Raw genomic sequence first — 57,671 nt, forward strand, 5'->3', positions numbered from 1 at the left:
GCTTTTTCAGAAGTTTGGACTAAATGGTAGAAGCATAGTCGCACTGGTTTCCAGTGGAGCTTGTGCTATTCCTGCGATCATGTCGACGCGAACCATTAGCAACTGGCGAGAAAGATTGATTACTATCATGGTAACACCTTTGATCAGTTGTTCTGCCAGAATACCCGTTTATACAGTCCTGATAGGTTTTGTCGTTCCTGCAGGTTCTATTTATGGATTTAATCAACAAGGCCTTGCTTTTATGGGTTTGTATCTATTGTCGATTGTGGCAGCATTGGGCTCAGCCTCTGTATTTAATCTGATATTGAAGAAAGAAGATCATTCATATCTGATGATGGAACTTCCTATATACAAGCCACCTTTATGGAAAAACATCTTCTTCACGGTAAAAGAAAAAGTATTGACCTTCATCATAGAAGCCGGCAAAGTCATACTCGTTATTTCTATCATCCTATGGTTCCTGGCCTCATACGGACCTAAAGCGGATATGGCGCAGGCAGAAAAACAAGCTATCCAATTAGCAGAGGATCGCAATCTGGATGAGACCTCTTCTGAACAACTATTGGCTTCCCTTAAGATTGAAAACTCTTATGCCGGGCATTTAGGCAAATTTATTGAACCAGTGATAAGACCCTTGGGGTTTGACTGGAAAATAGGAATCGCCTTAATTACATCTTTTGCTGCTCGGGAGGTATTCGTCGGAACCATGGCCACGATTTATAGTATCGGTGGAACGGAGGATGAAGCGACTGTCAGAGAGCGAATGGCGGCTGAAGTAAACCCTATTACCGGACGTCCGGTCTATGGATTTGCGACATCCCTTTCCTTGCTGGTATTTTATGTTTTTGCAATGCAATGTATGAGTACTCTTGCAGTGACCAAACGCGAAACCAAATCGTGGAAATGGCCTGTCATCCAATTTATTTATATGAGTTTAATGGCTTATACAGGAAGTTTGCTCGTCTACCAAATCTTAGGCTAATAGTTCGCATGTCCCCAAACATTTGTCAGCTATTTGTCGTAAGTAGTGACAATTGTACGTTATTACCCTGAAAAGGATAATCTTCTTTGAGGGAGCTCGTTTTTTAAACTGTCTAACTATTAGTTAATAGTTCACTTAAAATAATGAAATATATGAAATTTACTAATCTATTCAACCTGTTTATTTTGCTATTCATAGGTCTGATCAGCTTTTCGTCTTGTAATAAAGACCTGATAGACAACTTGAATAAAGAAAGAAAATTATTAATAAGATTGACTGATGCACCTGTAGATGCAGAGGAGGTCAATGTAGATATACAAGGTATTATCATCAAAACTGATGGTGGTCTTGATTCCGTTAGTTTGGATACCGAAGCCGGAGTTTACAATTTATTAGATTATCAGAATGGTGCAGATACACTTATAGGCAACGCCATCATCGATTTTATGGACATCAAGGAAATCAGATTGATCCTTGGAGAAAATAATTCCATTAAGATTAATGGGCTCGTATATCCGTTAAAGGTACCTAGTGGATCTGAGAGTGGCTTAAAAATTAAAGTTGATGTTGATGTATCTGACGATGAAATAGTGGAGATACTAATTGATTTTGATGCATCTCAATCTGTAGTAGATCTTGGTAACGGAAACTACATTCTGAAACCGGTGATCAGTGTTGCAGAAATTATCGAAGACGGAGAGGTTACCTTTGATGAAAATTCTGAAGAAAGTGAAGTAGACTGTGTAAGAGGAAAAGGTTACTGGAAAACTCATTCTGAATATGGTCCGGCACCGTTGGATTCAGCGTGGCTGGCTTTACCAGATTCTTCTGATACTGAATTATTTACCTCGGAATTGACATATTTGTCTATCCTTGAAGCATCTGCTGGAGGAGATGTTTACTTGAAATTGGCACAGCAATACATCATTGCAGAACTAAATGTGCTTGCGGGAGTAGATGCTGGCGACGAAGTGCTGACCATTTGGCAAACAGCTCAAGCATTATTGGAAACCAATGCTGATACTCAAATCATTCCTGAGGCGGATGAAGAAAGTGCGAAGGAATTAACAGAGGCGCTTGCTGAATTCAACGAAGGTGAGGGGGACGTAGCTTCTTGTGATGATGACGAGGAGGAAGAGGAAGAAGAAGAAGAGGAAGAGGAAGAAGTGGAAGATGATTTGGAAATTAGCGATGTGGATTGTGTAAGAGGAAAAGGTTACTGGAAAACACACTCAGAATTTGGACCAGCTCCTTTAGATTCTGCATGGTTACTTTTACCGGATTCTTCTAGAACTACATTATTCGAATCTGAGTTGAAATATATTACCATACTTGAAGTTCCAACCGGTAATAATCCTTACCTGAAGTTAGCAGAGCAATATATCATTGCTGAATTAAATGTTATCGCAGGTGCTGATGCCAATGCTGATGTATCTGCGGCTTGGGAGGAGGCTGGCGCTTTATTGGAAGCCAATATTGTAGAGCAAACCATTCCTGACGCTGATGAGTCAAGGGCGAAAGAACTGAGAGAAATTTTGTCTGAGTTTAATGATGGTGATTTAGATGTTGCCTCTTGCGATGATGAAGAAGAGGAAGAAGAAGAGGAGGAAGAAGAAGAGGAAGAGGAAGAAGAAGAGGAGGAAGAACAAGGACCTTGTGTTAGGCAAAAAGGATACTGGAAAACTCATTCAGACTTAGGTCCTGCTCCATTAGATGAAGCATGGTTAGAGCTTGAAGATGGTGCGAACACTGACTTCTTGGGTACTGAAAAATCATACATGTACTTCCTGGAAATCAATACAGGTAACAATGCTTATCTTAAGTTGGCTCAACAGTACATTATTGCAGAATTAAACCAATTTGCAGGTGCAGAAATGAATGGTGACACGCAAGAATCGTGGGAAGCTGCAAAAGAATTATTGGAGAAATATCAAGATGATCTTGAAATAGCGGAGGAAGATGAAAAAGACGCTAAAGATCTCGAAAAGGATTTAAAGAAATTTAATTCTGGAGAGGCTGGAGTAGAATCTTGTGATGAATAAACACAAGATTAATCTGCGAATGATATAATACCTAGTTATCTATGTATTGGGGGTGAAATTCTTTTTGAGAGTTTCACCTCATTTTTTTTGGTTGAGTCTGTTTTCACACCATGCCAAAATATTCTTCATGACCTCCTCCTTTTCAGGCTCATTCAACAGTTCGTGGTATAATCCTTCATAGTGTGTTTTTGTCTTATCGACAGAGCTTATGTCCTCGAAAAACTGTTCCGAAGCATTCGGATAGACCACTCTGTCAGCCAGAGAATAATTCAAATAAACATTCTGAGTAATCAGATGGGCATTTTTTCTAAGCCATTGGCCAGATTTATCAAACTCATCTGCAAATCCAGGTCTTGTTCCACCTCTGTAAACCAGTGGATCTTCATCATATTTTCGACGCTCTTCAGGATCTCTACTAATATGCTCAATACCAAGCTTGGTGGTCTGCATCTTTGGAGCAATTTTGGCAAGTCTTCTAACTGTCCAAACTAATATTCCAGGTTGATTGGATACAATATCCAGCGCCGGATTACTAAAAATGATATGATCAATGTTGCTCAATTTCTTTTTTGCGGCAGCAATCCCTGTTACGACACCTCCCATGCTGTGCGCAAGTATAAAAAGTGGAATGGAGGAATAGTCTCTAACAAGGTCGAAAGCAGACTTTTCAAGTTCGTGTACATACAGATCAAAGTTACTGACGTAGCCACTTAGCCCTCCTGATCTTCCATGCCCTGAAAAATCAAATGACCTGACAGTAAACCCTGCATCATTAAAAAATTTAGCTACATGCTCATACCTGTGACTATGCTCAGCATAGCCATGAACGATGAGGATTCCACCTCTTGGATTTTCGATCTCCCAATCAATGGTATGAATCCTGGTGCCGTGAATTTTATTTTCGTAAACTTTCATCTCAAAACTTGTTATAGTCTTTAGGTGGTTTTAAATTACTCTGTTGTTAATATTCTGCAAAAGAACATATTAATGAAAAATATTCTCGATCCAGAACACTAAGTTAGTTTAACAATTGAAAAACCTAATAATTATATTATTTGTTCTGACGAGCTGCCAACCTGAATATCAGGCGGTCACCCTGGAAAAACTTACAGGAATATGGATGGCCGGTAGTCTTCAACTAGACATGGATTATTATGTGCCATTTAATCAGGTGATGCAAATCAACACCTCGAGTGAAATTCAATATGCTCAAGGATCAGAAACCGATACATTTCAGTCTTTGATTTTAGATCCGGATTCTATTTTTTTTCCTTACCAAAAGTATGATCGTAAAGAGGTGTCAATGATTGATGACCAACTTAAAATGGGTTATTTATATCCGAGAATTTTCAAACGCGCAAGAAATGCTCCTTTAAAAATGGAGGATGCAGTAATCAGGAGTCGGTTAATGCAAGGAAACTGGAAAAGCAATCGGGAGATACTTGATTTCAAACAAACAACGTTATTCGAAGCAGATTTGAATTCTAATGTGAAGACCAGTTACTGTTGGCAAGTATACCGTGTAAAGGATCTTGTCTTTCTCAAAACGAAGGATGATTTTAAAGGTTGTGAAGAACCATTCAGTGAAGTGGCCCAAATCATTAAAGTGACAGAGGATAGTCTGGTGCTCGAGAAATGGAGTGGTCATTCTTTCAAAACCTTAGCTTATGAATTGACTAAAGCAAGTGTAGAAAACGTGCCAATGTCCTCCTTCAGGCTTTGTAATCCTTATTTATATGAAAACAGCTGGAGTTCCTGGTACTTTTTTAAATATTCTGGATTTGAAGGAGGGCTTTATGAATTGACAAAGATTTTTAATGATAAGTATCAAAAAGTGACCGGAGATAATATAGATGGACACATTAGAGCTCAATTCATCATCAATTGTGAGGGTCAAATGGGGCAGTTGCAATTACTTGAAATGAATGAAAGTTATGAATTGTCAAAGCTCCATCCTGATATTAGCAGTCAAATAGAAGAAATATTAACACATGCTGGACCATGGGTTGCAGGGGAGCGAAGAGGACAAATCCTCGATACGTATAAGTTTTTAATTTTCAGAATCAAAAATGGCGAGATCGATGAAATTTATCCGTAGCCTTTTTGTAATATATATTTTATCCTCTTGCCAGCAGGTACCTCTGGAATATCGTTTGCAATATTTCTATACTTCGGAGGAACGATTGGATATGGAAGCACGCATTTCAGATGAAATTAAGAAAATGTACGAAGGTAGCCTTTTACGACAATCTAAGTTAGATACCTTACTTGCCCTCAATCCTGAAAAAGAAGAATATTATAGAAGAAAATCTTTCAAATTTTCTCAGACGGGAAATTTTCATCAGGGTTATCCCTTGATGGAAAAAGCGATACAATTAGACCCTGCTAACGCACTTTATTACACCAGTTGGCACATGTTATCCTTATATCGAAATTATGAGCAAGCACTTGAGGACTTGGAGTATTACGATGATATCACACAGGGAGTAACCTACGTTTGGGGTGAAAATGTCCATTATCTTAAAGGATTGGCTTATAAACAGATGGGAATGTATGACCAGGCAGTAAGTGAATTTAATCATTGCATCTACATCGAAGGGATAAATACCTCTGAATATGTCTACGTCTATCGTGGTATTGCCAATTTAAGACATGAGTGCCTGGAAGATGCTGTTCATGACCTTCAAACGGCCATTGACATGTATTCTAATTGTACCATGGCTTACGTTTACCTGGGAGAAACCAAAATTCGTATGAGAGAATGGGAGGAAGCAAAATCTTATTTGTGGAAAGCTGAAGAATTGCTTTGCCGAGGTGTTAAGAAAACACATCCATACTTCGAAGTCTTTGATGAAGTACAGTTGTCCCAGGTTTATGATTTGCTGTCAATGGTGGATAAAGAATTATAGGTGCATTTTTTCCAGCAAAGCATTTTTCATGAAAACATTTTCATCTGCCAGGTCCATATGCATTTTGTAATGCACCGGAATGGTGGATTCTTTCAATAAACATCCTGCGGGAATATAGGGGTACAATTGGTCATAACGGGCTATTTTGTCAGGTGAAACTCTGGAATAGATAAAAGATCTATTAATGGCATCAAGATTGTCAACGCCCGATGCCGCCATCAACTCAATAAAGCTATTGACCGTTTGTTTATGATATTCTGCAACTCTTTCTTTCTTATCTTTTACCACTAGTCCTTTTACCAAATGCGGTTCCTGAGTTGCTACTCCGGTGGGACAGGAATTTTTGTTACATTCCAGAGCCTGAATGCATCCCACTGCCATCATCATCGCTCTTGCACTATAACACAAGTCTGCTCCTAATGCCAGAGAACGATAAATATCGAAGCCGCTGACGATTTTACCAGACGCAATGAGTGCAATGTCTTTTTTTAAGTCAAATCCTTCAAGAGCATTATAAGCGAAGGACAGACCATCTTTGTAAGGCATACCTACAGAATTACTAAACTCAACGGGAGCAGCACCTGTACCTCCTTCTCCTCCGTCAATACTGATGAAGTCAGGCTTAATGCCTGTTTTGACCATAGCCTTACAAATGCTCAAAAACTCTGATTTATGCCCAATGCAAAGCTTGAAACCAATGGGTTTGCCTCCAGAGAGATCTCTCAGCTTTTTAATAAACTCAAGTAACCCAATGGGTGTGCTAAATGCCGTATGGTATGGCGGAGAAAGCACCGCTTTTCCCGGCTCGATATTTCTTATTTCTGCGATTTCCTTTGTGGCTTTTGAAGCAGGAAGAATGCCTCCGTGTCCTGGTTTGGCACCTTGCGAAAGTTTAAGCTCCACCATTTTAACATTGTCAGCAGATGTTCTTTTCCTGTACAAGTCTGGATCAAAATGACCCTCATCATTTCTACACCCGAAGTAGCCTGTTCCGATTTGGTATATCAGGTCGCCACCAAAGGCATCGTGATAAGGACTGATACCACCTTCGCCGGTGTTATGCGCAAAGCCGCCAATGGCTGCCCCACCATTTAAGGCTTCAATGGCGTTACTTGACAAAGAGCCAAAACTCATGGCCGAAACATTGAAAATACTGGCCGGATATGGTTTCAGGCAGTCAGGACCTCCTATTGTAACTCTTGGATTGTGATCTATTTTTTCATGGTTTAGGGCTGCAATCGAGTGATTCATCCACTCATAAGACTCATCGTATACATTGAGAAGGGTTCCAAAAGGAGAAGTCGATGTCTCATTCTTAGCCCTTGAATAGACTAAAGATCGATTGATCCTTGAGAAAGGTCGGCCGTCGTGATCAGGCTCTATAAAGTACTGATATATTTTTGGACGAAACCACTCAAGTATATATCTGGACCTTCCTACCAAAGGAAAGTTTCGCATCAAGGCATGTTTGGTTTGAAGCATATCATAAACACCGAGAAGAATCAGTGGACCTATGCACAGAAAGGCATAATAAAAATGTTCATTTACAAGTACAGCTAATACAATAACCAGTATAGTTAAAGTGACTGAAGTCCATATAAAAATTTGTCGCATACCATTATTAAATTGACACAACGAAAGGTAATTCTATCTTTTGAAAAACAAAGTGAGTTCCTACTCATAATTCTTGTTTAAAGTGCCTGAAACTTCGATCCATTTTGGATCCTTCATGGATTTTTGATGTTTTTTTTCATCATTATAAGCTATCTCTGTCGAAGATCTTAAGAAGTTTTTAACTACTTGGAGATAACACGAACATAAACTTGCTACGTTAGTAGAAAAAACGTAATTTTGTGCCCGCATGAGTAAATCCGTACATTTTCTATTCACCATCTTATTGTGTATTCTTGCTTTTACGTCTTGTAAAACAGAATTTGAGAAGATCAGGACCAGTAATGATCCACCTGTCATCTTAAAGGAAGCCAACAAGTTATACAAGCAAGGACAATATCTTAAAGCTCAATCTCTTTACGACATTATTATCCCTTTTTATCGGGGGAGACAAGAGGCTGATGATATTTTTTACAATTATGCACAAACTCACTATGAGCTGGGGGATTATATTTTGGCTGCACATTATTTTGATAGCTACGCTAAAACGTTCGGAAACTCACCTCGAAGAGAAGAAGCTAGTTTCATGGCAGCCTATTCGAATTATCTTTTGTCTCCATCTTTTAGACTCGATCAAACTTATACAGAGAAAGCCATCGCTGAATTGCAACTTTTCGTAAATAATTTTCCGATGAGTGAAAAAGTGGGAGAAAGCAATGAAATGATTGAAGAGTTGCGAGCTAAATTGGAAATCAAAGCTTTTGAACAGGGCAAGCTATATTTTAGAATTAGGGAATACCAATCCGCAATTACCTCGTTTAAGAACGTTTTGCTGGATTACCCTGATACCGATAATTATCAGGAAATTTATTATTACATTATCAAGTCGGCATACTTATTGGCCGCCAATAGTGTATATGACAAGAAGAAAGAACGTTTCGAAGAAACTTTAAAGTACTATAATCAGTTTAAGAAAAGGTATCCGAAAAGTAAGTACCTCAAGGAACTTAGGAGTGATATCGAAAATGCTAACGAACAGATAAAATCTTTATCAGTATGAATGATTTAAAAACACAGGTTCAAGGAATAGATCCTAATCTTCAAGGAAAAGATATGGAGAAATTTGTCTCAAAAACTCAGAATGTTTATGAGACGCTAGAAATCATTTCTAAGAGAGCTAATCAACTTGCGGGTGATCTTAAAGAAGAACTTCATCAGAAGTTGGAGGAATTTGCAGTGACCACAGATGCCATAGAGGAAGTGCATGAGAATAAGGAGCAGATCGAAATCTCTAAGTTTTATGAGAGGCTGCCAAACCCTGCCGTCATCGCAACATATGAATACCTAAACGGAGAACTTAAAGCAGAATACAAACAGCGCGAGCGAAACAATAATGAATGAATGTCTTAATAGGCATTACAGGGAGTATTGCGGCTTACAAATCCGCGATACTCGCCAGGCTTTTCATTAAAAAAGGTCATCAGGTAAAGGTCATAATGACTGAATCTGCGCAGTCTTTTATATCCCCTTTGACCTTATCCACACTTTCAAAGAACAAGGTAGAAACTGACTTATTCCATGAAGGAACATGGAGTAATCATGTAGAACTCGGATTATGGGCTGACCTATTTATCGTTGCCCCGGCGACGGCAACCTCCATTTCGAAGATGGCTCATGGTCTCGCGGATAACATGTTGGTGGCCACATACCTATCTGCCAAATGCCCAGTGTATATCGCTCCAGCAATGGATCTGGATATGTGGAAACACCCATCCACCCTACATAATTTGGATTTACTAAGAAGTTATGGAAATAAAATTATTCCCGTAGAGCATGGAGAGCTGGCCTCTGGTCTGGTGGGTGATGGAAGAATGGCTGAGCCTGAGCATATCATTGATTTTTTAGATGACGACTTACACATTGTATCGGATCTGCTTTCAATGAAGATTTTAGTCACTGCCGGGCCAACTTATGAGGACCTGGATCCGGTAAGATTTTTAGGCAACAACTCAACCGGCAGAATGGGAGTCGAAATTGCAGATGTGGCGGCTGAGAGAGGAGCTCAAGTTATTTTAGTTCAAGGCCCAGGTCTGATTAAGGCTAAATCTTCGAACGTAAAAACAATTAAAGTACGGACAGCAGCCGAGATGTACGAGGAATGCATAAAACATTTCAATGATTGTGATGCCGCAATACTAGCCGCTGCGGTGGCAGATTACACACCAAAAGAGAAGTCAGAAATTAAAATCAAGAAAAAGGAGGATGACCTCAAGATTGAATTACAAAGAACCAGAGATATTGCTGCAGCATTAGGAGAAAGTAAAAAACCAAACCAACGTCTTGTAGGGTTTGCCTTGGAGACCAACAACGCTATGGAGAATGCAAAGCGAAAGTTGATCAAGAAGAATCTGGATTTTATTGTTTTGAATTCACTGGAAGATGAAGGGGCTGGTTTTGAGCATCATACCAATAAGGTCAGTTTTGTATTTTCAGATAAGCATACTAAAAAGTTTGACCTGAAATCAAAGAAAAAAGTGGCCGCAGATATAATAGATCAGTTGAAGGATTTGTTTAAAGAAGGTAATCGATGAAAATGGTGAGAATAAATCTGAGTATAATTATACTGTTCATGGGACTAAACTTAGTAGCCCAGGAGCTTGATTTTAACGTCAAGGTCATAGCAAGCCCGAGTTTAAGCCAGGTTGATCCGAAAATTTTTAACAGCTTAGAAGGACAGATTGAGGAATTCATTAATAACACCAAATGGACCGATGATGAATTTGAAGAAGAAGAAAGGATCAAAGGCAACTTACAAATCACCATAACAGAAGATATTTCTCCAACCTCTTTTGTCGCAGACATATTAATCCAATCGATTAGACCGGTTTTTAACTCTGACTATAGTACTCAGGTTATCAATTACAAAGATGAAGGCATTCCATTTACCTATGTGCAACTACAACCGCTGGAAAATAATGTGAATGATTACAAGGACAATCTTTCGTCGGTACTTCTCTTTTATGTTTACTATGTGCTGGGAGTAGACTATGATACATTTTCTCCAATGGGCGGTGAAAGATTCCTGCAAATGGCAAGAAACATTGCTTCCATCGTCCCTCCGGGCTCTGGAGGAAATGGTTGGAGTATTTCTGTGAGGGACAGTAGAACCACCATTATCGAGACTTTACTAAATCCTAGATCCAGGAGAGTACGAGAAGCGTATTACTATTATCACAGGTTGGGATTAGATGAGGCCTCAGGGGATTTGGGAAAGGCGAAGGCTTCCATGGTTTCGGCCATAAAGGATGTTCAGGCAGTGAATGCTGCCGCTCCTAATTCAATGGCGGTGCAGATGTTTATGGATGCCAAGCGAAAGGAAATTGTAGAGATATTTAAACAATCAGATACCAGGCAGATTTCTCAAATGTATGACATGCTTACTGAAATAGACCCTTCCCAGGCAAAGGTGTATAATGAACTAAGACAAAAGTAATGACCAACATTGCCATCTGGGCTTCAGGAACTGGATCCAATGCACAAGCCATTATCGATTATTTTAGGGAAAATGATCATGTGAATATAGCCATGATCGTCAGCAATCGAAAGCAAGCTGGAGTAATAGACAAAGCTGTAAAAGAGGGTATCCCTTACGTTTATTTTTCTAAAAATCAGATAGATACCAATGATGGTGTTTTGGATAAGCTGGCTAGTTCGAAAATTGAGGTAATTGTTTTAGCTGGCTTCTTGTTAAAAATTCCATCTTATCTTATTAGAGCTTTTACAGATAGAATTCTGAACATTCATCCTGCATTGCTACCCAAATATGGCGGAAAAGGCATGTATGGAAGTCATGTACACCAGGCTGTATATGACCAGAAAGAAACAGAATCAGGAATCAGTATCCATCTCGTTAATGAGCATTATGACGAAGGCAAAATCTTGTTTCAAGCCAGTACTGATCTGACACCAGATGACCGACCATCGGATATTGGCCGAAAGGTTTTAGAATTAGAGCACTACTATTATCCTAGAGTGATAGAAGCTTTCGTGGAAAATGCTCTGCCACAAGCTGATTAGCCGCCCAACTTAAGTCCTGATGATATGGCCAAATCTTTCATTGAAGCCAGCTATACCCTGAAGACCTCCTGTATGAATGGCCAGAATGGGTCGATCGGGGTCAAACTTTTCTCTATTTATTAAATCCTTTATTCCATAAAACATCTTACCTGTATAAATTGGATCTAGTGGGATAGGGAATAAGTTAATAAAATCGATCAATTCGCTATTCCATTTGCCATATCCACCAAAGTGAAATTCATCATGCAGTATATATCGACTGGCTTCTATTCTCAAATGTCTACATTTTAGTAGGAATTCCATCTCAAATGAGGGGAACTTTAATGCAGAGAAGATGTGAAGATTAGAGTTGGGCTTTAGGTTGGACATTATACCAAGGCTCGTGCCCCCTGAACCATAAGGAACGCAGATTTGCACATCCTGAAGTTCGATTTCCGTCATCATTTCGCCTACTCCTTTCAAAGCAAGATCATTAGTACCGCCTTCAGGTATAACATATGCCTCCGGCCATTCTGAAAAATAGGTTTGATTCTTTATCGTCCTGTATTCGGTTCTGGTAACAAATCGAATTTCAGCTCCGAATTCTTCAACGTGATCTAGCGTAGGATTATTCACTTCTTCTCCCCGGATGAAGAGGATGAGTCTTAGTTTGAAATAATGACACGCAAATGCAAGGGCATGAATATGATTAGAATAGGCACCTCCAAAACTGACCACCAACTGATGCCCCTGGTTTTCTAGGTTAACCAGATTGTATTTTAATTTTCTGAATTTATTACCTGATAGGGAAGGATGAATAAGATCCTCTCTCTTAATGAGGACCTTTCTGCCAGCGATTTCAACTTCAGATATAGGACTTGGAATATTGAGCTCTAGGTTCACATGAGCAAAGATAAAAAAAGCCACTTCCCGGAAAAGTGGCCATCATGTTATCGGCCCCAGGACCACCCAAACTTTGCTCTTAATCCAAAATATGGACCTGATAAATCTTTATCGCTAACAGCCTCCAGTTGAGAGCCACTTATAATTCTGTATCCTCCATCAACACTTAATCTCAACCATCTCAGCACATTCACTTCAAGGGCAATTGCAGGTTGAATGCTGATTCCCTTCCCCTCATTTTCTCCATCTATCCGAATGTTTCCATTTCCGATGCTGGTATAGAAAAAAGGGTGGATAGGTTTATATGAAATAGGTGAATATCCTACTAAAAAATCATTCGAACCCAAGGTCACTCTTGAATCGTTGATAATGGTATTCAATTCGTAGTTGCTCCAGCCAATTAAAACCTTTTTACTGATCTCGAACGTAAAGTAGCCACCGCTGAAATAATCGAAGTCATTGGAGGAGGTGTTAAAATTAGATGTAGTCCCGCCCCAGATTCCAGTAAGTCTCAGCCCACTGTTACTAAAAATGGTCTGGTCTTTCTGAGCATTCAAGCATAAGCAAAAGATGGCAAGGGTTAAAGCGAGTAATGTTTTCTTCATCATTTCTTGTGTTTGATTAATAGACACCAACAAGACGAGAGGGTTGCATGAAATGTTACTATAACTACTCAGAATTTTGAAAATCAAGGAGTGACTATTACCAACCTTTTTGTTGTTATGCGTACTCCTTGGGCATCTGTGATGGCCCACAAATAAGTACCTTTACCGAGGAAGCTAAAATTGTATTTGGTAGAAGATAGCTTTCGATTGATGTCAAGTTCATCTCCCCAGAGTTTTTTCCCTATGATATTAAAAACTTCGAAATAATACTTTCCTGGCTCTAGATTCATCAATTCTAATTTCACATCTCCATAGGTTGGATTAGGTGATAAAATCAAACGCTTTTCGTCAGTATTAGCAGGAACGTAATTGTCAATAGTGCCAGGTGCTTTAACCTCAATATTTTTGATTGATCCATTTTCATTCAGTAAAATAGAAGCCAAAGGTAGTGGTTCTTCATTGGCATAAAAGACATATGACTTTTGCGTCACGGTGCCGAGAAGCTCACCAGTGGGGTCCAGTATATAATCGTTAATTTTTGACCACTTTCCAGCACTGTAGATCTCAAGCGAAGTCGTTGTCCTGGAAGTAATTTCCTGTCGAAGAACATCAAAACGGTCATATGGTAAAAATAGCGTACCGGATGCATCTACTCTGAAATCCCTTACTTCACTCACTTTTAGTCTGAGAGAATCTGCTGTAATCGGAAGTTTCTTCTGGATCAATTGTGGAATTTGGTTGCCAGGCATATAGAAAAAGATGTTTGAGCGATCCGTTTTTTCTGATCGATAGGAAAGAGGGCCGTACGCTACCAACTTAGGCGATTCATATTTTGCAAAAACGATAAAGTCACTGTTAAGCGGATGAGGTCTTTGAATGGCCACTTCATATAATTCATCTCCCTGCCTCTTGAATAAGCGATAGATCTTATTTCCGGAATGAATGAAAAAATCATAATCAAGCGCATTAAAGATAAGAACAGGATCCGGCGGTAACATGGTGGTCTGATAGATCAGACCCGAATTAAGCGTACTGAAATCCCATTCCTGATCGGTCCCTTGTCTTCCGAGATTCACTTCCGGCATATCATCAATAAAAGTATTGTAAACATCATTTACCTTAGGGAGAATACCTTCATCGATAGTGATCTGGCCTTTCAGGAGCACAGGCAGTATAAATATGATTACAAATACACTTCTTTTCATCATTGCACGCACGAAACTACAAAAGTAATCGCCCAGATAGAACTACCCAAATGATTAATTTATTTTAATACATTCTTTTATACTAATGTGTTCAAAGTGTCTACAACCTTTGTAATTCTAAATTTTTTAGATACTCTCCATCCGACTGCATCAAGTCCTCATGGCTGCCCGACTGAAGAATGCGACCTTCTTTCATGACAACGATAAGATCTGCATTTTGAATGGTGGAAAATTTATGTGCGATAGTGATCACCGTTCTGTTTTTCATGGCTTTTTCCAGTGCCTGCTGAACAAGTGCTTCGGATTCTGCATCCAGAGCGGAAGTAGCTTCATCAAGAATGAGAATATCTGGATCTTTTAGGATAGCGCGCGCTATGGTAATACGTTGGCGCTGTCCACCGCTTAACTTGGACCCTTTGTCCCCTACGATGGTGTCGTAACCGTAGTCTAGTTCCATAATAAAATCATGTGCATTAGCCACTTTTGCGGCCTGGATGATTTCATCTTCGCTTTTATCTTCCATACCGAAACAAATATTATTGCTTATGGTATCGTGGAATAGTGTAGGTTCCTGGGAAACTATGCCATAAAGATTTCTAAGACTTTTCAGATCGATGCTTTTAATAGGGATGTGGTCGACTAAAATATCGCCCTGATTTATTTCATAGAATCTGGGAAGCAAGTTGACCAGAGTAGTTTTTCCCGACCCTGAAGCTCCTACCAATGCATAATGTTTGCCCTTGTGGATCGTCAGATTGACGTCATCCAACACTTTTATATCTGAGTTGGGAAAACTAAACGTCAAATCCTTTATCTCAATCTTTTCAGTTAATTCGTCTTTTATTACTCCATTTTTTTCTGACAGAATAATATTTTGGAGATCATATATGGACTGTATTCGTTCCAAGGCCGCTGTGCCTTTTTGAATATTATAATATGCAGATGAAAATAATTTAGATGGTTCTATAACCTGATAAAAGGCAAAAATAAAGGCGAAAAAAGTCTCAGGCTCTAATCGATCACTGAAGACCAGAGTAGATCCATAATAAAGTAGAACGGTAACTACTGTGATGCCTAAAAATTCTGAAAGGGGAGAGGAAAGATCCCTTCTCCAGATAATCCTTGTAAGCGTACGCATATAACTATCATTGACTTTCCCGAATTTATTCAACTGTGTCTTTTCAGCATTAAATCCTTTGACGGTTCGGATATTACCAATGCTTTCTTCCGTTACGCTAATCATTTCACCTAGCTTGCTTTGGGCGGCATGTGATTGTTTCTTTAATGATTTAGAAATACCGCCTATGATGACTACTGTGATCAATAGGAGCACAAAAACAAATGTGGTCAACTGCGGACTGACATATATCATGAATAATAGGCTGCCGATGATGATGAGCGGAGCTTTAAAAATGGCTTCGACCACATTGAGGATACTGGCCTCCACTTCTTGTACGTCCGAACTCATTCGACTGATCAGATCCCCTCTTTTTTCATTTGAATAAAATGACAACGGTAATTCCATATATTTACTCATTAATTGACTCCGAATATCTCTGATGATACCGTTTCTTGCAGGTGCTAAAAAAAATAGTGCCAGGTATCGAAAGACATTTTTTAGCAGAAAAACGACCAGGAAAAAGAGGCAGATGTAAAGGAGTGCCTCTTTACGATCCAGCGAATTGATGATATCCGAAAAATAATATTCAATATAGGCCATCACATCTGTGGAAGAACTGGGTTCTTCCAAAACCTTAGGAGTTTTCTGAAAAAGAATCTGAAAGAAAGGAATGATGAGTGGGATCGAAAAAACGGCAAAAACAGCCATCAGAATGTTAGCCCCTATGGCTGCTATCACATGAGATTTATAATGAGCAAAGTAGCCTATTAAATCTTTAATCCCTTTCATTTAGGCGAAAAGTATCCATGAAGGAAGTATCAAAATTTCCTTCTATAAAGTTCTTGTCTTCCATCAATTGTTTATGAAATGGGATGGTCGTCTTGATCCCTTCTATGATGAATTCATTCAAAGCTCGTCTCATTTTCGTTATACATTCTTGCCTGGTTTGAGCTTTGCAGATCAATTTTGCAATCATAGAGTCATAATACGGTGGAACAGTATATCCAGCATAAACGTGGGTATCTACTCTGACGCCATGCCCTTTTGAAGAATGAAAAGACTCAATTTTGCCGGGACTCGGCCTAAATCCATTGTAGGGATCCTCAGCATTGATCCGACATTCTATAGCGTGTAATTGCGGAATGTAATTCTCGCCGGTCAACTTTTCACCTGCAGCCACTTTGATTTGCTCTTTAATCAGATCGTGGTCAATCACCTCCTCTGTTACCGGATGTTCCACTTGTATTCTGGTATTCATTTCCATAAAGTAAAACTTACGATACTTATCCACCAGGAATTCAACAGTTCCGACACCTTCATAGTTAATACATTCTCCTGCACGTATGGCCGCTTTTCCCATTTCTTCTCTGAGCTCATCGGTCATGAAAGGTGAGGGAGATTCTTCGACTAATTTCTGATGCCTCCTTTGAATGGAGCAGTCTCTTTCTGAAAGATGAATTACCTTTCCATGCTGATCTCCTATGATCTGAATTTCAATATGACGAGGTTCTTCCACAAATTTCTCAACATAGATCCCATCGTTACCAAAAGAAGATTTGGCTTCCTTTCGGGCACTGTCCCACATCTCCTCAAACTTATCCTCAGACTTGACAATTCGCATACCCTTTCCTCCGCCGCCTGCAGTGGCCTTGATCATGACAGGATATCCGATTTCTTTCGAAATTTTCTGACCTTCCTTGACATCCTTAACCAGCCCATCTGATCCGGGAACTACTGGCACTCCGGCTTTGATCATTGTTTCTTTCGCAGTTACTTTATCTCCCATTTTACGGATCATTTCCGGCGTGGGACCTATGAATTTAATACCATATTGTTGGCAGACTTCCGCAAAATCTGCATTTTCTGCCAGGAATCCGTAGCCTGGATGAACAGCATCTGCATTGGTGATTTCCACCGCAGCCATGATTTTGGGAATGCTGAGATAGGAATCTGCAGAAGCGGGCGGTCCTATGCATACCGCTTCATCTGCAAATCGTACGTGCAGACTGTCTTTATCAGCTGTAGAATAAACAGCGACCGTAAGAATATCCATTTCCTTGCAGGTTCGAATGATTCTTAAGGCAATTTCTCCTCTATTAGCAATGAGAATTTTATTGAACATATATGAGCATTAATTTAACTAGGGTCAACCAGGAATAATACCTGATCGTATTCTACCGGAGATGCATCCTCTACCATGACTTTCACAACTTTGCCACCAACTTCGGATTCGATCTCATTAAAAAGTTTCATAGCTTCTACTATGCAAACAACTGATCCCTTTTCAATGGTATCACCAACTTTCACATAAGCTGGCTTGTCTGGAGAAGATGATCTGTAAAAAGTACCTACAATGGGAGACTTCACTTCCAGTAAGTTCGCATCACTTCCCTTATTTTCCTTGGATTCTGTAGGTTTTAGATCTGGCACTGAATCTCGTGTTTGTGGGGCTGGGCTTGATGCGGCTGGAGCAGCTGCTGGAGGAGGAGTAAATTGGACTGCAGCAGGAGCTGGCGGATTTTTGCCTTTAATCATGTAGTTTTTAGTCCTAATATTGATTTTGAACTCACCTTCTTTGATTTTCACTTCAGTAAGTTCTGTTTTGTTGACCAATTTGATCAATTCAACGATTTCCTTGTAATTCATTGTTATTGTTTTGCTCTTTCGACGTAAGAAGAAGATGCGGTATCAATTTTGATCTTATCTCCCTCATTAATAAATAATGGAACTCTTATTTCTGCGCCAGTTTCCACCGTTGCTGGTTTCATTGCATTGGTTGCAGTGTCTCCCTTTACACCTGGTTCTGTATAAGTAATTTCCAGGACGATATATTGAGGCATCTCCATAGTCAATGGAGTATTATCCTCAGTGTTAAATAAAATTTCTACAATCGATCCTTCTTTTAACAAATCCGGAGCAGGTACAATTTCTCTTTGAAGCAAAATTTGTTCAAATGTTTCCTGATCCATAAAGTGAAGGCCCATGTCATCGCTGTAGAGGTATTGAAAATTCTTGCGTTCTACTCTAACATCATCTATTTTATGTCCTGCCGGAAATGTATTATCGATTACTTTTCCGGAAGTCAGGCTTTTTAGCTTTGTTCTCACGAATGCATTTCCCTTACCCGGCTTAACATGCTGAAATTCAACCACTGAATAGATATCGTGGTTGTATTTGATACATAATCCATTTCGAATATCTGAGGTACTTGCCATTTTCTCCTTTAAAATATTTCTAAATATAAGTTAATATGCCCACTTTAATAAACTTGATCCCCAAGTAAATCCCCCACCAAAAGCAGTTAGTATTAAATGATCTCCTTTTTTCAATTGATCTTCGTAATCCCATAAACAAAGTGGGAGCGTCCCGGCAGTGGTGTTTCCGTATCTATGAATATTAACCATCACTCTTTCCATCGGGAAATCCGCAAATGCAGCAACCGAATTGATGATCCTCATATTGGCCTGATGGGGCACCAACCAATCGATTTCATCTTTAGTAATATTATTTCTGTCAAATATTTGCTGAACCGTCTCAGTCATTCCTTTTACAGCAGCTTTAAATACCGGTCTGCCATCCTGAAAGACATAGTGCATCCCATTTTTTACCGTTTCTTCACTGGTGGGATTTAAGGATCCACCACCCTTCATATTCAAGAAGTGCCTTCCATTTCCGTCTCCTCTAAATACAGAATCGATTACGCCAAAACCCTCATCATTGGGCTCAAGCAAAACCGCTCCTCCTCCATCACCGAAGATTACACAAGTCGTTCTGTCTTTATAATCAATAATGGAAGACATCACATCTAGACCGATTACAATCACTTTCTTTAATCTGCCACTCTCTATGTAGGTAGCACCAGAAGACAAAGCAAAAAGAAAACCTGAGCACGCAGCGTTGATATCATAGCCAAACGCATTATTGATTCCTGCCTTGTCACAAATAATATTAGCTGTATCAGGAAACTTCATGTCTCCAGTTACCGTCGCACAGATGACAAGCTCAATATCTGCAGGATCGGTATTTGTTTTTTCCAGTAGACCTTTTACCATTTCAACTCCCATATCAGAAGCTGCTTTACCTTTGTCTTTCAGGATACGACGTTCTTTAATTCCCGTTCTTGATGTGATCCAGTCATCACTTGTCTCTACCATCTGCTCTAATTCCTTATTAGTGAGAACATATTCAGGAACATAGCCATGGACTCCAGTAATCGCCGCTAAAGTCTTACTCATATCAGCATTCAAATTTGAGGTGCGAAACTATGAAAAATGTTAACAATATAATAAAAATATACGCTTTTCACGGATTAAATCATGAATGTATGACCAATATTAATGCTATGTAGATTGCTTTATGTCAATGTATTACGCATATGGAAATTACTAAATTGATCATTTGAACCCCCTTATTTTTTATCAAGCAGCTGTGAATTGGTATTCTTTTTGCATCAATTAAGTTGTTAAAAACCAGCAGGTAACAATTAAGATTTTTTAATCATGTGAATTCTGCTAAAGTTGAATGCCAATGATGAGATATATTCCTATAATTTTATGCCTTTTATTAGGCGGTGTAAACACCGTTAAAAGCGAATCTTATACCTTTGATTTTTACAATAGTGATTTTGAGGCCGCTAAGAAAAAAGCCGGTGAAGAGGGGAAATTATTCTTTGTGGATTTTTATGCTCAATGGTGTGCACCGTGTAAATGGATGGAAGAGACCGCTTTTCAGGATGTTGAGGTTAAAGCACTATTAGAAAAAAATTACATCTCAGTCAAAGTAGACATCGATAATCTTGATGGTTATTCCCTCAAGCAAAAATATGATATTCGCATTCTTCCCACCATACTCATTTTTAACTCCAGGGGAGAAATGATTGCTAGAATTGAAGAGACACTTTCTTCCAGAAAATTGGCCCAATTACTCAATCATCATAATATTGACGAAAATAAAGTAGTTGCCAAACATACAGTGAATCAATCGCCCAGAAACGACAAAGAAACTTTCAAGTCTTTTTCTCTAAAGCCTGAACCTGCGCAGCAAAAGGATCATCAAGCTACAGGACATCGATACCGAATACAGATGGGGGTCTTTCATGAGTTTGAAAACACTTATGATCTGGTGAGTCAACTAAAGTCCAAATTTATTGAACCAGTCATAGTACTCAATGAAACGAGAGGAGATAAGATGCTTTACAAAGTGTTAATGGGATCCTTCGAAACAGCAGCAGAAGCAGAAGGATACAGAGCAATACTCAAGCGAGACTTTAACATGGACGGTATTGTAAAATAATTAGCTTTTACTAGGGCCAAAAGTGGTTCAAGCACACTAATTTTCTAAAAATTAATGGAGAGCCATTCTTTTTAAGCGGAGGATGGTTTTTTTTATGTTAGTGATGACATAAAGCAAGGTCTAGATGAATTATTAGAGCAGCATTTTTCATATTTGCGGCATCAAAAAAATGGGTACAGAAAGCGTGAATACGTAGCAATAAAGAAGACAAACGCACGTTTTTTATGCTGAATTATAATTGACAAAACATATTAAAGAAATCCTTTATGTATCTTCGCGACTTTAAAGGAATTCTGTAAAGTAAAAATCATAGATGAATTTAAGAGGAATTTGCTGGGGGGTCTTAGTGATGCTATGTGTGGGATCGTTAAATGGACAGAGAGCTGAAGAGGTAAAAGGATTGGTGAGGGACGTACAATCGGCATTTCGTGCTTGTCCTGAAAATGCAGGTGTGATTAATATGATAGATTTTGATGGCCAAAGTAATTCCACAGTTTTCCCAGGGCCCATTTACCTCTGTTATCAGGATAAATTTACCATTGAACAGCAAGGACCTTTCGATCCAGATTGTAATGACCCGGATCCATTGACCATTCCAGGGATCGGATATGCATTTTATAAATGTCAGCCCGACCCGGCCATTACAGGTCCGTCAATCACTAATGTAACCAGTGATAATTGTTTGGAGGACAATCCGCCACCAACGGTGATGAATGGATTTTATTCCTACAGAGATAAGATTAATGGTGATGCCCTTTTCTTTAATGAGGGACAAATTCAAGACTTTTTCAATAACGGAGATCCTGAAAGCATGTGGTTTGCTCCGATCACCTTTGATAACTTTGCAGGAAATGTAGTCATTGAACAAACCGGAAGTGCAGTAGATGTAAGCTCAGACCAAGCTTTCGAGGTGATTTACCTGAATGAGGTAGTCATTAGTAATAAACAAATTGGCGTAGGTGGCAACCCATTAGCAGGAAGTTTCCAGATATCCGGAGGCGTCGCTGAATGGGATCAATTGCAAGGAACACCTTCTGACTACAAAGACATAGGCATATATAAGTTAGGGGCAATTAATGTCAGAGGAACCATTCAGGGAGGTAGTTATACACATGGAGATGTGGTGAATTTTACAGTTCCTGAAGAGGGCGAGTATGTAATTTATGTGGAAGATGAGAAAAGCTGTGGAACGTCTATGCTCGTAAACTTCACCGACATGCAGGGTACAATGACCATTAATATAGGTTCCTTTACAGATATGCCGGGTGGTAATCAATGTGTTTCGTTTTGCGTTGAAGACTTTATAGATATCAATACCATTCAGTTTACCATCAATTTTGACCCTAACTATCTGACTTTTGACGTCTTACAAAACTTTAATCTTTTTGGCTTAAGTGCCAGTAATTTTGAGGACAGCGATGCTGAAAATGGAATTCTTAGATTCACCTGGTTTGATCAGGAAACTGTGGGAAAGACCCTGGCCAATGGGGAATGCATATTTGATGTCTGTTTTGATGTGAACAATGATTCACCTCTGGGAGGTTGTTCAGATATTGCCATTTCTGGCAACGTGGTACCTATTAGCGTCTCGCAACAAGATCCTGATGACGTAACCAACACATTTTCAATTGATTTAATCCAGAATCCAGGTCAGGCTTGTATTGATCCCGGTAGCAACCTTACCGCATTAATTAATACTTGTAATGCAGCATCCGGTTCTTTTTCCGGTTCAGTAACTTTTCAGGTTTTTGGTGGATCTGGCCCCTATAGTTATGTACTTGATGGTCCTCTTTCGGGGCCTGTAAGTGGAAGTGGACTACAAGCTGGTGAAGAAATTTTTATTGGTAATCTATCTCCTGGAAATGGTAATTTGTTGACCATCACTGATAATGATGGAAATACTTTTATGCAGACGGTATCAATCGGCAACGGAAACCCATTGATTATTGACGTAGTGGGTATGGATCCATCATGCTTTAATTTCTCAAATGGTCAAGTCCGTGCCAATGTTGTAGGTGGAACAAGCTTCCCTGATGGTAGCTATATGTATGAATGGTCCAATGCCATCTTTAATGCAGAATCCATCGACGGCCTGACCGCAGGTAGTTATTCGGTTACGGTTACGGATGCTAATGGCTGCGAAGTAGAAGCGACAGAGTATATTGGTAAAGATCCTATAGATGTACAACTTGATGTGACAACGCTTCCTACATGTATTTCATCTAATGATGGTACTGCAACAGCGACCATAACAGGAGGAACTCCAAATGCTTCAGGAGATTATAATGTCAGGTGGGAAGGTGATAACATGCCGACTGCCTTTGATGTAGGAGAAATGGTCACCAATAATAGAATACAGGGTGGATTATTCAGCGTCGTCGTTACAGATAATAACAATTGTATTTGGGAAGAATTTTTCGAAGTTGGTGCACAAAAAGAACTCATGGCCAGATTCGATTATGATCAAAATGTGCTCTGCGCAGGGGATCAAGAGGCCATATTCCGAGTTTACGGAGAGTATGCTGATGGAGCACCATTTGATCTTGATGGCGCTAATTCGCCGGTGGAACCCATGGGGACACAAAAGGCCAACGGACCTGACCACGTATTTTTCAATGGACTGGGTGAAGGCACTTATTCATTAACGCTTACCGATGAAGTAACGGGCTGTCAGGTCGATACTACATTTACCATATTTGCCCCTGAAGAACTAATTCTAAATGCTTCAGCAATTTTTTCGTGCACCTCTACAACGGGTGGTGAGATCTTGCTGAGCGCCACTGGCGGTACGCCGAACTATACTTACCAATGGGCGGATGGATCGACAGAAGAAGACAGAAGCAACCTCAATGAAGGTTCCTATGCTGTAACTTTAACAGATGGGAATGGTTGTCAGGATTCTTTCTCCGTCGATTTAATGATGGGTGCTTCGGTGAGCATAGATGCATTCATCGTAGAACCTATTAGCTGTGAGCCGGGTGCGACAGGATCCATACAAACCGAAACATCAGGTGAAATAGGCAACATTAGTTTCAGTTGGGAAGGACCCGGAGGACCATATAATACAAAAGATCTTGCTGGACTTGGTCCGGGGACCTACTACCTCACGGTCACAGACGATCAAGGTTGCATGTCTAATGATTCAGTCATGTTGGTTCAGGGAGAGGTTTTTACATTCGATGTCACAGCGTCTCCCCCATCATGCACCAATACGCCCGATGGTTCTCTCGCTATTACCATCAATGATCCTGGTACCTATACCTATCAATGGGCACATCCTAATAACAATAACACAGAAATATTATCAAATATACCTGCAGGCGATTACTTCGTGACCATTACTCAAGAGGGTGGATGTTCTCAAATAGACACGCTGACGCTGGATAGTCCGGCTAGTATAGATATCGCAATCACTGATCGTTCCCCTACTTTATGTTCATATACCAACGATGGTTCTGTCACTGTTATGGCTTCCGGAGGTGTAGTGGATAATGGGAATTATGGCTTCTTTTGGTCATCAGGAGAAGCAGATGCCATTGCTGCTAATACCTCCTCAACGGCTTCGATGCTTTCCAGCGGAATACAATATGTAGTGGTTGTAGATGAAATGTGCTTTGACACTTTGTTTTTTGAAGTGGAAGCACCTGATTCACTGATGTTGAATATGGACGGTACTCAGATTACCAATGCCACTTGTTTTGGAGATGGTGATGGTAGTGCAACACTGGTTTCCATGGGTGGAACTCCTGGCTATCTTTATTTCTGGCCTGATGATAATATAGACGATGCCACTAATACTGGTTTAAATGCTGGATTTCATAGATTTGTGTTAGCGGATGCCAATGGCTGTTTGACCATTGACTCCATATTAATTGAGCAACCGGATTCACTGATTGCCGAAGTTGATGCCTCCAGAACCATGAACATAGGATGTGGCAGCGATGACGATGGATTAATAGCCATTCAGGTTTCTGGCGGTGATGAGGTCAATGGTTATACCTATCAATGGTCCGGAGATATAAGCAATAGCGATATTGCAAGTAATTTAAGCCCTGGAATGTATGAGATCACTGTCACTGATGTCAATGGTTGTATTGATTCCACATCTTATGAACTCACTTCTCCGCAACCCATTACGGCTGAAATTCCGACTCCAGAGGATCCTATCTGTTTTGGTGATCAGACTTGTATCGGTATTAACAGCGTAGCAGGAGGTTCAGGTTCAGGTTATCGGTTTTCGATAAATAATGGACCACTTTTCGCCATAGACAGCTGTGTCAATGTATTTGCAGGGGTATATGAGATTGCTATTTTTGACAATACAGGATGTTCTTTTGATACTTCTCTGATCATAGAGCAACCAGAAGAATTGATACTAAACCTGGGGCCCGATATCCAAGTGGATCTGGGTGACAGTACAACAGTTATTGACATTGCTATTGAAGGCCCCAATCCCATTATAGATGTGAACTGGGAACCCAATACTGATTTTGGTTGCCTGAATGATGATTGTTCCAGAATAGCAGTATTTCCCAATGTGACCACCTTATATAATGTGAGTGTGATGGACAACCAGGGATGCATGGCTGAAGATGAAATTCTGGTAGAAGTGGTCAAAATAGTAAGGGCTTACTTTCCCAATGCTTTTTCTCCGGATGGTAATGGAATCAATGATGTTTTCAACGCTTATACAGGTAGAGGCATTCAAAGCATCGATGAATTTCGGGTATTTGATCGTTGGGGCAATGAAATGTACGGCATCAGAAATCTGCAACCTAACAATGGTGGAACAGAAGGTTGGGATGGAAGAGCCAATGGAAGAGAAGTGGATTCAGGAGTATATGCTTACTTCGCTAGAATTACATTAATTGATAATGAAAAAGTAATCGTCAGAGGAGATGTGACTTTGCTGCGATAGTGAAATTCTATGCACTCCTTAAATAAAAAATAACCAACAAGAATTACCGCTTTATGATGAGGTAATACTTGTTGGCTTAAATCATCAAATTTTAACTTTTCACCTTAATTCCGCAACCAATCGCTTTTGTAGTAGCGGGATCGGGATCATTTCCTGCTTCTAATGCCTGGATGGCATCTTCCACATACTTTTGATCAGCGGAGGCAGCATCTCTGGCGTTGTTATCGATTGCACCGATATACTTAACCACCTTATCAGCGTTCAACAAAAATACGTGAGGCGTTTTACTTGCTCCATATTGAGGAAATACTTCCTGACCTTCATCTATCAGGTATGGAAAAGTAAATCCTTTTGATTCTGCTCTTTGCTGCATATTCTCATAACTATCTCCAGGCTGTATATTGGGATCATTTGGCATGATGGCTATGACAGGATAACCCTGAGAAGCATACTTGTTGTTCAGATCATTAATTCTGTCTTCATACATTTTGGCATACGGACATTCATTGCAGGTAAATATGACGATGTAGCCTTTGGCATCAGGGTAATCTGAAAGGGATACCATTTCACCATTAACGTTTTTTAATTCAAAATCAGTAGCTGTATCACCGATTTTATATCCATCTCCAGGGATGGTTGCTGAAATCAATACGGACGCTGTTAACAACAACATCGCAAATCTTAATACAAAATTTTTCATTCTAAATTTTTTTAGAGTTTTTTAATATAATGTTCAATATCGTCAACAGAGTGCATTTCCTGATCGGTAAATATCCGCTGGTCGCCCTTCATAAATAAGGTTGCTGGAATAGTACCAGACCAGGAAGCATCCACTTTGTCTATCCATTCATTCTCATTCGGATCATCTAATACATACAATTCCGATTTTAATTGATGGTTCTCAATAAATGGAACGAATCTGGATTGAATATGCTTCGGGAAATCAAGACTTATCAATAAAACTCTGATTTTTTTAGATTGATTTGTCTTGAGAAAGCTTTCAAAGTAAGGCAACTCTTTGACACATGGCGCGCACCAGGTTGCCCAAAAATTGACTACCAGGATATCCTCATCAGATGCTTCTCCTAATAACGCTTCTAATTCTTCGAAGGACTGAAAAACCTTATACTCAATGCTATCCGAAAATTTCACCTTTACGGGCATCGGTGACACATTCGTCATGGAAGTGCTAAGAAGCCATTGACATAAAAGAAAGACCAAAAGATACATTTAATTCAACTTGTATTTGATATTCATACGATCAAGTTCTGCCACGAATTCATGATCGACATTCACTTTATACTGGTTCGACATCAAATTTAATTTCACTTCTGATTTTCTGTCTATCAGTACCATCTTTAACTTATGATCACCCTTATGTGTTGTACACAAAGAGCTAAAATCTTCGATAAGTGCTTGATTAACAAACTTTGCAGGCATCAAAACGGTAATGAATTTAGTCATTTGTTTGCCAATGGATTCCAGAAGTTTGATTTCCTTGGTTTTAAAAAACACCCTGTCACTATGTCTGTTTTTTTCAAAATATCCTTCGACATATAGCACTTCTCCATTGGTAATTAGATCCTTATACCTCATATAATCTTCGGAAAATAAAGCCAACTCCAGTGTTCCGGCATAGTCCTGAAGTGAAAATCTGCAATATCCAGTACCTCGCTTGGAAACACCGTGGAAAGCCTGAGTGACCAGTCCTGCCATTTTCAAAGTAGTACCCAGCACGTCCTGGGCTTTATCCAGTGGGCAGTTGGTAAAATTAGAGATCTCCAGTTGGTAGTCATCCAATGGATGGCCACTGATATAGATGCCCGTCACCATTTTCTCCTTCTCCAGTTTTTCAAGGGAATTCCAGGGCTCACATTCTGGAATCTCCGGCTCTGAAAGAAACATTTCGCTAAGATCACCGAAAAGCGAATTTTCAGACATTGATTTCTGGGCCTGATAATCATTGCCGTACTTTGATGCATGCTCTATGTATGTCTCATATTTATCGGAAGGTTGGAAATACCTTGCTCTATTCCCATCATCTGTGGAATCAAAGGCTCCTCCCAAAACCAGACTCTCGAGGCACTTTTTATTTACGGCCCTCAGATTTAGCCTTTTGGTCAAGTCAAAAATATTCTTAAATGGGCCATCTTTTTGTCTTCCCGTCATGATTTCACCTACAGGACCTTCTCCTACACCTTTTAATGCTGATAAACCAAACCGAATGGCTCCTTGATCATTAACCGTAAAATTCAATTCACTTTCATTGATATCCGGACCCAGTACCTTGACACCTAATCGCTTAGCTTCTCTGAGGAAAAAGTTGATCTTATCCATGTCGCTCTTATTATGTGTCAATACAGAAGCCATGAATTCTGCCGGATAATGAGCCTTGAGATAAGCAGTCTGAAACGCAAGAATAGAATAAGCAGCGGCATGTGAGCGGTTAAAGCCATACTCTGCAAACTTAGCCATGATTTTAAAAATCTCGTCAGCCTTTTCCTCGTCTACACCCTTTTCCACGGCACCTTTGACAAAAATCTGGTGATGACGGTCCATTTCACTTTTCTTCTTCTTACCCATTGCTCTTCTAAGCATGTCTGCCTGACCGAGTGAGTAGCCAGCCATAATCTGGGCCGTCTGCATGATCTGTTCCTGGTAAACCATAATCCCATTCGTCGGCTTGAGCAAATCCTCCAGCCATTCATGTGGATAGATGATTTCCTCATCTCCATGCTTTCGGCGTATAAAGGAAGGAATATGGTCCATCGGTCCTGGGCGGTACAGGGCATTCATAGCGATAAGATCCTCTATATCCGTGGGACGCAATTCTTTGAGATTCATTCTCATCCCTTCGGATTCAAATTGAAAGATGCCAATGGTATCTCCCCTCTGAAATAATTCATAGGTTTTTTCATCATCGATGGGAATATCATCTGGTTCGATTCTTCGCTCTTCTCCAAAACGCTTGACGATATTTTCTATGGCATCCTTAATAATGGACAAGGTTTTCAAGCCCAGAAAGTCCATTTTCAACATTCCAGCATCTTCTACGACACTTCCATCAAACTGTGTGACCAATAAGTCGGTGTCCTTAGATGCATAAACGGGAATAAACTTTGTCAGATCATCCGGAGCAATGATGACACCAGCAGCATGTATACCTGTATTTCTAACGGATCCTTCCAGTTTTTGTGCCAAGGTCAGAACTTCACCTGAAAGGTCGCTTTGATTCGCAATTTCCTGTAATTTCTGAACCGCACTATAGTCGTCACCTTGCCACTTGGCTTTCAATTCCGCTTCAGATAATCCGAATATGTTTCTGAACTTAGTTCCCGGCCTGGAAGGAACAAGTTTGGCAATTCTGTCACTCTCATCCAATGGCAGATCCATGACTCTGGCCACATCACGAATACTTGACTTTGCAGCCATGGTGCCGAAGGTAATGATCTGCGCCACTTGATTTTTACCATATTTATCGACTACCCAATCAATCACCTGTTGACGCCCATAATCATCGAAATCAATATCGATGTCCGGCATAGATATCCGCTCGGGGTTTAAAAATCTTTCAAAGAGTAAATTATAGCCAATGGGGTCGATATTGGTAATTTTCAGACAATAAGCTACCACTGAACCAGCAGCTGAACCTCTTCCAGGTCCCACTGACACGCCCATTTGTCTCGCCGCGTCTATAAAGTCCTGGACAATAAGAAAATAACCATCAAAACCCATGTCCTTGATGATTCCGAGTTCGAGTTCTATTCGCTCTCTCACTACCTCAGTGATCTCACCATATCTCGTTTTTGCACCTTCGTACACTAAATGGCGCATGTATTCCGATTGATTTTTAAATTGACTCGGCAGCGGAAAATTGGGGAGTAATATATCTCGTTCCAACTGTGGAGATTCTATTTTTTCATAGATTTCCATGGTATTCGCAATGGATTCTGGAACATCCTTAAACAGGTTAGACATTTCCTGTTGTGTCTTAAAATAGAAATCTGCGCTAGAAAATCTAAAGCGATCAACATCAGCTTTTTTGTTTCCTGTATTGACACACAGTAGAATATCATGAGGACTGGCATCCTCCTCTTCAATGTAGTGCGAATCATTGGTCGCAATGGCTTTAATGTTGTATTTCTTTGCGAATCCGAGTAGGACCTGATTAACATCTTCCTGAGAAACGCCTGTTTGGTCAATGTTTTCCAGGCCTCGATGTCTTTGAATTTCAATGTAAAAGTCTTCTCCCAACAGATCCAGCCACCATTGTACTTTCTTTTCAGCACCAGCTAAATCTCCGTTGATAATCGCCTGTGGGATTTCCGCACCAATACAGCAACTGGTGGCAATTAGGCCTTCGTGATACTGGAGAATCAGTTCTTTATCAATTCGGGGAAATTTACCGTAGAGCCCATCAATAAAACCTAAAGAGCAAAGTTTGGAAAGGTTTTCGTAGCCTTTTTGGTTTTTGGCCAACATCAACTGGTGGTATCGTTTATCTCTTTCACCCTTTGACTTTAAAAAAGATTGCTTTCGGCGATCATCTACAAGATAGAATTCACAACCTACGATGGCTTTGATCCCTCTTTTATTGGCCTCTGCGACAAATTTAAAGGCGCCAAACATATTTCCGTGATCTGTGAGGGCGACTGCCTTCTGACCGTCCTGCTGTGCCTTATCCATCATCGCTCCTATTTCAGATGCACCGTCCAGCAAGGAGTATTGGGTATGGCAATGTAAGTGGCAAAATTCCATAGGTAGGTTTTATATTTGCAAAATTAATATATAAAATACAAACGGGACAGGTTATGACAAAACATTGACTTAAAAATAATTATGAAAATTTTCACCTCTCTTTTAGGAAAAAAATTTATCTTTGCAGTCCTTTTTAAAAAATGTGTTAAACAAACATTATGAACGCTGTACAAGTCAAAGCAGAAAAGAGAACAGATGTAGGGGGTAAAAGTTCCAAAGCCATCAGACGAGAAGGTAAAATTCCTTGTGTCATTTATGGTGGTGGAAAGAACGAATATTTCACAGTTACGCCTAATGAAGTAAAAGAAGTCATTTACACACCTGATTTTAAAGTGGTGGAAATTGATGTAGATGGTGATGTATCAAAGTGCATTGTAAAGGATTTGCAAATGCATCCGGTGACAGATGAGATTCTGCACATTGACTTTTTGCGATTAATCGATAATGCGAAGATCAAAGTAAATTTGCCCATAGCTTTTAAGGGAGTTTCTCCGGGAGTAAAAGGCGGAGGTAGATTGATTCAGACCATGAGAACCATCAAGGTAAAGGCCTATCCTAGAGATTTAACGGATGTTCTTTATGTCTCGATCGAAGGACTTAAATTGGGTGATACTGTAAGAGTGAAAGATGTAGAATTGACTGAAGGATTGGAAGTTTTGGATCAGTTAGCACAACCAGTAGCAAAAGTAGCTGTTCCAAGAGCCCTTAAGAGTGTGACTCCTGCAGGAGAAGATGATGATGAAGATGAAGATGAAGATGGCGAAGGAGAAGAGGGAGGTACAGGAGATTCAGCTGAATCTTAGTGTTCGACTCAAATGTTAAGAAATATAAAGGGAATCGTTATGGTTCCCTTTTTTTATGCCCGGAATTGAACTAATGGCTTGAAATTTGCCGTTTTGTAATACAAATGATGGGTAGAGTAATCCATGACACGACAAAAAAAGACCGAAATCATTGACTTCGGTCCTTACAAAAATTGCAGTTCAACTAAATTCTAAAAATGAGTAACAAAATCTCTTTCGTTTATAAGAACGGATTAAGCTTTCTAATGCTGCTTTCATTTTTTGTAATTGGATCAGGTTTTGTGAAGAATGATTCAACTGAAATTAGTGAGAGAAAGAAAAGAAAAAATATTGTCAGAACTGCACAGAAGTATATCGGTTGTAAATACAGATCAGGCGGAAAAACAGCAAAAGGATTTGATTGTTCCGGTTTTGCTTATTGTGTGATGAAAGAGAATAATATTCAATTAAAGCGAAGTTCCCGAGATCAGGCGCTTCAGGGCGAGCCGATAAAAATAAGCAAACTAAAGCCCGGTGACCTGATTTTTTTTGCCAGTAAGTCGAGGATCAACCATGTGGGTATCATTTCCGAAAATGGTCGCAATTCCCTAAAAATGATTCATGCATCAAGTTCCAGAGGAATCATAGAAGAAGATATTTTGAAGTCCACATACTGGCAACAAAGGATAAAAGAAGGTAGGTCTGTTCTTTAAATGGGAACTCCTTGTCACTATATGCGTTAATTATTCTGTATGATTCCACTTTTAAGGCGATTAAGAAATTATTTTTTTGCTAAATTCGCAAATACAGATACAAATACGGAAAACATGATCAATTTAATACTATTCGGACCTCCCGGATCAGGAAAGGGTACGCAAGCGGCGAAATTAGTGGACAAGTATGAATTGTTACACATATCAACTGGTGATTTATTTAGGTATGAAATAGGTAACAATACTGAATTGGGAGTTAAAGCCAAATCATATATGAATAAAGGAGAGTTGGTTCCTGATGAAGTTACGATTGGTATGCTGCAGAATAAAGTCGAAGCGAACCCTGATGTCAGAGGTTATATTTTCGATGGATTCCCAAGGACGGAGCCACAGGCGGAAGCACTCGACCGCTTTTTAATGTCTAAAGGTCAAGAAGTCACTGCATTGATTGCACTTGACGTAGATGACGACGAAATTGTCAAACGATTGCTTGAGAGAGGCAAAACATCAGGAAGAGCTGACGACAGCAATGAAGAAGTCATCAGAAAAAGAATCCGCGTATATAATGAAACCACCTCAGTGGTTTATAATTACTATGACGAGAAAGGCAAGTCAGAAAGAATCGAGGGAAAAGGAACAATTGAAGAAATATTCAGTAGAATATGTGAAAGTATAGAAAAACTGAATGTCTGAAAAAAACTTTGTTGATTACGTAAAAATTTGTTGTAGGTCAGGAGCTGGTGGTAGTGGATCTGCCCATTTCTTTAGAGATAAGTCCACGCCGAAAGGAGGTCCTGATGGTGGTGACGGTGGTCGAGGTGGGCACATTATCATTAAAGGTAATGAGCAGATGTGGACCTTGCTGCCACTTAAATACAGAAAACATGTAATTGCCGGGCCTGGTGGAATCGGACGGGGAAACCATCAAACCGGTGCCAATGGTGAAGATGTTATTCTGGAAGTTCCTTTGGGAACGGTTGCAAGGGATGTCGATACTGGTGAAGAACTTTTTGAAATCAAAGAGCATGACCAGGAAGAGATTATTGCGGCGGGCGGAAGAGGAGGCCTCGGAAATTCACACTTTAAGTCATCCACCAACCAATCTCCAAGATATGCGCAACCCGGTGAACCGGGAAAAGAAGAATGGAAGATTCTGGAACTTAAAGTATTAGCTGACGTTGGATTGGTAGGTTTTCCTAACGCAGGTAAATCTACTTTACTCTCTGCCATCACAGCAGCTAAACCCAAAATCGGTAATTATCCATTTACTACATTGGTTCCTAATTTGGGAATTGTAAGTTATCGCGATGGCAGATCCTTCATTATGGCCGATATTCCGGGTATTATCGAAAAAGCCCATGAGGGTAAAGGTTTAGGACATCGATTCTTAAGGCACATAGAGAGAAATTCAGTTCTGCTCTTCGTGGTGCCGGCTGATTCTGAAAGTATCAGCAAGTCCTATCAAATATTATTAGATGAATTGGAGCAATATAATCCGGAACTTTTAGATAAAGAAAGAATACTTGGAATCTCTAAGGCAGATCTGGTAGATGATGAACTAAAAGCTTTATTAGAACCGGACATTCCCGACCAGATTCCTTATATGTTTTTCTCAGCAGTGACGGGTGAAAACTTAACCCAACTTAAAGATTTACTCTGGAAAACGATTAATTCGTAAGCACTCTGAATAATTCAGAAAAGTTTTTCGCAGCCTTAAAATTTGAATCACTATACCAGGTACACTTTAACATGATATAGGTGGGTTTACCTCCACTCTTTATCAATTCTAGTGTAATGTTGCCAAATAATTGCTCACCTTCTATTTTGTATTTCAACTTGGGTTTAAGGTAATATCTTAGCGTATTTTTAGTACCTCTATACTCTGTTTCACTGTTTTTAAGTGCATATCCAGCATCAATGATCTCATCTTTCCAGTAATTCCAGACTACTGATGGGCTAATATTTAATATTTCTGTACTCAGTCTGAATGCGGTGGTGGATTCATTCTTGAAAAAGAAGATGTTTTTATCATTTTGAATACCACAATTTTCAAAATCATCATAGCGGCTTTTCAGCCATTCGAAAAAATTATTACCGGAGTAGTCATTTTTCCATGGTATAAAAACTTCATAATCAGTATCTTCTTCCTTGAGATGCTCGATACTTAATTCGTTAGTACTGGTGTTGTTATTTTTGAATAATTTCATTGTCGGGGGGATCTTCTATATTTTTAGATTCATTTATGGCCTCAGTTGATTTTTCCCAAAATCCTTTAAACGCCGGTTTAAGTTGCTCAAAGGCTCCTTTCATTGTTCGAGGTATGGGTTCCAGATAAATATAAGAAATAGATTGCTCTTTTTGTTTTTCATTTAGGACATTAGTCTGATTTAAGAACCATAAAATATAGCCGTAAAAAAAGACCAATACTAATGCAAAGACCATTCCCCCGGCAATTTTATTGATAAAATTAAGCTTAACAGCTTTTAGCGTTTTTTCAAATATTCTTCCTATCAGGCGAACGATGAAAATAATAACTAAAAAACAGATGATGAAACCTAATATAAAACTAATGGTTGTCCCTAGTTTCAAGGTGCTTTCTATGAATTCAACAAAAAAGGGAGATAGCTTAAAGCTTAAAAGTAGTGCTATGATTAAGGATAGTACTGCATACAATGTCTTTATGAATCCTCTTGAATAGCCAATATAAAAGCCATATGCAAGAAAGACCACAAATCCTATGTCAATCCACATTTGTTCTATTTTTCAGTAAGCTATAAATTATTTTTGAACTTGGGCAGGATTTTTGGATTATAATTTTATATTTAAAGAAGTATTTATGGAGGAGGCGAAAAAAATGAAATTAGGATTTTAAATGTATTTATCGCCTTGATTTATAATTCTTTAGCTATTTTTACTGTTATATTATAATGAGGCAGCTTCTGTTGATATTACTATTCCTGACAGTGGGTTTGTTCTTCACACAAGCCCAAAGCGCTTCGGGTACTGATTCCTCTACCGAAGTCCCTACTACCTTTTTGATATCTGAAGACGACTTTGCCTATGGAGAATTGGTATCGAATACACCGACCTCTTTGCTTGAAGTCTGTGACGATGCCATGAATATTGCCTACAAGAAATGGATTTACATGCTTGCTGATATGGAAGACCAGGCAGTTGAAGAAGGATTTGAAATAAGGGGGTTGAAAATATGGATCAATGTTTTTTGGAATGCAGATGGAAGTATTGATCACATTGTTTACTATCCTAAACCCAACTCTAAGAATATTGAATATAAAGACTTCACAAAGTTTTTAAACCGATTCGCTGAAAAACATAGAATGGACATAAAATCGGATGTCAACTTTGCCCATTATGGAAGTGCCTCTTTTCCTACCTTTGTGGAACAAATGTTTCCGGAAAGGAAGAAGTGATCTATGATCTTTAATAAGTCTGAAGAAATTGCAAATACACTTTCGCATGCTATAGGTATATTATGTGGCTTGTGGCTTTTACCTAGCATACTAAAAGGGCCGCCCTCTTACATCTACGCTTTCGGATTTATTTTCTTGTTTGTGAGCTCGACCGCCTATCATGCAGTCACCGATTACAACTTGAAACGTCAACTACAGAAAGTGGATCATATTTCTATCTACTTTATGATAGCTGGTAGTTATACGCCATTTATCTTTTTGTGTCTTGACGGGGTTCGCGCGTGGTTGTTTTTAGGAGTAATGTGGACCATCGTACTGTTGGGAACAATATTTAAATTATTTTTTACTGGGCGATTTGACAAATGGTCTTTGGCTCTATATCTGGGAATGGGATGGATGTTGGTTCTAATCATAAAACCATTTTTGAATAGCTTTGATTACTATACCATTGGACTTGTGGTATTAGGTGGCTTGTTTTACACAGTTGGAGTTTACTTTTATGCCCATGACAATAGGAAATATTTTCACCTGATATGGCACCTTTTTGTTTTGGGAGGAGCACTATCTCATTTCTTTGCTATTTCGAATATTATAAAATAAAATAATATGATTTCGTAAATTTGCCTTTATGAGTAATGTAACATACAACGAAGATAACATTAGATCCCTGGATTGGCGAGAACACATTCGCATGCGTCCGGGTATGTATATAGGTAAGCTGGGGGATGGGTCATCTCAGGATGACGGTATTTATATATTGATTAAAGAGATTATAGACAACTCTATCGATGAGTACGTCATGGGCCATGGGAACAAAATAGAAATCAATATAGAAGATGGAACCGTAAGTGTTCGCGATTATGGTCGAGGCATTCCACTGGGTAAGGTGGTGGACTGTGTGTCTAAAATCAATACGGGAGGAAAATATGATAGCAAAGCCTTTAAAAAGTCAGTGGGTCTGAATGGTGTCGGTACCAAGGCGGTTAATGCCCTCTCTGGCTTTTTTAAAGTTCAGTCTATTAGAGAGAACAAAATCAAGGTCGCTGAATTTACAAGAGGAGAGATCGTAGAGGATGCGAAGATCACCAAGTGTGACGAACCCAATGGAACAATGTTCGAGTTTACACCAGATACAGAAATTTTCAAAAACTACCGATTTCGCAATGAGTATATTGAGAATCAGTTGTGGAACTATGCCTATCTGAACTCTGGTCTTAGAATTAAATTCAATGGCAAGACCTTCTATTCAAAGAATGGATTATTGGATCTTTTGCAAAGGAAGACAGAGCCTGATTCCATCAGGTATCCTATTATACACCTAAAAGGTGAGGATATTGAAATCGCACTTACCCATGGTCAGCAATATGGTGAAGAGCATTATTCTTTTGTTAATGGCCAGCATACAACACAAGGAGGTACCCACCTTGCTGCCTTTCGGGAGGGTATTGTCAAAGCAGTGAGAGAGTATTACAATAAAAATTTCGATACCAAAGACATATTGACAGCAATAGTGGGCGCGGTAAGTGTAAGAGTAGAAGAACCGGTATTCGAATCGCAAACTAAAACTAAATTAGGCTCCCTCAATATGGGTCCAGAGCTACCCACTGTTAGAAGCTTTGTTGTCGACTTTGTAAAAGTCAATTTGGATAATTATCTGCATAAGAATCCCGAGACAGCAGATGCCTTGCTAAAAAGAATCCAACAGTCTGAAAGAGAACGAAAAGAAATATCAGGGATTAAAAAATTGGCCAACAAAAGAGCTAAAGCTGCCAACCTGCACAACAAGAAACTTCGTGACTGTAGAATACATTATAATGAGAATAAAAAGGGTAGTGATGAATTAAAGCTAAACACAACCATTTTTATTACAGAGGGAGACTCGGCCTCTGGTTCGATCACCAAAGCTCGAAATGTACAGACAGAAGCGGTATTTAGTTTGAGAGGAAAGCCATTGAACTGCTATGGACTCAGCAAAAAGATTGTTTATCAAAACGAAGAGTTGAATTTACTTCAACATGCCCTGAATATTGAAGATGGCATAGACGGACTTAGATACAATAGGGTCGTGATTGCCACAGATGCCGATGTGGATGGAATGCACATTCGACTTTTATTGCTTACATTCTTCTTGCAGTTCTTTCCCGAACTAGTGAAACAGGGTCACTTGTATATTTTAGAGACCCCACTTTTTAGGGTAAGGGACAAGAAACAAACCTTTTACTGCTACTCAGAAAAAGAAAAGCAAGAAGCCATCAGTAAATTAAGAGGAAAAGCAGAAGTAACCCGCTTCAAAGGACTCGGTGAAATCTCTCCCAATGAGTTTGAAGATTTTATAGGAGATAACATTCATCTTGAACCAGTATTCCTATTGGAACACACCAAGATAGAGGATATCCTTGGCTATTATATGGGTAAAAATACACCCGAACGTCAAGAGTTTATCATCGAAAATCTTAAAATAGAACTCGACCAGGTGGACAACGAGCAAGAATCAAAAGAGGAACAAAAGGAGCCCGAGGAGATACTGGAAATGTCATAATGATAGGGATTAGACTGACGTTCTGTCACATTTAAGACTGCTAAGAAACAAAATGGCACTTTAAGAACTATAAATGTACAGTGGTACAAATATTGACCCACTATTGGTCTAGGCATGTTCCTAGACAAAAGTAATGAGTATGTTCGAAACGATCAAAATGACTCCCTCACAGAGTGACCAGGACACCGTTCCATTTTTCTCCATCGGAGCTGATGAGAACCACGACGAAGATATAATCAATACTGAGCTCCCTATTTTAGCGCTCAGAAATACAGTTTTGTTTCCTGGAGTTGTTATTCCGATAACAGTGGGAAGAGATAAGTCCATTGAGGCTGTTAATCAAGCATTTAAAACAGACAAGTTAATTGGTGTCATTTCTCAGAAAGAAGTGCAGATCGATGAGCCTGATGTAGATGATCTCTATGATGTGGGCACCGTCGCCAAAATCATTAAGAAAATCAAAATGCCGGATGGCTCTACTACAGCTATTCTTCAAGGTAGAAAGAAATTTAGATTGGAAGAATGGTTATTCGAAGATCCGTATTTCAACGGCAGAATTTCGCAGATTAATACAGGTCCGGTTCAGGATCAACTTTCTTATGAGGCTCTGGTCTCTTCTATCAGAGATATGGCGAAGAAAATCATCGAGCTCTCGCCTCAAATACCATCCGAGGCTGTCATGATGTTAAACAACATTGAAAGTAGCGGCTTCTTACAAAATTTTATTGCTTCTAATTTAAATGTATCTGTAGCAAAGAAGCAAAAAGTGCTTGAAATTACGGACCCTGAGAAATCTGCGGAAGCCATTCTCAAGCATATGAATGCAGAACTACAGATGTTGGAAATCAAGGATCAAATTGACTCAAAGGTCAAAGGTGACATAGAAGAACAGCAAAGAAACTTCTATCTGAACCAACAATTGAAAACCATTCAGGAGGAATTAGGACAAAACCCCCAACAAGAGCAATTAGATGAGTTGGCTCAAAAAGCTAAAGGAAAAAAATGGCCGGAGGAAGCAGCTGAAAACTTTGAAAAAACATTGCAGAAGGTAAAGCGGATGAATCCGCAGGTGGCGGAGTACAGTGTTCAGATGAATTATCTGGAGTTGATGCTGGACTTGCCCTGGGAAGAATACACCAAGGATAACTTTAACTTGAAAAAGGTCAAAGAACAATTGGACAAAGACCATCATGGACTGGAAGATGTAAAGCAAAGAATACTGGAACATCTTGCCGTGTTGAAACTTAAAGGCGATATGAAAGCTCCTATCCTTTGTTTGGTAGGGCCTCCGGGAGTAGGTAAAACTTCCCTGGGGAAATCGATAGCCAATGCCATTAAAAGAAAGTTTATTAGAATGTCTCTTGGTGGATTGCATGACGAAAGTGAAATCAGGGGTCACAGGAAAACTTATATCGGTGCCATGCCAGGTAGGATTATACAAAGCATCAAAAAAGCAGGTTCAGGTAATCCCTTGTTTATTCTTGATGAAATCGATAAACTGGGCAGAGATCATAGAGGTGATCCATCTTCCGCTTTACTGGAGGTATTGGATCCTGAGCAAAATGAAACCTTTTATGACAACTACCTGGAAATGGAGTATGATCTTTCGAAGATACTTTTTATTGCAACGGCCAATTCTTTGAACTCTATTCAACCCGCCCTTCTGGATAGGATGGAAATTATAGAAATCGGTGGTTATTCGACGGAGGAAAAGATTGAGATTGCTAAGAAGCATCTGGTTCCCCAACAGAAAAAAGAGCATGGGTTGAAGACAGCAGATGTGAAGTTGAAGGATGAAGTATTGGACTACATCATCAGAAAATATACAAGGGAATCAGGAGTTCGAAGTCTGAACCGTCGGATTGCAGCAGTGATGAGAGGCGTAGCAAAAAACATTGCTATGGAGGAGGATTATAATAAAGCCATAAAGATCACAGACCTGAAGGGCTTGCTTGGTGTAGAAAAGTTTCCGAAGGAGAGATATGCAGAAGATATGTTGCCGGGATTAGCAATAGGCCTTGCCTGGACCAGGGTAGGGGGTGATATCCTATACATTGAAGCCAGCTTGAGTGAAGGTAAGGGGAAATTGATCCTGACCGGTAATTTAGGCGATGTTATGAAAGAATCTGCAACCACAGCATTAAGCTATATTAAAGCTAATGCAGATACACTTGACATCAGTAAGGAGGTATTAGACAAATATGATGTCCATATACATGTTCCTGAAGGCGCCATTCCCAAAGATGGTCCAAGTGCCGGAATAACCATGTTGACAGCATTGGTCTCAGCCTTTAAGAAAAAAGCCATGAAGAAGAACCTGGCTATGACTGGAGAGATTACGCTAAGAGGCAAGGTGCTTCCAGTGGGTGGCATTAAAGAGAAAGTTCTTGCAGCCAAAAGGTCAGGTGTGGATACCATTATATTGTGTGCAGATAACCGCAGACACGTGGAAGAAATAGATCCAAGATATATCGGAGGTTTAGAGTTCATATATGTAGAAAGAATGCATGAAGTTTTACATCATGCACTCGGTATAGACACTTTCTAATTCTAACAAATTTTATCTTGCTGAAGCTATTTCGTCTGGTATTGTAGACACTTTGTCTATCCCAAAGGCATATTTGCTGTTTTTGAGTGGATCTACAATTTGTAGTACCACTGTAGTAGCCATTTCAAACGTTGGATTGATTAAAATGTGCTCTAATATCGGCTTGTATGCAGTACCTATTCCTATTAGGCCTTCTGCGCCAGGAACATGGTAGTCATCATTCAAACCTTTGGACGAATAATTCCTGGCTTGATTTAAAATCAATTCGCGATTGAACCAACCAGTATGAGCATCAGCAAACAACCATTGATATAATGCCTGAATCTGAGGATGCGCAATGGGGTCTTCTCCGTTGGTAACAAAAATGCCGTCATTCCTGTAATGTTCTGAGAATTCAATATTTCTTAAGCCAATGACATCCGATATAGCTTTAGGGCCATCGCCATCTTCTTCGAGTAGACCCTGGGCAATAGCATTAGAATGCTGTGTCACACCACGGTCAACACCTTCGAGGGGAATGTAGCCTTCAAATTCAGGAGAAGAAGCAACGGCATTCACTATCTTATTAAGGAGCGTAAGTACCTGATCCCCTGTTTCAAGACTGAGGAATTCTTCTTCTAAAACTATCTTCTCAAATGCATCTTCCGATAAAGAAAGTTGAGATTCCATAGAAGACAAAGCATTGTTAAATGCATTTTCTATACTTTGAATCGAATTGACATTCTTTTGATGACCTTCGAGAGATGAATTATCATCCCAAGGAATGTTTTTGATGTTATCCAGTTTGTCAGTGGCTTTCAATTTTTTGGTTTCTGCCAATGGCACACTAGTAATAAATTGTTCTCTATGACCGTCTTCGAAAACGGTTTCAGTAATGACGTACTTTTTGTCTTGAAAAATTTTAGACATATATTTTGTCGATGCCGTCTGTGCAGCAATATAGAGAGTTGACAAAATATACAAAGTGAGGGTGTATAAACACTTCATAAATTAAGGTTTTAAACATTAGTTTGCGCAGACTTTTCAGTCCACAGGATAATAGTAAGACCAGAATTTCATTCCTGACCCTATGTCAATATTGTATTTTATGAGTTGTAATCCGAGTTTTGAAAACTAGATGACATTTTCGTTGGTTAAAACTATGTTAAAAGCAGTTGTCTTATTTTTTTCATCGATCTAAACCCGTTAAATGAATGTTGTTATTTATAATTACATTTGCCAAATGAATTCTATGAGCAGAAACATCATAACCAGTAGCTTCTTAGTAGTCTTTCTACTGATGGGAATTCAAGTATCTGCTCAGAAGCAAATTGATAGTGTCAAAGTGGTCCAATTTTCGGGTTTGGTAGTAACTGAGCAAGCCGGAAATGCCGTACCTCTTCCATATACTAATATAGGTGTAAAGGGTACAAGTCGGGGAACAGTATCTGAGATGAACGGTTTCTTTTCTTTGGCGGGAAGGGTAGGTGAAACCATTGTTTTTTCTCATTTAGGATATCAGACCGTAGAATTTGAAATTCCGGATACCATTCAAGGTAATCTGTATTCCTTTATCCAGATTATGTCCCAGGATTCAGTGCTTTTACCTATAGCCACAATCTATCCCTGGCCAAGCAAGGAGTATTTTGATATTGAATTTTTGGCGATGGATGTTTCTGACGAAATGCGTGAACGCGCTAAGGAAAATCTGGCAGAAAATGCGTTGATGAAGCTCAGGGAAGCTGTTCCGGCAGATGGTGTTGAGGCTGGTAATATTTATTTAAAAGAGCAAGCTCAGGCCAATTATTATCAAGGACAGTTTAAGCCACAAAGAATATTTGATCTGGCTGCCTGGGCTAAGTTTATCGAAGCCTGGAAGCGTGGAGATTTCAAGCGGAAGAAAAAAGAGTGAGGGGAGGTTCGCCTTTTGCATTTCCCTTTTAGAGCTGTAGCCAGGCTGCGACGCGAAGGTTGCTGTTTAAAGAATGAGGGGGAAGGTTCGCGATACTCAGTTCGTAATTCGCTTTTCGCAGTTGGCATTTCGCATTTCCCTTTAAGAGCTTTAGCTAGGCTATGCAGCGCAGGTTGCTCTTTAAGGGATGAGGGGGAAGGTTCGCGATACTCAGTTCGTAATTCGCTTTTCGCAGTTGGCATTTCGCATTTCCCTTTAAGAGCTTCAGCAGAGCTATGCAGCGCAGGTTGCTCTTTAAGGGATGAGGGGGAAGGTTCGCGATACTCAGTTCGTAATTCGCTTTTCGCAGTTGGCATTTCGCATTTCCCTTTAAGAGCTTTAGCCAGGCTATGCAGCGCAGGTTGCTCTTTAAGGGATAAGGGTATGTGTTCGCAATACGAAATGCGTCTATCACGCTCGGCTTTTCGCAGTTCGCATTTAACCATTTACAATTAGTCAACGCTAATAGCAACACTATCATCAATGATAGTATTACTTTAAATTGAGCAGAGCCGGCCTTTGGGAGATTTCATGAAAACATAAAACATCTTTTCCGAAGTAGTGCGCGACCATGCTTTTTCTTGATCTGCCTCTTTCAAAAATAGGATCACCACCATGTAGCAGATTGGCATGCCAAATCAGAAGATCTCCAGGCTCAGCATGAAAATATTCCTTTTTCAAACCTTGCTCCTTGATAAGTTCGGAAATATAATTCTCATATTTCTTATAGCTATTCTCACCTATCAAATATTTACTGTTCCCACTATCATAGTCAAGGCAACTGATATAAGGCAATCGATGAGTACCGGGGTAAAAGAACAAGGGACCATTTCCGGCATCCGTATTTTCCAGCGCTACCCATGCCGCAATCATGAACCCTTCAGGAGCTGTAGCCATATGAATGGAATCTGAATGTGCTCTTTGCTCACTTCCTTCCAGAAAATTAATGGTATGAAAAGGAATGACAGGGCGGCCTAGTAAAAATTCAAGAAGTTCTAATAATTCGCGATTTCTAAAGAAATGCTCATTTACCAAAGGCGACCACTTGTAAGACTCAACGATTTTCTTCCCCCCATAATTAAAGTCAAGTTTTTGATCATCCATCAATTTTTGCACCTCCACATTGATTTCGTTTACAACATTGACATCCAAAAAACCTTTTAAAATTAGATACCCTTCCTCCACAAACTGCTTGATTTGCGCCTTCATCTCCGAGGTAAACTTCTGAAATTGTTCATGTTTCTTGGCTAGATCAAGTGCATCTTCGTTATCCAACCAGGGAGTGGGATGGTTGATATGTGATACATCTTTTCTACCCAATGGACTGTAGATACTTTTCTTGATCTCATATTTCTTATACAGTGCCTTATTATGCTGAAGATGATTTCGATTCAGGAAATTATTGATGACATACGTCAATTTTAAGCTTCGTAAAATTCCCGTGTATTTCTGTGCTAATTTTTTAATGTCTGAATGGATTTGATACAAAGTTAATAAAGTTATTACTAGTTTTGCGCCTCATTGAGCGATCCAGGAGTTGCAGCTCCACTAAAAACGGAAGATGAAAGTAACAGAGTATTTCGAGAAAGCCCAGGGACAAACATTGACCTCGTTTGAAGTTTTACCGCCTCTAAAAGGTGGTAGCATGCAATCTATATTTGATACCCTCGACCCTCTCATGGAATTCAAACCACCGTTCATAGATGTTACTTATCACAGAGAAGAATTTATATACACAGAGCGGAAGTCTGGATTTTTTGAAAAAGTGGCCATTCGCAAGAGACCTGGCACAGTGGGAATTTGTGCGGCGCTGATGCATAGATACGGAGTAGATGCTGTACCTCACTTGATTTGCGGGGGATTTACCAAAGAGAATACAGAGGATGCATTGATAGATTTGAACTTTCTGAACATCAATAATGTCTTAGCGCTGCGTGGTGATGCCAGAAAGTTTGATACTAAATTTATACCGGAAGAAGGAGGTCATTCATATGCGGTAGATTTGGTCAGGCAGATCTCCAATATGAATAAAGGGATCTACCTGGACTCAAACATTGAGAATGGAAATAAGACCAATTTTTGCATTGGAATAGCCGGATATCCTGAAAAGCAATTTGAAGCCCCCAACATCGAAACAGATTTAAAATATACCAAGGCCAAAATAGATGCCGGAGCTCACTATATTGTAACACAAATGTTTTATGACAACAAGAAGTATTTTGAGTATGTGGATCGATGTAGAGCAGCGGGTATCCATGTTCCGATTGTACCTGGCTTAAAGCCATTGACAAAGCGCTATCAAATTAATTCCATTCCCCGAAACTTTTACATCAATCTTCCGGAGGAGTTTTCCAAGGCTTTGTTGAAAGCCAAAGATTTAAGCCACATCAAAGAAATAGGAATTGAATGGGCTATTCATCAGTCCAGAGAGCTTAAAGAAGCCGGCGTACCTTGTCTACATTACTATACGATGGGAGATTCAGATACCATTGTAAAGATTATTGAGAAAACATAGTTCTACAATAAATAAATAACGAAAGCTTTTTAGTTTTAGGGCCGAATTTATTTCAATGTTTTAAAATTATAATATGAGCTTCGTTAAATCCGCAACGATATTACTATTCTTAATTGCAATTGGACATTCTTCCGCTGCGCAGACCCAATCGCCTAATGAATTTCTTCCTCACAAAATTGGTGAGGCATTTACTCCGCACCACATGTTGGTGGATTACATGTACCATGTTGCTGAAACCAATGACAACGTACTCATTAGTGAGTATGGAAGGACAAATCAGGCTCGGCCGCTTTTGCATTTAGTGATTTCTACTCAAGAAAATATAGACAATATTGATAAAATCAGAAAAAACAATTTGTTCAGGGCAGGTTTGCCGGAAGGCGAATCTTTCCCGGAATATGACGATATCACTTTAGTTTGGCTAAGTTTTAGTGTTCATGGCAATGAAGCTGCAGGATCTGAATCCTCCATGCCGGTTCTTTATGAATTGGTTACAGGAGAGGATAGTAAGATTAAGGAATGGCTTGAAAATACAGTTGTTCTCTTTGATCCATCGATTAATCCGGATGGCTACTCAAGGTATACCCATTGGAATAGAAATGTGGCTGAGAAAGGGAAGAATACTGGAGTGGAAGATAGAGAACACTATGAGCCGTGGCCAGGAGGTAGAGTGAATCATTATTTATTCGATCTGAACAGAGACTGGGCGTGGCAAACTCAAGTGGAATCACAACAGCGGATGAAAATTTATAATCAGTGGTTGCCTCATGTTCATGTGGACTTCCATGAAATGGGTTCTAACAGTCCCTATTATTTTGCTCCAGCTGCGGCACCTTACCACGATTACATTACTGACTGGCAAGGGGAATTTCAAACAGCAATTGGTAAAAATCACGCTAAATACTTTGATGATGAAGGATGGTTATACTTTACTAGAGAGGTCTTTGATTTATTCTATCCCAGTTACGGTGACACTTATCCAACCTTTAATGGAGCGATAGGAATGACATACGAACAAGGTGGTGGCCCGAGAGCCGGTCGTGCGATTGATATGGATAATGGAGAGGTGTTGTCACTGCATGACAGAGTACAACATCACTATACTACTGCGATTTCCACAATAGAAATATCCTCTTTAAACGCTGATAAGTTGATCGAGGAATTTAAAGCATTTTATGCCAAAGAAGCTCCCGGTCGTTACAAGTCTTATATCATCAAAAATACAAATGAGGATAAAATCAAAGCGCTTGCAGATTTACTCACTTTGCAAGGTATTAAATATGGATGGGCAGCTTCAGGCAAAGGTGGAACGGCCTATTCCTATATGGAGGGAGCAAATGCGCAGTACGAGATAGGTGAAGGTGATCTCATTGTCAATACAGACCAACCAAAGAAAACTCTGATTCAAGTGTTATTAGATCCAAGTTCTGTGCTTGAGGATTCTTTGACCTACGATATCACAGCCTGGGCATTGCCCTATGCCTATGGATTGCCTGCGTACGCAAGTACTTCGCTCACTTCATTTGATACATTAAGAAGGGCAGATTCCATGGGTCAGCCAATGAATGATGAATTTTATGCCATCATTTTGAAGTGGAACAGTCTGGAGGCAGCCGAAATTGTAGGCAACTTACACGAGGCTGATGTAACCATGAGGCTTTCAACTTTGCCTTTTTCCATTAACAATGAGTCATTTGATCGCAATAGTGTGATTATCACGAAAGCAGATAATAAGGATATGGCATCTGAATTATTGGAAAAACTCAAGCAAGCTGGGGCAAATCAGGATGACTATGCTGTGGTCAAAACTGGTTTTTCGCAATCAGGAGCAGATTTAGGCTCCAGCAAAATGGAATTAATCAAAGCACCTAAAGCGGTGGTTTTATCTGGTGAAGCGACCCGGGCGAATTCTTTTGGTCAGGTATGGCACTATTTTGAGCAGGTCATTGATTATCCATTGACAGTGGTGGATGCCGAACGATTTGGAAGACTTGATCTCGATAAGTTCAATGTGCTGGTCATGACGGATGGATTTTATAGTTTTTCTGAAGATGATCGCGAAAAAATTCAAGATTGGGTGCGTGATGGTGGCAAGTTGATCAGTGTGGGGTATGCCAATCGTGTTTTTGCGGATAAGGATGGATTTGGATTGAAAACATATGCTACGGATGAGGAAGAAAGTGAAGCAAAAAAAGAAAGGGAAGAGCAGGAGTTGGTTGATCGATTTCACGAATATGAAGGTGCCGAAAGACGAAGAATTGTCAATAATGTACCAGGAGCGATTTATGAAGTTAAAATGGATGAGACGAATCCACTTTCTTATGGTATAGGAGGGACTTACTACTCTTTGAAGACTGGCGGATTGAACTACCGACCCCTCAAGAATGCATATAATGTGGGCGTAATCCAGGATGACGCGATGACGGTTGGCTTCATTGGTTCATCTATTAAGGAGTCACTTAAAGGCAGCGTTGATTTTGCTGTAGAACGTAAAGGAAGTGGTCACATGATCTATATGATAGACAATCCTTTATTCAGGGGTTTTTGGAAGGAAGGTCAATTGTTATTTTCCAATGCCTTGTTTTTGGTTTGGTAAAAACAATGTGAGTTATGAGCTATCGGCGACGCTTTCTCCTTCAAAGCATTTTCTCCTTGAGAGCTGCGCATGGCTTTAGTGCGCGGCAAGCTCTCCAGGAGATGATTTCTAAGTAAAAAAACAATTGACCTTAAAGGAAAAAAAAATCAATACTATTAAAGTATATCATCTTTTCTAATATCCCTTACGACTCTAAAAATGATCAAAAATGAATCAAATGAAACTTCACCTGACCAAGGGTATTGAACTCGATCGCCGGTCCTGGTAGTTTAAAAATATTCAAAATGCTCAAAAGCGAATTCCAGTAATAATTATCAATAGGCAGCCTGGTTAAATCTACATCCAAGCCAATAAAAAACTGGCGATATCTTGGAAATGAAGTTTCAGACAACTCAAATACCGCACCATTGTTCTCCCATGCATTTTCAAATCCTCCAAACATATTTTCACTGCCCGTACCTAATGCTAGATTTAACCATTTAGGAAACCGATTGTGTTCAGGCAGGAAAGAATGGATGTTTACACTAGCCCATAAAGTCTGTGCATTGTAATCTTTTAAAAACCGTTCAGCAAAGGAATTGCCAAACAACTGGTCGGCTCTGTTCTCTATCGAAGTGATTTCTTGTCCAGATCTTGCTAAAATGGGCACTCTAGAGTAAGGCCTACTATACGAAGAGACCTTAAATTGAATCCTTTGTTCCTTCCAGTAATTTTGCTGTAGCCCAAATGCAGTTACACCAGCGATGTTGTATGCTACATCATAGACTGAAAATCCCCATTTCTCAGAGAAACCATCCATCACTTCTATCGTGGACTGAAACAAGGTGCCGAGTAAAATTCCAGTCCAAATCGACCTCCTTTCATTCAATCCCGTCCATCGAGCCCCTTTGTAACAAAGGACGCCCTGAAAATATGCAGTGTAAAAATGACCCATTTTGTCCATATTGTTCCACTCATTCCAATCGTCAAAAAAGTGAAACGGCGCTTGTTCGAAATCTTTATACCATGCGTGATATAAGCCGATGGAAAATCCGGTATAGGTTGTACCTGCAAAGACGGCTGCCGTTTTAAATCGTTTTTTGTTGAGAGTATCAGCTGGTACAATAAATGAGGATTGTGCATGTAGACATTGACCTAAAACCAAAAAAGATAATACCTTTAATACAGATCGCACGAATCCATTATTTTGTCTAATAAAAATCTAAAAAATCCTCGCCATAGGTACGCATAAATTGGCAATTTCAGTCGGATTACGAAAAAAAGATTATCTTTCGAGCACTAATGAAAACATATGAAATTTAATATTACCATTATAACATTACTACTGTTTTCTATAGGCTTGAGCGGCCAGGATTTGCATTATTCCATGTTTCAAATGAGTCCGGTGGGATTAAATCCAGCGCTCTCAGGTGCGTTTAGTGGAACGGCAAGGGTAGGCGGAGTGTATCGAATTCAGGATGTCATTGCTAATTCTCAGGCAACAGCTGCCAATAGGGGTTACGAAACGTATACCGCTTATATAGATGCACCTGTATTGAGAGGAGTCAGGGAGCAAGACTGGATCGGAATTGGCATCGGTTTGGCATCGGATGTGGCTGGCATAGGAAATCTGCGTCAGACAACCTCCGTACAAGCCATTTCGTATCATATGCCTTTGGGCAGAGCTGGAAGAAATACCCTTTCATTTGCCATTAGTTCCGGAACGACCAACTTAAGCGTCAGAAGAGTGGATCGGTATACATTTGAATCAACGATATTAGGTCAAGGTCCGGATCCACAAACACAGGAGTTCCAAGATCCTGAAAACAGCAGAACCAAAGGAGACTTTGGAGGAGGAATTGTTCTTAAATCTAATATTGATGAAGTTTCTGCATTTCGTGGAGGGATATCATTGGCACATTTGAACAGTCCCAAAAGAGCAATCTCCAGTGGTGGAAGTTCAAGAACTCCTGTAAGAATAACAGCCTTTGCAGAATATGACAGAGTACTGAACGATAGAACGAAGATTATTCCAGCGATGATTTTTCAAAATTTTGGGCAAAGCAACGAAGTTGCTTTTCAGGCCATCACAGGATATTATTTTGATCCGGAAAAGGACATTACGGTTTATGGAGGATTAGGAGCTAGAATTAATTTCTTGAATCCCATTGACGCCATACCCATTTACCTGGGATTTGACATGAAGGATCTTCAAGTCAGATTAGCTTACGATGCTACAGTTTCAAGTAAAGTATATACGAACAGAGGTTTTGGAGCGTTAGAAATAAGTGCCAATTACATCATGAAAATCTATAAGAGACCTAAAGTTGACCCGGCAGTATTCTGTCCTCGATTTTAATATAAAGTACATATGAACAGTTATCTGAAGATAATTCTATTATTGACCTTACCCTTATTCGCAATTGCACAACCGCTGAAGGAGGTGCCTTTACAGTTTATGTTAGACGCTGCAGACGAGGCATTAGAAAACAATGATTATTATAACGCTTTGGAATGGTACGAGCAAGCCTACAGGGAAGAGCGAGATTACGATCTGGCGATCCTGATCGCGGATCTCAATATGTTGCTCAGAGATTATAAACGAGCAGAGAGTTGGTACGATCGCGTGCTAAAGCGAGATAAGGAGATGGAGTACATCGATGAGCGGTTCTACTACGGACAAGCATTGAAAGCCTTGGGCCGATACAATGATGCCTATGCGGAATTCCAGTTTTTTATTGACTCTTCTGACCTGGAAGAACTCAAGCCAAGAGCCAGATTGGAGATGGAAGGTATGACAATGTCGTCTTCCCTTGATGAGAACAATGATGTGGTGGTCAGATTATTGGATCGTAAAGTGAATTCAGCGGGTCCAGAATATGGTGCAGCTGAATATCAGGACGGTACACTGTATTTCTCGTCGTTTCAATCTAATAAGGTCATCATATTGGATGGAAAAGAGGAGGTAGATGCATTTGCTAAGATTTATACCACACAGGAGACAGACAAAGGCTATGACAAAGCTAAAGCTTTGCCGGCTTCGATCAATAGGGATGGGTTTCACAGTGGCAATGTCACTTTTACCCCTGACGGTAGGAGGATGTTTTTTACCAGGTCAACTCTACTAGGAGAAGAGTTAGCCACTTCTAAACTCTATGTGAGCGATAGAAGCGATTCAGGATGGTCCCCGCCACTAGAGGTTGAATCTTTAAATGGTGACTTTCTGCTCAGACATCCTGCTGTTGGTGAGCTGTATGGCAATGATGTCTTATTCTTTTCTGCTAATATGGAAGGTGGTGAAGGTGGTTTTGATCTCTATTATGCTACCATCGAAGGCGATGGATTTGCAACACCGGTTAATTTAGGTGAAACGGTCAATACAGGGGAAAATGAAATTACACCCTTTTATACAGATGGTGTGCTTTACTTTAGTTCTGATGGTTATGCCAGTTTGGGAGGATACGATATCTATCGTACATCGTGGAACGGTTCTGAATGGAGCGAAATTGAAAATATTGGCTTAGGGTATAATACACCATTAGATGACATGTACTTTACCAGCTACAATGGTGGTCAGAAGGGTTATTTAATATCTAACAGACCCAATGAGAAGAAGAGAAATTTAAAGAGTAAAACGTGTTGTGATGACATTTACTCTTTTGGAATCAGACAGTTGATCATAGATTTAATTGCAGTTGCTGAAAATGAGGAGGGTCCAATGAAAGGAGCTGAGGTAACATTGGTGGATTTGTCTGGTGAGGCCATTGATCCCATCACAAAAACCAATGAAAATCTTGACCAGTACACGTTCTTGCTGGACTCTGATAAACCGTATAAACTCGTATTCAGAAAAGAAGGGTACTATCCAGATTCCCTTGAATTCAATACTGTGGGAATCCTTGATGATTTTACGATTAATAAAAGTAAGTTGCTCAAGCCGATACCAGTAGAACCAGTGGATACGGCTACTACTATAACTGAAATCGTAACCATCAACCAAGCCATTAGATTAGACAATATCTATTATGATCTGGATGATGACAAGATTCTACCAGATGCGGAAAAAGACCTTCAAGTCTTGTATGACTTACTAGAGAAATATCCTGATATGGTTATTGAACTTTCATCGCATACTGACGCACAAGGGGTGGCCAGTTATAATCAGAAGCTTTCTCAAAGGAGGGCTGAATCTGCTAAGAATTGGCTTGTGGATCGAGGCGTAGAAGCAGAGCGAATCCAGACTGTCGGATATGGAGAATCACAAATTTTGAATAGATGTGTCAACGGAGTGAGGTGTCCAGACGAAGAACATAGGGTCAATCGTAGAACGGAGTTTAAAATCCTGGAAGGTCCCCAATCGATTGAAATTCAGAAAGAAGTTCCTAAAGAGTTGCCTGGTAATAGTGGCAAACAAGCCTTCGGTGATTCATTGCCTTTGATAAAAATATATAATAATAACTTAGACCTGGGAAAAGTCAGGAAAGGTGAAGTCAAAGAACTTGAGTTTACGATTGAAAATGTGGGCAATGCTGAATTAGCCATTGAAATTATCACAACTTGTCATTGTACTGAGTTAGATTACTCTACTGAGCCTTTAGCCCCTGGACAAAGAGCTGTTATTAAGGCGAAATACAATAGTGGTTTAAAGGAAGAAGCGAAGGAATACAGAGAAGTCATCAATATCATCTCAAATGTGGAGCACATTGTGGACGAGGCTGTTTTTACAGTGGAAGTAATAGAATAAATGCTTGAGACGCTTTCTGGGTTTTCAATCATAGAATGGATCGGACTGATTACAGGTGTGATATACGTAGTCCTTTCTGCTAGAAATCGGATCGAATGTTGGTATTTTGGAATTATTAGTTGTGCTTGCATAGCTTATCATGACTTTCTTGGTGGACTTCAGCTATATTCTGATGGAATTCTACAAATTTTCTACATCATCATGGGCTTTATCGGATTGGCAAGGTGGCGGAATGTCAAGGTCACTTTTGACGCCAAATTTTTGACTCATATCTTGATCATATTGATAGGTATCTTAGTTTCATTGATTTACGGTTATTTGATGTCTGCTTTTTCGAATGCTGCCTTTCCAAGGGTAGACGCTTTCACTACCGTTTTTAGCATCATTGCGACCATATTTCTGGTCAACAGACAAGTTTCAGCCTGGCTCTATTTTGTGATCATCGATTTGGTGATGACTTATCTCTACTATGTTAGAGGTTGGGAGCTCTATGCATTATTATATATGATTTTTACGGCTTTTGCGATCTATGGATCTTATAATTGGCTCCGCCTATTTAGACAAAATCTAAATAACTAGTTGAGCCTAAATTGCGCGGTGGCATAAGCGATAAAAAACAAAAGCTTTTTATCTTTGCGGTGAATTACGAAAAAGCTTTGAATTAATTAATATAAGTATTGCAAATGAGAGTTTATAAACTCACCTTCCTTCTTGCATTAATCCTTTTTTCACTTCCTATTTCAGCACAGTCAGACAGCGGTAGAAATATTTTGACCATGTCGATCATTGTAGTCGGTTTGGTGGTGGTAATTGGATTGATCATATCGCTTGCGGATAATTTGATGCAAATTGAAGCGAAGAAGAATAATCTGGATACATCGAAGGGCCAGTTTTCCTTGTTTCCTAGGATAAGAGACTGGTTTGGTCCAAAAAAGCCTGCATTTGTAAAAGATGCTCCTTACCATAGATTGACCAAAGGTTTCAATTTAAATCTTGCGGGAAAGCCTAAGAATGTGCTTGTAGAAGGTAATGTCAAAACATTTGCAATACAGCCTCAGAATTTTAATGGAATGTCTCCCATTCCTAAAGTTGTGGTCGAAGTTGGAGATGAGGTAGCAATAGGAGATCCTCTTTTCTATGATAAAAAAAGAGAGGGTATCAATTATGTGGCACCGGTATCAGGCGAGGTGATTGAAATTAATCGAGGCGCGAAGAGATCGATCGCCTCTGTAGTGATTTTGGCAGATAGAGTGATGAGGCACAAGCAATTTGCAGTTCCTAAGATCAATGAAGCCAGTAGAGAAGATTTAATGGCCTTTTTGAAGGTGAGTGGAGCTCTTCCCCTTTTAAATCAGCGACCTTATGACGTCGTACCAGAAGATGATGTGGTTCCCGATAATATTTTTATTTCAACTTTTGATACTGCACCGCTTGCTCCGGATTACAGTTTTATTGCTGAGGATCACGCAGTTGCTTTTCAAGAAGGAATCAATGTGTTGAATAAATTGACCGATGGAAAGGTTTATGTTGGTTTAGATGGTCGGAAAGATGCCGTCATTTCAGATACTTTTTCGAAGGTAATGAACGCAGAGTTACATTATTTTGATGGAAAGCATCCTGCAGGAAATGTAGGCATTCAGATACATCACCTTGAACCAATCACTACCAAGAGTAAGGTATGGACCATCGGTGTTCAGGAACTAATTTCTTTAGGTAGACTTTTTCTAACAGGAAAGTATGATGCGGAAAGAATTGTGGTTGTAGGTGGTCCACAAGTAGCTGAGCCCAGTTATGTAAAAACCTACCTTGGTGCAAACATTGGAGATTTAGTAGATGGTAATATTGTTGGAGATAACAATCGATTAATTAGTGGAGATGCGCTTTCAGGACAGAAAAAAGAAATCAACGGTTTTCTTGATTTCAGAAGTGATCAGGTCACTGTTTTACAGGAAGGAGATGATTATGAATTGTTTGGTTGGCTTTTGCCTATCACCCCTAGACCAAGTATTTCTGGGACTTTTCCCAATGCACTTTTCGGAGATCACGAATTTGAAGCGACAACGAATACTCATGGTGAGAGGCGTGCTTTTGTGATGTCAGGACAATATGAAAGTGTTTTACCGATGGATATCTATCCTGTTCATTTGATGAAGGCTATCATGACTGGTGACATTGAAAAGATGGAAGGCCTGGGCATCTATGAATTAACTGAAGAAGATATTGCTATTTGTGAATTTGTGTGTACGTCTAAGCAACCTTTACAAAATATTCTGAGGGAAGGATTGGACTTAATGCAAGAACAAGGTTAAAAATATACTAATGGGACTATTAGATTTTATAAAGAGAATAGAGCCGGACAAGAAGAAATCTCCATTTCTTCACACGCTTTATGATGGCTTTTTCACTTTTGCATATACACCTAATGAGGTAACCAAAGGTGGAGTTCATGTGAAGGATGGCATGGACTTGAAAAGGACAATGATCCATGTGGTCATTGCTTTACAGCTTTGTTACATTTTCGGAACATATAATATCGGGCATCAGCATTTCAGTGCGATGGGCATATACACGGGATTTCTGGAAGGCTTTCATTTAAAGTTGGTCCACGGATTAATTAAGCTACTGCCATTGTTTGTTGTGGCAAATTTGGTTGGACTGGGTATCGAGTTTTGGTTTGCTGCTAAGAAAGGCCATGGTATCGAGGAAGGATTTCTGGTATCAGGTGCCCTAATTCCATTGATCATGCCTCCTGATTTACCACTTTGGATTTTAGCTGTTGCGGTGGCATTTGCTGTAATCATCGGAAAAGAAGCATTTGGGGGTACCGGGATGAACATTTGGAACATTGCATTATTGGCACGTGTATTTGTATTTTTTGCATACCCTACCACTATTGCAGGGGATGAGGTTTGGGTCTCAGGTTTTGATACCATTGCGCCAGGGGAAATGCCTCAATATGGATGGGCACATGGCTTATTCGATGCATTGTTCAATTGGGGTGGACTAGACACTTTTAAAGCTGCGGCTTCCGCGAGTATTGTAGATGGATTTACAGGTGCGACGCCTCTAAGCCTTGCCTATCAGGGTGGTTGGGAAAGAATAACGGAAGTGTATACACCTACCCAAATGTGGTGGGGAACCATCCCTGGGTCTATCGGGGAATCTTCTAAACCACTCATCCTAATTGGAGCTGCTATATTGCTAATTACAAGAATTGCCAGTTGGAGGATCATGCTCAGTATGTTTATTGGTGCAGCCTTGATGGCTATGCTTATGAATGCCTGGGGAGCTTCACCATTTATGGAAGTGCCCTGGTACTATCAGTTCTGGATGGGTAGTTTCTTCTTTGCAATGGCTTTCATGGCTACTGACCCTGTAACGGCGGCATCTACTAATACAGGCAAATGGATTTATGGATTCCTCATTGGATTTATCGGAATGATCGTTCGGGTACTCAATCCGGCTTATCCGGAAGGATGGATGCTTTCAATATTATTCTTGAATACTTTTGCTCCACTTATGGATCATTATACCATTCAAGCTAACATATCTAAAAGATTAAAACGTGCATAGTACAGGATATATCACAAGGTTTGTATTGATTATGACTGCGATTGTAGCTATTGCTCTGGCATTTTTGGCCATCGGTCTGAAGCCAATTCATAAGTTAAATGAGGCAGTCTATAACAAAAGAGCTATTTTATCAGCTGTTGCAAGTGAAATAGAGGGAGATTTTGGAAATCTGACCGATGAACAGGTTCAGGAGATTTTTGATACCAAAATTGAGCAAAAGGTTTTTGACATTGATGGTAATGAAGTTTCATCTGAACAAGTTATTGCTGCAGGGTATGCAGGGGGAAGAGCGGAAGATATTGAGATGGGTAAAGAGCGAAAGAAACCCGACTCTGAAAAAATTTTTCCATTGTATGTTTATACCAAATCTGATGGTACTAGATTTTATATTTTTAGTGTGAGAGGCAATGGACTGTGGGATGAAATTTGGGGGAATATAGCATTGGAAAGTGATAAGAATACCATTGCAGGTGTAGCATTCGATCACGCAGCTGAAACACCGGGACTTGGAGCTGAAATAAAAGATAATGCAGCATGGGCAGATCAGTTTGAAGACAAGAAAATTTATGACGAAGAGGGCAATTTTGTATCGATTGAAGTGAAGAAAGGTGGAGGTACGGAAGGCATGCCACACGCGGTAGATGGTATTACCGGAGCGACAATTACAGCGGATGGGGTGGAAGCAATGATTCAGAAGGGTATGAAGTATTATGAGCCTTTTTTAAAAGCAAATAATTAATATTATGGCTGAAACAGCAGTAAAGGAAAAAGAATCAGCGATTTCGTTTGGTAAAGCCGAAAGGAAGTTACTGACAGATCCATTGAATGACAATAATCCTATTACCGTCCAGGTTTTGGGTATTTGTTCAGCACTTGCCGTGACCACGCTCCTAAATAAAGCAATAGTGATGTCTATTGCCGTTATTTTTGTGTGTGCATTTGCCAACTTGATTACCTCATTGCTTAGAAATTATATCCCTAAACAGGTGAGGATGATTGTACAGTTGGTAATCATCGCTTTTTTGGTAACCCTTGTGGAATTGACCTTAAAAGCAGTGGCCTATCCAGTTTATAAGGACTTAAGTGTGTTCATTGGATTGATCATTACAAATTGTATTGTTATGGGAAGATTGGAAGCGTTTGCTATGGCCAATAACCCTTATCGATCTTTTCTCGACGGACTTGGAAATGGTTTCGGTTATGGAGTCATACTAATTGTAATTGCAGCGATCAGAGAGCTTTTCGGCAAAGGGTCTCTACTAAATTTCCAAATAATTGGCCCTGGTCCCAATTACGTTTTAGATACTGAAGCCATAGCTTTTCTGGGATGGTATCAGCCGAACAACTTGATGGTTTTGTTCCCATCTGCCATGTTTGTGATTGGTGTGCTGATCTGGATTCAAAGAGCATGGAACAAGAAGTTAGTGGATATTTCATAATAAGTTAGTAAGTAAAAGAAATGGAATTAGTTAATATATTTATTACATCTGCCTTTATAGAGAACCTGGCTTTGGCTTACTTCCTGGGTATGTGTTCTTACCTTGCGGTATCCAAGACAGTAAAGACCGCTTTTGGTCTGGGACTGGCTGTAATATTTGTTTTGGGCATTACGATGCCCATCAATTGGATTATAAATACGCACCTCCTGAGTGAAAGTGGTTTGTTTAAGACTGATCTTACCTTTTTAAGGTTTATTCTATTCATTGCTGTTATCGCTTCGATGGTACAATTAGTAGAAATGGTTATTGAGAAGTTTTCCCCGTCACTCTATAATTCATTGGGTATTTTTCTCCCGCTGATTACAGTAAATTGTGCGATTCTTGGTGGATCACTATTCATGGTATCCAATGAATACAACTTTCCTGAATCAGTTGCGTTTGGTTTAGGAGGAGGATTTGGTTGGTTTTTAGCCATCATAGC

The 57,671-nt window shown here is 39.7% G+C and carries 48 protein-coding genes (2 of these 48 only partly in view); 30 read left to right on the forward strand and 18 right to left on the reverse strand.

All coding sequences use genetic code 11. The annotated features are described in order from the left end of the window. Nucleotides 1-982: the end of a ferrous iron transport protein B gene (gene feoB, locus L2567_RS05120; protein ID WP_235296670.1), read on the forward strand. 1,139 nt of this gene lie to the left of the window's left edge; the window shows 982 of its 2,121 coding nt (coding positions 1,140-2,121); its start codon lies beyond the left edge, outside the window; it ends in the stop codon at nucleotides 980-982. A gap of 152 nt (nucleotides 983-1,134) precedes the next feature. After that, entirely contained in the window at nucleotides 1,135-3,024 is a 1,890-nt protein-coding gene (locus tag L2567_RS05125) for a DUF4382 domain-containing protein (protein ID WP_235296671.1), read from the forward strand. 78 nt (nucleotides 3,025-3,102) lie between these two features. Here the strand turns inward: L2567_RS05125 and L2567_RS05130 are convergent, their stop codons facing one another. Further along, a complete protein-coding gene (locus L2567_RS05130) occupies nucleotides 3,103-3,939 on the reverse strand; it encodes an alpha/beta hydrolase (RefSeq protein WP_235296672.1) in 837 nt (278 codons plus the stop codon). 115 nt (nucleotides 3,940-4,054) lie between these two features. Here L2567_RS05130 and L2567_RS05135 point away from each other — a divergent pair, with 115 nt between their 5' ends. Beyond that, nucleotides 4,055-5,122 (forward strand): hypothetical protein, encoded by a 1,068-nt coding sequence (locus L2567_RS05135; RefSeq protein ID WP_235296673.1) that lies wholly within the window; start codon nucleotides 4,055-4,057, stop codon nucleotides 5,120-5,122. Beyond that, nucleotides 5,106-5,933 carry a tetratricopeptide repeat protein gene (locus L2567_RS05140; RefSeq protein WP_235296674.1) on the forward strand — a complete coding sequence of 276 codons (828 nt, stop codon included), beginning with the start codon at nucleotides 5,106-5,108 and terminating at the stop codon, nucleotides 5,931-5,933. The genes L2567_RS05135 and L2567_RS05140 overlap by 17 nt, the downstream gene beginning before the upstream one ends. On the opposite strand, the gene L2567_RS05145 is transcribed toward L2567_RS05140, so the two are convergent. Then, nucleotides 5,928-7,547 (reverse strand): FMN-binding glutamate synthase family protein, encoded by a 1,620-nt coding sequence (locus tag L2567_RS05145; protein ID WP_235296675.1) that lies wholly within the window; start codon nucleotides 7,545-7,547, stop codon nucleotides 5,928-5,930. The two genes, L2567_RS05140 and L2567_RS05145, sit on opposite strands and share 6 nt — an antisense overlap. 247 nt (nucleotides 7,548-7,794) lie before the next feature. Here L2567_RS05145 and L2567_RS05150 point away from each other — a divergent pair, with 247 nt between their 5' ends. Genes L2567_RS05150 through purN form a run of 5 tightly spaced genes read left to right on the forward strand, consistent with a single transcriptional unit; the run spans nucleotide 7,795 to nucleotide 11,621 of the window. After that, on the forward strand, nucleotides 7,795-8,604 hold the full coding sequence (locus L2567_RS05150) for an outer membrane protein assembly factor BamD (RefSeq protein ID WP_235296676.1): 810 nt from the start codon (nucleotides 7,795-7,797) through the stop codon (nucleotides 8,602-8,604). Then, on the forward strand, nucleotides 8,601-8,945 hold the full coding sequence (locus tag L2567_RS05155; protein ID WP_235296677.1) for a DNA-directed RNA polymerase subunit omega: 345 nt from the start codon (nucleotides 8,601-8,603) through the stop codon (nucleotides 8,943-8,945). The genes L2567_RS05150 and L2567_RS05155 overlap by 4 nt, the downstream gene beginning before the upstream one ends. Beyond that, nucleotides 8,942-10,135: a bifunctional phosphopantothenoylcysteine decarboxylase/phosphopantothenate--cysteine ligase CoaBC gene (coaBC, locus tag L2567_RS05160; protein WP_235296678.1), complete on the forward strand. Its 1,194-nt coding sequence runs from the start codon at nucleotides 8,942-8,944 to the stop codon at nucleotides 10,133-10,135. Before L2567_RS05155 ends, coaBC begins: the two co-directional genes overlap by 4 nt. Nucleotides 10,136-10,137: 2 nt before the next feature. Further along, a complete protein-coding gene (porD, locus tag L2567_RS05165) occupies nucleotides 10,138-11,037 on the forward strand; it encodes a type IX secretion system protein PorD (protein ID WP_454824039.1) in 900 nt (299 codons plus the stop codon). Further along, complete coding sequence (gene purN, locus L2567_RS05170; protein ID WP_235296680.1) at nucleotides 11,037-11,621, forward strand: phosphoribosylglycinamide formyltransferase; 585 nt, start codon at nucleotides 11,037-11,039, stop codon at nucleotides 11,619-11,621. Before porD ends, purN begins: the two co-directional genes overlap by 1 nt. Nucleotides 11,622-11,630: 9 nt before the next feature. Here the strand turns inward: purN and L2567_RS05175 are convergent, their stop codons facing one another. The 8 genes from L2567_RS05175 to L2567_RS05210 form a co-directional block, all read right to left on the reverse strand. After that, nucleotides 11,631-12,503, reverse strand: a complete 873-nt coding sequence (locus tag L2567_RS05175; RefSeq protein WP_235296681.1) for a 1-aminocyclopropane-1-carboxylate deaminase/D-cysteine desulfhydrase — start codon at nucleotides 12,501-12,503, stop codon at nucleotides 11,631-11,633. 47 nt (nucleotides 12,504-12,550) lie between these two features. Then, a complete protein-coding gene (locus tag L2567_RS05180; RefSeq protein ID WP_235296682.1) occupies nucleotides 12,551-13,108 on the reverse strand; it encodes a hypothetical protein in 558 nt (185 codons plus the stop codon). Nucleotides 13,109-13,191: 83 nt separating this feature from the next. After that, nucleotides 13,192-14,316: a T9SS type A sorting domain-containing protein gene (locus tag L2567_RS05185; protein WP_235296683.1), complete on the reverse strand. Its 1,125-nt coding sequence runs from the start codon at nucleotides 14,314-14,316 to the stop codon at nucleotides 13,192-13,194. Between the two features lie 97 nt (nucleotides 14,317-14,413). Beyond that, nucleotides 14,414-16,222 (reverse strand): ABC transporter ATP-binding protein, encoded by a 1,809-nt coding sequence (locus L2567_RS05190; RefSeq protein WP_235296684.1) that lies wholly within the window; start codon nucleotides 16,220-16,222, stop codon nucleotides 14,414-14,416. After that, nucleotides 16,209-17,555, reverse strand: a complete 1,347-nt coding sequence (accC, locus tag L2567_RS05195) for an acetyl-CoA carboxylase biotin carboxylase subunit (protein WP_235296685.1) — start codon at nucleotides 17,553-17,555, stop codon at nucleotides 16,209-16,211. Before accC ends, L2567_RS05190 begins: the two co-directional genes overlap by 14 nt. Nucleotides 17,556-17,569: 14 nt before the next feature. Continuing rightward, entirely contained in the window at nucleotides 17,570-18,079 is a 510-nt protein-coding gene (gene accB, locus L2567_RS05200) for an acetyl-CoA carboxylase biotin carboxyl carrier protein (protein WP_235296686.1), read from the reverse strand. A gap of 2 nt (nucleotides 18,080-18,081) precedes the next feature. After that, nucleotides 18,082-18,648, reverse strand: a complete 567-nt coding sequence (gene efp / locus L2567_RS05205) for an elongation factor P (RefSeq protein WP_235296687.1) — start codon at nucleotides 18,646-18,648, stop codon at nucleotides 18,082-18,084. Nucleotides 18,649-18,678: 30 nt separating this feature from the next. After that, on the reverse strand, nucleotides 18,679-19,668 hold the full coding sequence (locus L2567_RS05210) for a beta-ketoacyl-ACP synthase III (protein ID WP_235296688.1): 990 nt from the start codon (nucleotides 19,666-19,668) through the stop codon (nucleotides 18,679-18,681). Between the two features lie 292 nt (nucleotides 19,669-19,960). Here L2567_RS05210 and L2567_RS05215 point away from each other — a divergent pair, with 292 nt between their 5' ends. Both L2567_RS05215 and L2567_RS05220 read left to right on the forward strand, forming a co-directional pair. Continuing rightward, the gene (locus tag L2567_RS05215) at nucleotides 19,961-20,725 is read left to right on the forward strand and encodes a thioredoxin family protein (RefSeq protein ID WP_235296689.1); all 765 of its coding nucleotides are present in this window, start codon (nucleotides 19,961-19,963) and stop codon (nucleotides 20,723-20,725) included. Between the two features lie 313 nt (nucleotides 20,726-21,038). Next, nucleotides 21,039-25,643 carry a T9SS type B sorting domain-containing protein gene (locus L2567_RS05220; RefSeq protein ID WP_235296690.1) on the forward strand — a complete coding sequence of 1,535 codons (4,605 nt, stop codon included), beginning with the start codon at nucleotides 21,039-21,041 and terminating at the stop codon, nucleotides 25,641-25,643. Nucleotides 25,644-25,734: 91 nt separating this feature from the next. Here the strand turns inward: L2567_RS05220 and L2567_RS05225 are convergent, their stop codons facing one another. From L2567_RS05225 to dnaE, 3 genes are read right to left on the reverse strand one after another with little or no spacing between them, the layout of a single operon-like run. Then, nucleotides 25,735-26,343, reverse strand: a complete 609-nt coding sequence (locus L2567_RS05225; protein ID WP_235296691.1) for a thioredoxin family protein — start codon at nucleotides 26,341-26,343, stop codon at nucleotides 25,735-25,737. Nucleotides 26,344-26,354: 11 nt separating this feature from the next. Further along, complete coding sequence (locus L2567_RS05230) at nucleotides 26,355-26,873, reverse strand: TlpA family protein disulfide reductase (RefSeq protein WP_235296692.1); 519 nt, start codon at nucleotides 26,871-26,873, stop codon at nucleotides 26,355-26,357. Then, nucleotides 26,874-30,401: a DNA polymerase III subunit alpha gene (gene dnaE / locus L2567_RS05235; protein ID WP_235296693.1), complete on the reverse strand. Its 3,528-nt coding sequence runs from the start codon at nucleotides 30,399-30,401 to the stop codon at nucleotides 26,874-26,876. Nucleotides 30,402-30,559: 158 nt separating this feature from the next. Here dnaE and L2567_RS05240 point away from each other — a divergent pair, with 158 nt between their 5' ends. From L2567_RS05240 to obgE, 4 genes are all read left to right on the forward strand, one after another. Continuing rightward, nucleotides 30,560-31,204 carry a 50S ribosomal protein L25 gene (locus L2567_RS05240; RefSeq protein ID WP_235296694.1) on the forward strand — a complete coding sequence of 215 codons (645 nt, stop codon included), beginning with the start codon at nucleotides 30,560-30,562 and terminating at the stop codon, nucleotides 31,202-31,204. Between the two features lie 197 nt (nucleotides 31,205-31,401). After that, nucleotides 31,402-31,896, forward strand: coding sequence for a C40 family peptidase (locus tag L2567_RS05245; protein WP_235296695.1), 495 nt, complete (start codon nucleotides 31,402-31,404; stop codon nucleotides 31,894-31,896). Nucleotides 31,897-32,010: 114 nt separating this feature from the next. Continuing rightward, the gene (locus L2567_RS05250; RefSeq protein ID WP_235296696.1) at nucleotides 32,011-32,589 is read left to right on the forward strand and encodes an adenylate kinase; all 579 of its coding nucleotides are present in this window, start codon (nucleotides 32,011-32,013) and stop codon (nucleotides 32,587-32,589) included. Beyond that, the gene (gene obgE / locus L2567_RS05255) at nucleotides 32,582-33,574 is read left to right on the forward strand and encodes a GTPase ObgE (protein WP_235296697.1); all 993 of its coding nucleotides are present in this window, start codon (nucleotides 32,582-32,584) and stop codon (nucleotides 33,572-33,574) included. Before L2567_RS05250 ends, obgE begins: the two co-directional genes overlap by 8 nt. Here the strand turns inward: obgE and L2567_RS05260 are convergent. Together L2567_RS05260 and L2567_RS05265 are read right to left on the reverse strand one after the other, a co-directional pair. Then, nucleotides 33,564-34,103, reverse strand: coding sequence for a hypothetical protein (locus L2567_RS05260; RefSeq protein ID WP_235296698.1), 540 nt, complete (start codon nucleotides 34,101-34,103; stop codon nucleotides 33,564-33,566). The genes obgE and L2567_RS05260 overlap by 11 nt on opposite strands. Continuing rightward, nucleotides 34,084-34,647 carry a CvpA family protein gene (locus tag L2567_RS05265; protein WP_235296699.1) on the reverse strand — a complete coding sequence of 188 codons (564 nt, stop codon included), beginning with the start codon at nucleotides 34,645-34,647 and terminating at the stop codon, nucleotides 34,084-34,086. Before L2567_RS05265 ends, L2567_RS05260 begins: the two co-directional genes overlap by 20 nt. Nucleotides 34,648-34,823: 176 nt before the next feature. On the opposite strand from L2567_RS05265, the gene L2567_RS05270 reads away from it, so the two are divergent. From L2567_RS05270 to lon, 4 genes are all read left to right on the forward strand, one after another. After that, nucleotides 34,824-35,327: a hypothetical protein gene (locus tag L2567_RS05270; RefSeq protein WP_235296700.1), complete on the forward strand. Its 504-nt coding sequence runs from the start codon at nucleotides 34,824-34,826 to the stop codon at nucleotides 35,325-35,327. Between the two features lie 3 nt (nucleotides 35,328-35,330). Then, nucleotides 35,331-35,927, forward strand: a complete 597-nt coding sequence (gene trhA / locus L2567_RS05275; RefSeq protein WP_235296701.1) for a PAQR family membrane homeostasis protein TrhA — start codon at nucleotides 35,331-35,333, stop codon at nucleotides 35,925-35,927. A 28-nt stretch (nucleotides 35,928-35,955) separates the two neighbouring features. Then, entirely contained in the window at nucleotides 35,956-37,866 is a 1,911-nt protein-coding gene (locus L2567_RS05280) for a DNA topoisomerase IV subunit B (protein ID WP_235296702.1), read from the forward strand. 139 nt (nucleotides 37,867-38,005) lie between these two features. Next, nucleotides 38,006-40,414: an endopeptidase La gene (gene lon, locus L2567_RS05285; protein ID WP_235296703.1), complete on the forward strand. Its 2,409-nt coding sequence runs from the start codon at nucleotides 38,006-38,008 to the stop codon at nucleotides 40,412-40,414. Between the two features lie 12 nt (nucleotides 40,415-40,426). Here the strand turns inward: lon and L2567_RS05290 are convergent, their stop codons facing one another. Next, the gene (locus tag L2567_RS05290) at nucleotides 40,427-41,401 is read right to left on the reverse strand and encodes a hypothetical protein (protein WP_235296704.1); all 975 of its coding nucleotides are present in this window, start codon (nucleotides 41,399-41,401) and stop codon (nucleotides 40,427-40,429) included. A 244-nt stretch (nucleotides 41,402-41,645) separates the two neighbouring features. On the opposite strand from L2567_RS05290, the gene L2567_RS05295 reads away from it, so the two are divergent. After that, nucleotides 41,646-42,305 carry a carboxypeptidase-like regulatory domain-containing protein gene (locus L2567_RS05295; protein ID WP_235296705.1) on the forward strand — a complete coding sequence of 220 codons (660 nt, stop codon included), beginning with the start codon at nucleotides 41,646-41,648 and terminating at the stop codon, nucleotides 42,303-42,305. Nucleotides 42,306-42,836: 531 nt separating this feature from the next. Here L2567_RS05295 and L2567_RS05300 read toward each other — a convergent pair. After that, nucleotides 42,837-43,832 (reverse strand): phytanoyl-CoA dioxygenase family protein, encoded by a 996-nt coding sequence (locus L2567_RS05300; RefSeq protein WP_235296706.1) that lies wholly within the window; start codon nucleotides 43,830-43,832, stop codon nucleotides 42,837-42,839. A gap of 73 nt (nucleotides 43,833-43,905) precedes the next feature. Here L2567_RS05300 and L2567_RS05305 point away from each other — a divergent pair, with 73 nt between their 5' ends. Both L2567_RS05305 and L2567_RS05310 read left to right on the forward strand, forming a co-directional pair. Continuing rightward, on the forward strand, nucleotides 43,906-44,859 hold the full coding sequence (locus L2567_RS05305) for a methylenetetrahydrofolate reductase (protein WP_235296707.1): 954 nt from the start codon (nucleotides 43,906-43,908) through the stop codon (nucleotides 44,857-44,859). A gap of 73 nt (nucleotides 44,860-44,932) precedes the next feature. Continuing rightward, nucleotides 44,933-47,455: a M14 family metallopeptidase gene (locus L2567_RS05310; protein ID WP_235296708.1), complete on the forward strand. Its 2,523-nt coding sequence runs from the start codon at nucleotides 44,933-44,935 to the stop codon at nucleotides 47,453-47,455. Nucleotides 47,456-47,657: 202 nt separating this feature from the next. Here the strand turns inward: L2567_RS05310 and L2567_RS05315 are convergent, their stop codons facing one another. Beyond that, complete coding sequence (locus L2567_RS05315; RefSeq protein WP_235296709.1) at nucleotides 47,658-48,629, reverse strand: DUF2279 domain-containing protein; 972 nt, start codon at nucleotides 48,627-48,629, stop codon at nucleotides 47,658-47,660. 117 nt (nucleotides 48,630-48,746) lie between these two features. Here L2567_RS05315 and L2567_RS05320 point away from each other — a divergent pair, with 117 nt between their 5' ends. From L2567_RS05320 to nqrE, 8 genes are all read left to right on the forward strand, one after another. Beyond that, the gene (locus tag L2567_RS05320; RefSeq protein WP_235296710.1) at nucleotides 48,747-49,793 is read left to right on the forward strand and encodes a PorP/SprF family type IX secretion system membrane protein; all 1,047 of its coding nucleotides are present in this window, start codon (nucleotides 48,747-48,749) and stop codon (nucleotides 49,791-49,793) included. Nucleotides 49,794-49,805: 12 nt separating this feature from the next. Further along, a complete protein-coding gene (locus tag L2567_RS05325; protein WP_235296711.1) occupies nucleotides 49,806-52,178 on the forward strand; it encodes an OmpA family protein in 2,373 nt (790 codons plus the stop codon). Further along, on the forward strand, nucleotides 52,179-52,757 hold the full coding sequence (gene pnuC / locus L2567_RS05330) for a nicotinamide riboside transporter PnuC (RefSeq protein ID WP_235296712.1): 579 nt from the start codon (nucleotides 52,179-52,181) through the stop codon (nucleotides 52,755-52,757). It abuts the gene before it with no gap. Between the two features lie 104 nt (nucleotides 52,758-52,861). Continuing rightward, nucleotides 52,862-54,487: a Na(+)-translocating NADH-quinone reductase subunit A gene (locus L2567_RS05335; protein WP_235296713.1), complete on the forward strand. Its 1,626-nt coding sequence runs from the start codon at nucleotides 52,862-52,864 to the stop codon at nucleotides 54,485-54,487. Between the two features lie 10 nt (nucleotides 54,488-54,497). Next, the gene (locus L2567_RS05340) at nucleotides 54,498-55,751 is read left to right on the forward strand and encodes an NADH:ubiquinone reductase (Na(+)-transporting) subunit B (protein WP_235296714.1); all 1,254 of its coding nucleotides are present in this window, start codon (nucleotides 54,498-54,500) and stop codon (nucleotides 55,749-55,751) included. After that, on the forward strand, nucleotides 55,744-56,490 hold the full coding sequence (gene nqrC / locus L2567_RS05345) for an NADH:ubiquinone reductase (Na(+)-transporting) subunit C (RefSeq protein WP_235296715.1): 747 nt from the start codon (nucleotides 55,744-55,746) through the stop codon (nucleotides 56,488-56,490). Before L2567_RS05340 ends, nqrC begins: the two co-directional genes overlap by 8 nt. A 4-nt stretch (nucleotides 56,491-56,494) precedes the next feature. Further along, nucleotides 56,495-57,190, forward strand: coding sequence for an NADH:ubiquinone reductase (Na(+)-transporting) subunit D (locus L2567_RS05350; RefSeq protein WP_235296716.1), 696 nt, complete (start codon nucleotides 56,495-56,497; stop codon nucleotides 57,188-57,190). A 20-nt stretch (nucleotides 57,191-57,210) separates the two neighbouring features. Further along, on the forward strand, nucleotides 57,211-57,671 hold the 5' portion of the coding sequence (gene nqrE, locus L2567_RS05355; RefSeq protein WP_235296717.1) for an NADH:ubiquinone reductase (Na(+)-transporting) subunit E. 139 nt of this gene lie beyond the right edge of the window; only the first 461 of its 600 coding nucleotides appear in the window; its start codon is at nucleotides 57,211-57,213; its stop codon lies beyond the right edge, outside the window.

Origin of the sequence: Portibacter marinus, from assembly GCF_021533195.1 — a bacterium.
Lineage (GTDB): Bacteria > Bacteroidota > Bacteroidia > Chitinophagales > Saprospiraceae > Portibacter > Portibacter marinus.

What these genes read in the sequence shown, in the direction of transcription:
- L2567_RS05125 (WP_235296671.1), top strand. Translation starts at nt 1,135, where the DNA reads ATGAAATTTACTAATCTATTCAACCTGTTTATTTTGCTATTCATAGGT.
- L2567_RS05130 (WP_235296672.1), bottom strand. Translation starts at nt 3,939, where the DNA reads ATGAAAGTTTACGAAAATAAAATTCACGGCACCAGGATTCATACCATT.
- L2567_RS05140 (WP_235296674.1), top strand. Translation starts at nt 5,106, where the DNA reads ATGAAATTTATCCGTAGCCTTTTTGTAATATATATTTTATCCTCTTGC.
- L2567_RS05145 (WP_235296675.1), bottom strand. Translation starts at nt 7,547, where the DNA reads ATGCGACAAATTTTTATATGGACTTCAGTCACTTTAACTATACTGGTT.
- L2567_RS05150 (WP_235296676.1), top strand. Translation starts at nt 7,795, where the DNA reads ATGAGTAAATCCGTACATTTTCTATTCACCATCTTATTGTGTATTCTT.
- L2567_RS05155 (WP_235296677.1), top strand. Translation starts at nt 8,601, where the DNA reads ATGAATGATTTAAAAACACAGGTTCAAGGAATAGATCCTAATCTTCAA.
- coaBC (WP_235296678.1), top strand. Translation starts at nt 8,942, where the DNA reads ATGAATGTCTTAATAGGCATTACAGGGAGTATTGCGGCTTACAAATCC.
- porD (WP_454824039.1), top strand. Translation starts at nt 10,138, where the DNA reads ATGGTGAGAATAAATCTGAGTATAATTATACTGTTCATGGGACTAAAC.
- purN (WP_235296680.1), top strand. Translation starts at nt 11,037, where the DNA reads ATGACCAACATTGCCATCTGGGCTTCAGGAACTGGATCCAATGCACAA.
- L2567_RS05180 (WP_235296682.1), bottom strand. Translation starts at nt 13,108, where the DNA reads ATGAAGAAAACATTACTCGCTTTAACCCTTGCCATCTTTTGCTTATGC.
- L2567_RS05185 (WP_235296683.1), bottom strand. Translation starts at nt 14,316, where the DNA reads ATGATGAAAAGAAGTGTATTTGTAATCATATTTATACTGCCTGTGCTC.
- L2567_RS05190 (WP_235296684.1), bottom strand. Translation starts at nt 16,222, where the DNA reads ATGAAAGGGATTAAAGATTTAATAGGCTACTTTGCTCATTATAAATCT.
- accC (WP_235296685.1), bottom strand. Translation starts at nt 17,555, where the DNA reads ATGTTCAATAAAATTCTCATTGCTAATAGAGGAGAAATTGCCTTAAGA.
- accB (WP_235296686.1), bottom strand. Translation starts at nt 18,079, where the DNA reads ATGAATTACAAGGAAATCGTTGAATTGATCAAATTGGTCAACAAAACA.
- efp (WP_235296687.1), bottom strand. Translation starts at nt 18,648, where the DNA reads ATGGCAAGTACCTCAGATATTCGAAATGGATTATGTATCAAATACAAC.
- L2567_RS05210 (WP_235296688.1), bottom strand. Translation starts at nt 19,668, where the DNA reads ATGAGTAAGACTTTAGCGGCGATTACTGGAGTCCATGGCTATGTTCCT.
- L2567_RS05215 (WP_235296689.1), top strand. Translation starts at nt 19,961, where the DNA reads ATGATGAGATATATTCCTATAATTTTATGCCTTTTATTAGGCGGTGTA.
- L2567_RS05220 (WP_235296690.1), top strand. Translation starts at nt 21,039, where the DNA reads ATGAATTTAAGAGGAATTTGCTGGGGGGTCTTAGTGATGCTATGTGTG.
- L2567_RS05225 (WP_235296691.1), bottom strand. Translation starts at nt 26,343, where the DNA reads ATGAAAAATTTTGTATTAAGATTTGCGATGTTGTTGTTAACAGCGTCC.
- L2567_RS05230 (WP_235296692.1), bottom strand. Translation starts at nt 26,873, where the DNA reads ATGTATCTTTTGGTCTTTCTTTTATGTCAATGGCTTCTTAGCACTTCC.
- dnaE (WP_235296693.1), bottom strand. Translation starts at nt 30,401, where the DNA reads ATGGAATTTTGCCACTTACATTGCCATACCCAATACTCCTTGCTGGAC.
- L2567_RS05240 (WP_235296694.1), top strand. Translation starts at nt 30,560, where the DNA reads ATGAACGCTGTACAAGTCAAAGCAGAAAAGAGAACAGATGTAGGGGGT.
- L2567_RS05245 (WP_235296695.1), top strand. Translation starts at nt 31,402, where the DNA reads ATGAGTAACAAAATCTCTTTCGTTTATAAGAACGGATTAAGCTTTCTA.
- L2567_RS05250 (WP_235296696.1), top strand. Translation starts at nt 32,011, where the DNA reads ATGATCAATTTAATACTATTCGGACCTCCCGGATCAGGAAAGGGTACG.
- obgE (WP_235296697.1), top strand. Translation starts at nt 32,582, where the DNA reads ATGTCTGAAAAAAACTTTGTTGATTACGTAAAAATTTGTTGTAGGTCA.
- L2567_RS05260 (WP_235296698.1), bottom strand. Translation starts at nt 34,103, where the DNA reads ATGAAATTATTCAAAAATAACAACACCAGTACTAACGAATTAAGTATC.
- L2567_RS05265 (WP_235296699.1), bottom strand. Translation starts at nt 34,647, where the DNA reads ATGTGGATTGACATAGGATTTGTGGTCTTTCTTGCATATGGCTTTTAT.
- L2567_RS05270 (WP_235296700.1), top strand. Translation starts at nt 34,824, where the DNA reads ATGAGGCAGCTTCTGTTGATATTACTATTCCTGACAGTGGGTTTGTTC.
- trhA (WP_235296701.1), top strand. Translation starts at nt 35,331, where the DNA reads ATGATCTTTAATAAGTCTGAAGAAATTGCAAATACACTTTCGCATGCT.
- L2567_RS05280 (WP_235296702.1), top strand. Translation starts at nt 35,956, where the DNA reads ATGAGTAATGTAACATACAACGAAGATAACATTAGATCCCTGGATTGG.
- lon (WP_235296703.1), top strand. Translation starts at nt 38,006, where the DNA reads ATGTTCGAAACGATCAAAATGACTCCCTCACAGAGTGACCAGGACACC.
- L2567_RS05290 (WP_235296704.1), bottom strand. Translation starts at nt 41,401, where the DNA reads ATGAAGTGTTTATACACCCTCACTTTGTATATTTTGTCAACTCTCTAT.
- L2567_RS05295 (WP_235296705.1), top strand. Translation starts at nt 41,646, where the DNA reads ATGAGCAGAAACATCATAACCAGTAGCTTCTTAGTAGTCTTTCTACTG.
- L2567_RS05305 (WP_235296707.1), top strand. Translation starts at nt 43,906, where the DNA reads ATGAAAGTAACAGAGTATTTCGAGAAAGCCCAGGGACAAACATTGACC.
- L2567_RS05310 (WP_235296708.1), top strand. Translation starts at nt 44,933, where the DNA reads ATGAGCTTCGTTAAATCCGCAACGATATTACTATTCTTAATTGCAATT.
- L2567_RS05320 (WP_235296710.1), top strand. Translation starts at nt 48,747, where the DNA reads ATGAAATTTAATATTACCATTATAACATTACTACTGTTTTCTATAGGC.
- L2567_RS05325 (WP_235296711.1), top strand. Translation starts at nt 49,806, where the DNA reads ATGAACAGTTATCTGAAGATAATTCTATTATTGACCTTACCCTTATTC.
- pnuC (WP_235296712.1), top strand. Translation starts at nt 52,179, where the DNA reads ATGCTTGAGACGCTTTCTGGGTTTTCAATCATAGAATGGATCGGACTG.
- L2567_RS05335 (WP_235296713.1), top strand. Translation starts at nt 52,862, where the DNA reads ATGAGAGTTTATAAACTCACCTTCCTTCTTGCATTAATCCTTTTTTCA.
- L2567_RS05340 (WP_235296714.1), top strand. Translation starts at nt 54,498, where the DNA reads ATGGGACTATTAGATTTTATAAAGAGAATAGAGCCGGACAAGAAGAAA.
- L2567_RS05350 (WP_235296716.1), top strand. Translation starts at nt 56,495, where the DNA reads ATGGCTGAAACAGCAGTAAAGGAAAAAGAATCAGCGATTTCGTTTGGT.